The sequence below is a fragment of the Rothia sp. HMSC065D02 genome (assembly GCF_001815285.1).
In the GTDB taxonomy this organism is placed as follows: Bacteria; Actinomycetota; Actinomycetes; order Actinomycetales; family Micrococcaceae; genus Rothia; species Rothia dentocariosa.
Map to the genome: position 1 here is coordinate 121,586 of NZ_KV820074.1, position 57,671 is coordinate 179,256.

General features: G+C 55.0%; 50 protein-coding genes and 1 tRNA gene. 16 read left to right on the top strand and 35 right to left on the bottom strand.

The genetic code is table 11. The features are described from left to right. The first annotated feature begins 16 nt into the window (after window positions 1-16). Window positions 17-1,621 (top strand): dolichyl-phosphate-mannose--protein mannosyltransferase, encoded by a 1,605-nt coding sequence (locus HMPREF3016_RS01785; protein ID WP_070739694.1) that lies wholly within the window; start codon window positions 17-19, stop codon window positions 1,619-1,621. A gap of 138 nt (window positions 1,622-1,759) precedes the next feature. Here the strand turns inward: HMPREF3016_RS01785 and HMPREF3016_RS01790 are convergent, their stop codons facing one another. The 3 genes from HMPREF3016_RS01790 to HMPREF3016_RS01795 form a co-directional block, all read right to left on the bottom strand. Next, the gene (locus HMPREF3016_RS01790; protein WP_070739698.1) at window positions 1,760-3,133 is read right to left on the bottom strand and encodes a TIGR01906 family membrane protein; all 1,374 of its coding nucleotides are present in this window, start codon (window positions 3,131-3,133) and stop codon (window positions 1,760-1,762) included. Between the two features lie 118 nt (window positions 3,134-3,251). After that, the gene (locus tag HMPREF3016_RS10665) at window positions 3,252-3,470 is read right to left on the bottom strand and encodes a DUF3499 family protein (protein ID WP_080513867.1); all 219 of its coding nucleotides are present in this window, start codon (window positions 3,468-3,470) and stop codon (window positions 3,252-3,254) included. Between the two features lie 26 nt (window positions 3,471-3,496). Then, on the bottom strand, window positions 3,497-3,982 hold the full coding sequence (locus HMPREF3016_RS01795; RefSeq protein ID WP_102035051.1) for a WhiB family transcriptional regulator: 486 nt from the start codon (window positions 3,980-3,982) through the stop codon (window positions 3,497-3,499). 656 nt (window positions 3,983-4,638) lie between these two features. On the opposite strand from HMPREF3016_RS01795, the gene HMPREF3016_RS01800 reads away from it, so the two are divergent. Then, window positions 4,639-5,448, top strand: a complete 810-nt coding sequence (locus HMPREF3016_RS01800; protein WP_070739704.1) for a TIGR03089 family protein — start codon at window positions 4,639-4,641, stop codon at window positions 5,446-5,448. Window positions 5,449-5,536: 88 nt separating this feature from the next. Here the strand turns inward: HMPREF3016_RS01800 and HMPREF3016_RS01805 are convergent, their stop codons facing one another. Beyond that, window positions 5,537-6,172, bottom strand: a complete 636-nt coding sequence (locus HMPREF3016_RS01805; protein WP_004006095.1) for a GtrA family protein — start codon at window positions 6,170-6,172, stop codon at window positions 5,537-5,539. A 198-nt stretch (window positions 6,173-6,370) separates the two neighbouring features. On the opposite strand from HMPREF3016_RS01805, the gene HMPREF3016_RS01810 reads away from it, so the two are divergent. The 3 genes from HMPREF3016_RS01810 to HMPREF3016_RS01820 all read left to right on the top strand — a co-directional run bounded on the left by HMPREF3016_RS01810 (window position 6,371) and on the right by HMPREF3016_RS01820 (window position 9,409). Next, window positions 6,371-7,561, top strand: coding sequence for a 5-(carboxyamino)imidazole ribonucleotide synthase (locus HMPREF3016_RS01810; protein WP_070739877.1), 1,191 nt, complete (start codon window positions 6,371-6,373; stop codon window positions 7,559-7,561). A gap of 59 nt (window positions 7,562-7,620) precedes the next feature. Further along, entirely contained in the window at window positions 7,621-8,265 is a 645-nt protein-coding gene (gene purE / locus HMPREF3016_RS01815; RefSeq protein ID WP_037231852.1) for a 5-(carboxyamino)imidazole ribonucleotide mutase, read from the top strand. A 121-nt stretch (window positions 8,266-8,386) separates the two neighbouring features. Beyond that, window positions 8,387-9,409, top strand: coding sequence for a lipid II:glycine glycyltransferase FemX (locus HMPREF3016_RS01820; protein WP_004006092.1), 1,023 nt, complete (start codon window positions 8,387-8,389; stop codon window positions 9,407-9,409). A gap of 105 nt (window positions 9,410-9,514) precedes the next feature. Here the strand turns inward: HMPREF3016_RS01820 and glpX are convergent, their stop codons facing one another. After that, window positions 9,515-10,507 carry a class II fructose-bisphosphatase gene (gene glpX / locus HMPREF3016_RS01825; RefSeq protein ID WP_070739708.1) on the bottom strand — a complete coding sequence of 331 codons (993 nt, stop codon included), beginning with the start codon at window positions 10,505-10,507 and terminating at the stop codon, window positions 9,515-9,517. A 206-nt stretch (window positions 10,508-10,713) separates the two neighbouring features. Between glpX and HMPREF3016_RS01830 the strand changes: the two genes are divergently transcribed. From HMPREF3016_RS01830 to HMPREF3016_RS01840, 3 genes are all read left to right on the top strand, one after another. Next, the gene (locus tag HMPREF3016_RS01830; RefSeq protein ID WP_070536240.1) at window positions 10,714-11,442 is read left to right on the top strand and encodes a DUF4245 domain-containing protein; all 729 of its coding nucleotides are present in this window, start codon (window positions 10,714-10,716) and stop codon (window positions 11,440-11,442) included. A gap of 74 nt (window positions 11,443-11,516) precedes the next feature. Then, entirely contained in the window at window positions 11,517-12,155 is a 639-nt protein-coding gene (locus HMPREF3016_RS01835; RefSeq protein ID WP_070739711.1) for a carbonic anhydrase, read from the top strand. A gap of 231 nt (window positions 12,156-12,386) precedes the next feature. Next, window positions 12,387-13,793: a class II fumarate hydratase gene (locus tag HMPREF3016_RS01840; protein WP_004006088.1), complete on the top strand. Its 1,407-nt coding sequence runs from the start codon at window positions 12,387-12,389 to the stop codon at window positions 13,791-13,793. 146 nt (window positions 13,794-13,939) lie between these two features. Here the strand turns inward: HMPREF3016_RS01840 and HMPREF3016_RS01845 are convergent, their stop codons facing one another. The 6 genes from HMPREF3016_RS01845 to mca form a co-directional block, all read right to left on the bottom strand. After that, on the bottom strand, window positions 13,940-15,919 hold the full coding sequence (locus tag HMPREF3016_RS01845; RefSeq protein ID WP_083315857.1) for an S-layer homology domain-containing protein: 1,980 nt from the start codon (window positions 15,917-15,919) through the stop codon (window positions 13,940-13,942). Window positions 15,920-16,472: 553 nt separating this feature from the next. Continuing rightward, window positions 16,473-16,994, bottom strand: a complete 522-nt coding sequence (locus tag HMPREF3016_RS01850) for an NUDIX hydrolase (RefSeq protein ID WP_004006086.1) — start codon at window positions 16,992-16,994, stop codon at window positions 16,473-16,475. Window positions 16,995-17,035: 41 nt separating this feature from the next. Next, a complete protein-coding gene (locus HMPREF3016_RS01855) occupies window positions 17,036-17,569 on the bottom strand; it encodes a prepilin peptidase (protein WP_070739716.1) in 534 nt (177 codons plus the stop codon). Between the two features lie 6 nt (window positions 17,570-17,575). Further along, complete coding sequence (uppS, locus tag HMPREF3016_RS01860; protein ID WP_070739720.1) at window positions 17,576-18,394, bottom strand: polyprenyl diphosphate synthase; 819 nt, start codon at window positions 18,392-18,394, stop codon at window positions 17,576-17,578. Further along, window positions 18,381-18,692 carry a hypothetical protein gene (locus HMPREF3016_RS01865; RefSeq protein WP_238382352.1) on the bottom strand — a complete coding sequence of 104 codons (312 nt, stop codon included), beginning with the start codon at window positions 18,690-18,692 and terminating at the stop codon, window positions 18,381-18,383. The genes uppS and HMPREF3016_RS01865 overlap by 14 nt, the downstream gene beginning before the upstream one ends. Window positions 18,693-18,908: 216 nt before the next feature. Then, window positions 18,909-19,871 (bottom strand): mycothiol conjugate amidase Mca, encoded by a 963-nt coding sequence (gene mca, locus HMPREF3016_RS01870; protein ID WP_048754426.1) that lies wholly within the window; start codon window positions 19,869-19,871, stop codon window positions 18,909-18,911. A gap of 197 nt (window positions 19,872-20,068) precedes the next feature. Between mca and HMPREF3016_RS01875 the strand changes: the two genes are divergently transcribed. Both HMPREF3016_RS01875 and greA read left to right on the top strand, forming a co-directional pair. Further along, complete coding sequence (locus HMPREF3016_RS01875) at window positions 20,069-20,530, top strand: DUF4307 domain-containing protein (RefSeq protein WP_048754427.1); 462 nt, start codon at window positions 20,069-20,071, stop codon at window positions 20,528-20,530. A gap of 169 nt (window positions 20,531-20,699) precedes the next feature. Next, on the top strand, window positions 20,700-21,197 hold the full coding sequence (greA, locus tag HMPREF3016_RS01880; RefSeq protein ID WP_004006080.1) for a transcription elongation factor GreA: 498 nt from the start codon (window positions 20,700-20,702) through the stop codon (window positions 21,195-21,197). Between the two features lie 93 nt (window positions 21,198-21,290). Here greA and ilvA read toward each other — a convergent pair whose 3' ends face one another. The 4 genes from ilvA to HMPREF3016_RS01900 all read right to left on the bottom strand — a co-directional run bounded on the left by ilvA (window position 21,291) and on the right by HMPREF3016_RS01900 (window position 26,468). Next, window positions 21,291-22,544 carry a threonine ammonia-lyase gene (gene ilvA, locus HMPREF3016_RS01885; RefSeq protein ID WP_013398582.1) on the bottom strand — a complete coding sequence of 418 codons (1,254 nt, stop codon included), beginning with the start codon at window positions 22,542-22,544 and terminating at the stop codon, window positions 21,291-21,293. 128 nt (window positions 22,545-22,672) lie between these two features. Then, window positions 22,673-24,019: an AI-2E family transporter gene (locus HMPREF3016_RS01890; RefSeq protein WP_070739723.1), complete on the bottom strand. Its 1,347-nt coding sequence runs from the start codon at window positions 24,017-24,019 to the stop codon at window positions 22,673-22,675. 148 nt (window positions 24,020-24,167) lie between these two features. Beyond that, window positions 24,168-25,085 (bottom strand): Bax inhibitor-1/YccA family protein, encoded by a 918-nt coding sequence (locus HMPREF3016_RS01895; RefSeq protein ID WP_070450776.1) that lies wholly within the window; start codon window positions 25,083-25,085, stop codon window positions 24,168-24,170. 192 nt (window positions 25,086-25,277) lie between these two features. Beyond that, window positions 25,278-26,468: an MFS transporter gene (locus HMPREF3016_RS01900; protein ID WP_083315858.1), complete on the bottom strand. Its 1,191-nt coding sequence runs from the start codon at window positions 26,466-26,468 to the stop codon at window positions 25,278-25,280. A gap of 128 nt (window positions 26,469-26,596) precedes the next feature. Between HMPREF3016_RS01900 and HMPREF3016_RS01905 the strand changes: the two genes are divergently transcribed. Next, the gene (locus tag HMPREF3016_RS01905) at window positions 26,597-27,205 is read left to right on the top strand and encodes a TetR/AcrR family transcriptional regulator (RefSeq protein ID WP_070739729.1); all 609 of its coding nucleotides are present in this window, start codon (window positions 26,597-26,599) and stop codon (window positions 27,203-27,205) included. Between the two features lie 22 nt (window positions 27,206-27,227). On the opposite strand, the gene HMPREF3016_RS01910 is transcribed toward HMPREF3016_RS01905, so the two are convergent. Next, window positions 27,228-28,130: a Cof-type HAD-IIB family hydrolase gene (locus HMPREF3016_RS01910; RefSeq protein WP_070739732.1), complete on the bottom strand. Its 903-nt coding sequence runs from the start codon at window positions 28,128-28,130 to the stop codon at window positions 27,228-27,230. A gap of 227 nt (window positions 28,131-28,357) precedes the next feature. Between HMPREF3016_RS01910 and HMPREF3016_RS01915 the strand changes: the two genes are divergently transcribed. Next, window positions 28,358-29,593, top strand: coding sequence for a GmrSD restriction endonuclease domain-containing protein (locus HMPREF3016_RS01915; RefSeq protein WP_246828417.1), 1,236 nt, complete (start codon window positions 28,358-28,360; stop codon window positions 29,591-29,593). A 233-nt stretch (window positions 29,594-29,826) separates the two neighbouring features. Next, entirely contained in the window at window positions 29,827-30,249 is a 423-nt protein-coding gene (locus HMPREF3016_RS01920; RefSeq protein WP_048751375.1) for a DoxX family protein, read from the top strand. 216 nt (window positions 30,250-30,465) lie between these two features. Here HMPREF3016_RS01920 and HMPREF3016_RS01925 read toward each other — a convergent pair. The 14 genes from HMPREF3016_RS01925 to sdhC all read right to left on the bottom strand — a co-directional run bounded on the left by HMPREF3016_RS01925 (window position 30,466) and on the right by sdhC (window position 49,530). After that, window positions 30,466-30,539, bottom strand: a tRNA-Leu gene (locus HMPREF3016_RS01925). A gap of 68 nt (window positions 30,540-30,607) precedes the next feature. Next, window positions 30,608-31,990, bottom strand: a complete 1,383-nt coding sequence (locus tag HMPREF3016_RS01930) for an NAD(P)/FAD-dependent oxidoreductase (protein ID WP_048754431.1) — start codon at window positions 31,988-31,990, stop codon at window positions 30,608-30,610. A 452-nt stretch (window positions 31,991-32,442) separates the two neighbouring features. After that, window positions 32,443-35,046, bottom strand: a complete 2,604-nt coding sequence (locus HMPREF3016_RS01935) for a S8 family peptidase (RefSeq protein ID WP_070739735.1) — start codon at window positions 35,044-35,046, stop codon at window positions 32,443-32,445. 40 nt (window positions 35,047-35,086) lie between these two features. Then, the gene (locus tag HMPREF3016_RS01940) at window positions 35,087-36,043 is read right to left on the bottom strand and encodes a Ppx/GppA phosphatase family protein (RefSeq protein ID WP_070695797.1); all 957 of its coding nucleotides are present in this window, start codon (window positions 36,041-36,043) and stop codon (window positions 35,087-35,089) included. Window positions 36,044-36,185: 142 nt separating this feature from the next. After that, the gene (locus tag HMPREF3016_RS01945) at window positions 36,186-36,773 is read right to left on the bottom strand and encodes a DUF501 domain-containing protein (RefSeq protein WP_070739739.1); all 588 of its coding nucleotides are present in this window, start codon (window positions 36,771-36,773) and stop codon (window positions 36,186-36,188) included. A 72-nt stretch (window positions 36,774-36,845) separates the two neighbouring features. Then, the gene (locus HMPREF3016_RS11215; RefSeq protein ID WP_246828418.1) at window positions 36,846-37,772 is read right to left on the bottom strand and encodes an FtsB family cell division protein; all 927 of its coding nucleotides are present in this window, start codon (window positions 37,770-37,772) and stop codon (window positions 36,846-36,848) included. Window positions 37,773-38,098: 326 nt separating this feature from the next. Continuing rightward, window positions 38,099-39,382, bottom strand: a complete 1,284-nt coding sequence (gene eno / locus HMPREF3016_RS01955; RefSeq protein WP_004006066.1) for a phosphopyruvate hydratase — start codon at window positions 39,380-39,382, stop codon at window positions 38,099-38,101. 463 nt (window positions 39,383-39,845) lie between these two features. Continuing rightward, window positions 39,846-40,550, bottom strand: coding sequence for a nucleoside triphosphate pyrophosphohydrolase (locus HMPREF3016_RS01960; RefSeq protein ID WP_070450782.1), 705 nt, complete (start codon window positions 40,548-40,550; stop codon window positions 39,846-39,848). A gap of 13 nt (window positions 40,551-40,563) precedes the next feature. Beyond that, window positions 40,564-44,139, bottom strand: coding sequence for a hypothetical protein (locus tag HMPREF3016_RS01965; protein ID WP_070739742.1), 3,576 nt, complete (start codon window positions 44,137-44,139; stop codon window positions 40,564-40,566). A 313-nt stretch (window positions 44,140-44,452) separates the two neighbouring features. Then, window positions 44,453-45,703: an amidohydrolase gene (locus HMPREF3016_RS01970; protein WP_041321697.1), complete on the bottom strand. Its 1,251-nt coding sequence runs from the start codon at window positions 45,701-45,703 to the stop codon at window positions 44,453-44,455. A gap of 283 nt (window positions 45,704-45,986) precedes the next feature. After that, window positions 45,987-46,775, bottom strand: a complete 789-nt coding sequence (locus tag HMPREF3016_RS01975) for a succinate dehydrogenase iron-sulfur subunit (protein ID WP_013398564.1) — start codon at window positions 46,773-46,775, stop codon at window positions 45,987-45,989. 1 nt (window position 46,776) lies between these two features. Beyond that, window positions 46,777-48,540, bottom strand: a complete 1,764-nt coding sequence (sdhA, locus tag HMPREF3016_RS01980) for a succinate dehydrogenase flavoprotein subunit (protein WP_070739745.1) — start codon at window positions 48,538-48,540, stop codon at window positions 46,777-46,779. Window positions 48,541-48,582: 42 nt separating this feature from the next. Further along, window positions 48,583-49,068: a succinate dehydrogenase hydrophobic membrane anchor subunit gene (locus tag HMPREF3016_RS01985; RefSeq protein WP_013398562.1), complete on the bottom strand. Its 486-nt coding sequence runs from the start codon at window positions 49,066-49,068 to the stop codon at window positions 48,583-48,585. A 3-nt stretch (window positions 49,069-49,071) separates the two neighbouring features. After that, window positions 49,072-49,530: a succinate dehydrogenase, cytochrome b556 subunit gene (sdhC, locus tag HMPREF3016_RS01990; RefSeq protein WP_037231971.1), complete on the bottom strand. Its 459-nt coding sequence runs from the start codon at window positions 49,528-49,530 to the stop codon at window positions 49,072-49,074. 333 nt (window positions 49,531-49,863) lie between these two features. Here sdhC and HMPREF3016_RS01995 point away from each other — a divergent pair, with 333 nt between their 5' ends. Together HMPREF3016_RS01995 and HMPREF3016_RS02000 are read left to right on the top strand one after the other, a co-directional pair. After that, window positions 49,864-50,973, top strand: coding sequence for a mannose-1-phosphate guanylyltransferase (locus tag HMPREF3016_RS01995; protein WP_070450788.1), 1,110 nt, complete (start codon window positions 49,864-49,866; stop codon window positions 50,971-50,973). A 161-nt stretch (window positions 50,974-51,134) separates the two neighbouring features. Then, a complete protein-coding gene (locus tag HMPREF3016_RS02000; RefSeq protein WP_083315859.1) occupies window positions 51,135-52,475 on the top strand; it encodes a hypothetical protein in 1,341 nt (446 codons plus the stop codon). A gap of 85 nt (window positions 52,476-52,560) precedes the next feature. Here HMPREF3016_RS02000 and HMPREF3016_RS02005 read toward each other — a convergent pair whose 3' ends face one another. From HMPREF3016_RS02005 to HMPREF3016_RS02020, 4 genes are all read right to left on the bottom strand, one after another. After that, window positions 52,561-53,145 (bottom strand): 2'-5' RNA ligase family protein, encoded by a 585-nt coding sequence (locus HMPREF3016_RS02005; RefSeq protein WP_070739752.1) that lies wholly within the window; start codon window positions 53,143-53,145, stop codon window positions 52,561-52,563. A 17-nt stretch (window positions 53,146-53,162) separates the two neighbouring features. Next, window positions 53,163-54,227 (bottom strand): tryptophan--tRNA ligase, encoded by a 1,065-nt coding sequence (gene trpS, locus HMPREF3016_RS02010; RefSeq protein WP_070739755.1) that lies wholly within the window; start codon window positions 54,225-54,227, stop codon window positions 53,163-53,165. Window positions 54,228-54,307: 80 nt separating this feature from the next. Next, window positions 54,308-55,156, bottom strand: coding sequence for an exodeoxyribonuclease III (locus HMPREF3016_RS02015; RefSeq protein ID WP_070739758.1), 849 nt, complete (start codon window positions 55,154-55,156; stop codon window positions 54,308-54,310). Next, window positions 55,153-55,611: a hypothetical protein gene (locus HMPREF3016_RS02020; RefSeq protein WP_048753258.1), complete on the bottom strand. Its 459-nt coding sequence runs from the start codon at window positions 55,609-55,611 to the stop codon at window positions 55,153-55,155. The genes HMPREF3016_RS02015 and HMPREF3016_RS02020 overlap by 4 nt, the downstream gene beginning before the upstream one ends. Window positions 55,612-55,693: 82 nt before the next feature. On the opposite strand from HMPREF3016_RS02020, the gene HMPREF3016_RS02025 reads away from it, so the two are divergent. After that, window positions 55,694-56,530 (top strand): GntR family transcriptional regulator, encoded by an 837-nt coding sequence (locus HMPREF3016_RS02025; protein WP_246828419.1) that lies wholly within the window; start codon window positions 55,694-55,696, stop codon window positions 56,528-56,530. 160 nt (window positions 56,531-56,690) lie between these two features. On the opposite strand, the gene HMPREF3016_RS02030 is transcribed toward HMPREF3016_RS02025, so the two are convergent. Next, the gene (locus HMPREF3016_RS02030) at window positions 56,691-57,575 is read right to left on the bottom strand and encodes a bifunctional methylenetetrahydrofolate dehydrogenase/methenyltetrahydrofolate cyclohydrolase (RefSeq protein ID WP_070739760.1); all 885 of its coding nucleotides are present in this window, start codon (window positions 57,573-57,575) and stop codon (window positions 56,691-56,693) included. Between the last annotated feature and the right edge of the window lie 96 nt (window positions 57,576-57,671).

Sequence of the window (57,671 nt, forward strand, 5' to 3'; positions counted from 1 at the left end):
ATAGGATTGATAGGTGATGTTAACCGCTAGTCTTTCTTTTACGAAGTCCAGAGTGCAGTACTCTCTGTCGAATCTTTTCGAGGCTCTGGGCGTCGCCCGTGTTTCGCTACCCCGTTGGGGCTGGCTTGCACCGACCCTGATTGTACTCTTAGCGGGTGTGCTGCGTTTTTATAACCTGGCACACCCGAATGCAATTGTCTTTGACGAAACCTACTATGCCAAGGACGCCTATTCGTACCTGCACTACGGATATGAAGTTTCGTGGTCGAGCGGCGTGGATCACGCATTCGCTTCGGGGGATTTTAGCGGTATCTTGCCGAACAGCCCCGAGTATGTGGTGCATCCGCCCCTAGGTAAGTGGATGATTGCCTGGGGAATGGCGATTTTTGGCGAGAACGCCTTCGGCTGGCGTGTGAGTGCCGCGATTATTGGTACGCTCTCGGTGGCACTTCTGGCGGTTGCCGGGTGGCTCATGTTCCGTTCGGTCACGGTTGCCTCTATCGCTGCGCTGCTGGGTGCCGTTGATGGTTTGATGTTTGTGGAATCCCGTCTGGCGCTTCTCGATATTTTCCAGATGTTCTGGATTTTAGCGACTTTTGTCTGTCTGCTTCTTGACCGACAAGCGGCACGCAGAAGGCTCGCGGCGAATGTCATGAAGATTGTGGATGCGCACGGCGAGTCGGGCTTGCAGAAGGTTGTTTTCGGTCCCGGCTCGGGTTTGCATCTGTGGCGTCTTGCCGCCGGTATTTGTGCCGGTGCCGCCGTAGCGGTGAAGTGGAACTCGCTGTTCTTCATTGCTGCAATGGGTGTGCTGACGGTGTTTTGGGATATGAATGCGCGGCGCATCCTAGGGTTGAAAAATTGGGGTATTGTCGCTCTGATTCGAGAGGGTATTCCTGCGTTCATTCAGATGATTGGCGTGGGTCTTATCGTCTATCTGACCACCTGGATTGGTTGGTTTAAGTCGTCAAACGCTTTCTACCGCCACTGGAGTAATCAGTTCCCCGATTCGGGTGCTGTGAAGTGGCTTCCCGAGGATTTGCGCCTACTCTGGGAGTATCATACATCCGCGTTTAAGTTCCATTCGGGGCTCAGCAGTGAGCATCGCTACGCGTCGCAGGCTTGGCAGTGGCTTATTCTGGGGCACCCGACGTCGTACTACTATGAGGCGCCGAAGTTTGGTGAAAAAGGATGCACGGCACTCAACTGTTCGCAAGCTATCCTCAATATTGGTAACCCGCTGATCTGGTGGGTGTTTATTCCGGCGATAATTCTCGCCCTAGTCATTTTTATCCTGAAGCGCGACTGGCGTTTTGGGGCTCTTCTGCTGGTTTTCGCCGCAGGCTATCTGCCGTGGTTCCTCTACCCGAACCGCACCATGTTCTTCTTCTACGCTCTCTCCTTTGAGCCTTTCCTCCTCATACTCTTGGCGGGTTGTTTGGGCGTACTTTTGGGGAATCGTACCAGTTCCGTCAGACGCGTGCGCGTGGGCGTTTTGTGCGTAGGTATATACCTGACGGCGGTTCTGCTGGTGAGCGCATACTTCTGGCCTCTGTGGACTGGGCAGGTTATCCCGTATGAACAGTGGTACGGGCATATGTGGATTCCAACCTGGATTTAGCGGAGGCATTCCCCTATACCCGGATCCAATCAGGATGCCGTACGAAAAAGGCTCTTGAGGCGAATAAGGTGTTAGAAACACCAATTTTATTCACCTCAAGAGCCTTTTTATGCCGTAGGGACGTGTGCCGGGTACCCGCTAAGCCTCGGTATCGCCGTCACGTTCGGCGCGCATCGCCTTGATTTTCTGGCGAATCTGGTAGCGCTCCTTGTAGTACCGATTTTCCTTCACGAGGCGGTACCGTGTGGGCCAGGTGAACGCCAGCAGCACACCGATTATCAGCAGGGTTATCACCACGATGGCGAGCGCCGCGTCGATCCAGAATTGCGGCGGGTATAGGCGAATGAGCGTATCACTCATGCGGAATTGCCAGTTGCCCTGCGGGAAGAAGGTCGTGTGGAAGGTGGTAAAGAGCCATTCCCAGCTGGTGGCGCCTATGATACCTAGCACCACAAGCATAATAACGGTAACCCAGGCACCGGTATACAGGCTGCGGCGAATAGTGCCGGGGGCGCGCTCCTTCAGCGAAATACTGCCGATTAAGGCCAGCACGCAGAATACCGCCACGGCGATGGTTGCGAAGAGCAAGACTCGTTTGACGTCGTGCATATGCTGAATTTCACTCTGGAGGAATGCCGGGGTGTTTGCCGGTCCGGTGGTGGCTTTCGCCAGGTAGTCTTCGGGGGCTAGGTTGGTCACGTAGTCCAGACCATAGGAGCCTAACCGCATGCGTTCGGCGAGGTCGAATCCGTAGCTGTCTTCGGGAAATCCGGGCCTGCGGTATTCCAGCCAGAGGAATGGTGCGGATGCGACAGCCCGAATAGCGACCATAAACGAGAGGAGCGGTACCGCTGCCGTGATGAGGGCGGCACGGAGCTTGAGCAGGCGTGGGCGTTCGGCGGCGGCTTCTTGTGCTGCATCTTCTTCCCACGTATTTGAGGTTTCAACGGTACGAGTTGTTTGCGTGCGGTATTTAGGGCGTGAACTCAGCGAGCCGGTTGAGATTTTTGTTCCCTTCTCCACGGTCACTAGGGTGGATTTTTGGGGTTTGTTATCGGCATCTTGACTGGGTTCTGAGGCGGGTGTATCCGGCGCAGCTGCCTTTTCAGCCGGAGCCGCGTCTTCGTTCTTTTTCTCGTCAAACTTCTGCACTAAAGTACTGAGCGTGGGGTGCTTCGGAGATCCCTTTGCCTCGCGGATAAGAGGAACAAACCCGGTCGAGACGCTGGTGTAAGTACGTACCCGCTGCCCTACGCTTTCCCCTTCCTGCTGACTCGTGTCATGTGCGCCGGATGCTAGATCGCTGGGAATATCGGGGTTGTCTGCAAAATCCGGAGCTTCGGTGTACATCTGTGCCGATACTCCCAGCAGTGATTCGGGTGTTCTTTGTGTTGCGGGGGCGGAAGCACGCGCCGCCGCTTCTTCAACGGTTTCGGTGCCGATCGCGGAGCGTAGCGCATCCCAGGCTCTCTGCCCTGAGGATGCGGTACCGCTGTGACTTTCCTGTGCCATAGGTGTCTTTTCTGAATAGAGTGGTATAGATAGGGTGTTTGTCCTATTTTCATAGGAGAAGAACCTTCCGCTGAGCGGCGGAAGGTTCCTATGAAGGTTGTGAGAGGCTGGCAGTACCTCAGGATCGTTCAGCTTTAAGCTCCACCGTGTAGACGACTCGCCATCCTTGCGGTGCGGTTAATCGTGCCGCATGGTAATCGCAAAGATCGTAAGCGTGTGGCTCGCGGTACTCGGACAGCGGGCCAATCGTCGCCGTAGAGTCAGCGTATGAGTAGCTGAGGGTCACCGTGGCTTCATGTTGACAGGTCTGCCGGGAGCAGTGTCTAACTTTCTGCATGGGTACTGTTGTGCCTTCCTAGCGCCTTAGCTTGCCTGCTTACGTAGCCGGCGACGCTCGCGTTCTGAGAGACCGCCCCATATTCCGAAGCGCTCATCATTGTCCATTGCATATTTTAGACACTCTTCACGAACGGGGCACGATTCGCAGACGCGTTTAGCGTCACGAGTAGACCCTCCTTTTTCAGGGAAAAAGGCTTCTGGGTCGGTTTGGGCACACAGCGCATCAGTTTGCCAGGCGAGCTCTCCGTCATCACCTTCAGTTCCGTACATGCCTGCAGCGGCGGCCCACATATCGAGGCCTTCGACGCAGGTAAACATGTTGCCTACCTCAACTGTGGAGGCCGCAAAGCTGCCTTCCTCAGTGGTTGCGTCAGCAACGCTCAGGAACATATTTGCTTGTTCTTCTAGGGATTGCGCGGTTTGCATAGTATGTTGGCGGGTTCCGCCTGTGCGTTCACCGGCGATACCGGTGCCCAGGCGTGAATACCCAGCACAGGTGTATGAACCCATAGTTTTTCCTTCCGTGTTCTCATTGGCTAGATGAGTCTGCGGTGATTCGTTGGTGTGCAAACGAATCTTTTTTGGCTCTGTAGATTTATAGTTTTTGGGCATGAAAGATGTTTCTGCAAATAAACCTACATAACTATTAGAAGGGCGACACGCCCATTCGTCAAACTGGACTTACAACTTTTATCCGTGTATGTGCAGATCACCGTCAAATATTTCAATGTTTATACGGTGTTAGACCACAAATTAATTACTTCATCATGAAAGTTTTGGGCGTTATCTTCTGTATATATCTGTTCCTCCATACCCCCTCCAGAACCCCCGAGATTACGCCTCAAACGAAGCTCTTTCAAACTCCTAAGCACCTAGTCAAAACAGGTTTTTTATATCCTATTCAAAACCTAATCGTGTCACTTATTACATTTTAATAACCCACCTGCAAGATATTTTATGAACTTCACACCCGTAATGCGCCCGTAATATAACTTCAACGTCCTTAAGAGTATATTTGCATCGCACGCAAATTTATGTCTACAAATACTTTCTTCTTCAACTGTTATGACGTCAGGAAAAATATCTCATGATGTGGTCGCGTGTACTGCCGAAAGTAATATCATGCATCGAAATTTTTGGGAGTTTACACACGGTAAAGTTATTCTATGGCTGAAAATTTACTCTCGACCGTGGCAAATGCCCGCTCATTCACGCGTATTTTCGATGCTCTCGCGCGTGTGCAGACTCCCGCCCTTATCTGGCATGCTCGCGGGGGTGAACGCATCGAGCTCTCCGGTCGCGTCTTCATGAATTGGGTAGCAAAGAGCGCAAATCTTCTGGTGAATGAGTGCGAAGTTACCGAGGAATCTGGGGTGCAGATTACGGGTCCCCTGCACTGGCGTTTTCTGGTTCTCGCCTGCGCGACTCTCTACGCTGGCGGCTACTTCGACGATGAAGAACCGCTTGTAGGCGCCTCAGATACCACCGATCATGCTCAGAACCTCAATAACCCCGACTATCTTCTTCTCGTTGATCGCGGGCCTCTCTCGATGCGCTACCTTGGAGACCTTCACGAGGCCGAGTCTGCGACCGATGCCGAAGTTATCGACTTCTGCGCGCTCGTGCGCAGCGAGGCTGACCAGTTCATCGGCTTGCCAGCTTCGACCTTAGCGCCCGTGGGCAATAACTTAACATCGGCAGAGCTAACGGCACAGGTGCTCTCTCGGGCACATGAACATGCTGGTCACGATTACCGTCTTCCTTCAGGGGAACGAGCATTAGCGCTTCGTCTTCACCTTCCCTCAGAGTTCGACTGGGCACCCTCAGCCCTCACGATCGTGACAGAGGCGCTTGCCTGCCTCATCGCGGGTTATGCCGTATTCCTACCCGATCCGCTGGCTGATTTTACCGCTACCGAGTTAGACCCACTCCTCCGTTCTGAGCGAGCTCTAGATCTCACCTTGGACCACCCCTAGAAAACGGCAGCGTAGTTCGCTCAGAGGGTAAAAACACTGCGGCGGATTCTCATAAAAAGAATCCGCCGCTGTATGACAGTCTATTTATTTATGAACGTTTACCGGTAGAGGGCTTATCAACATCGGTAATTTCAACATTCTGTTGCGAACGCTGGGCCTGTGCCGCAGGGTCTACCACGGGAACCGATCCGGTCAACACGCCCGTCGCCTGGTTCAGAATGTACCCCAATTCTTCGTGCTCGGTAGCGTCCCCTTCATCCACCTGTTTACGGTGCTTGCCGTAAACCCAGAAACGGTAGAGGAAGTACCGCAGAATTGTTCCCAGCGCGGTGCCGATGATCGTACCGGAGATAAACGATGCTTCCGGCGAACGCAGCCCCAATACGTAGTTAGTGAAGAACACGCATCCGGCCTCAACCAAAATGCCAAGAATATTCACAAGGGCAAATTCGATGCCCTCACGTTTCCAGTTCTCGGATCGGTCTTCGCGGAAGGTCCACAGGCGGTTCATAATCCATGCAAAGATGGTAGCCACAACGCTGGCAATTACTTTTGCCTTGGTATGTGCGTTCTCGAAAGGACCAAGCATCAGCGCCCACACCACGGCAGCGTTTACCAAGAATGCGGCACCGCCAACGGTACCGAATTTAAGTACCTCTAAACCGTAGGTATTCCACAGTGATTTAAGACGATCACCCAGTGTAGAGCGAGAGTCTGAAGCCATATTCTCCATCTTTTCTGCCCGTTAAGATGACCTGGGCGTCTGTGAGTTAAATTTTGATAGCATCCCTAAAATACTAGTACAGCCGATCCCGTTTTACCTTATTTTATTGAGTTTTATCATGCACTTCCCAGGTTATTTTCAAGTCTGCGGCGCGGAATACTACCGGTATTTGGGGGCATAAGAGTACACTTGGGTGATGTGACTTACCCTGTAACTGGACCTGTACTTGGTGTTATCGGAGGCGGCCAGCTGGCACGCATGATGACGCCCGCAGCAACGAACCTTGGATTTGACCTTCATATTCTCGCTGAAAGCCCTACGGTGGGCGCCGTGGCAGCGGTGCGCAGCGCGCCCGTGGGAGATTATAAGGATTTAGAGACTTTGCGGGAGTTCGCTCGTGGCAAAGATGTTATTACCTTCGATCACGAGCATGTTCCCACCGAATTTTTGCACACGCTTATTGCCGAGGGGGTGAATGTGCAGCCGCATCCGGATGCGCTGCAATATGCCCAGGATAAGCTCATGATGCGCCAGGCTGTAGAAGATCTTGGACTACCGAACCCGCGCTGGGCACGCGTTGAAACTTTGGATGAGCTTCTCGCCTTTGGCGATGAGATCGACTGGCCCGTGGTTTTGAAGACCCCGCGCGGCGGCTATGACGGCAAGGGCGTGATGGTGCTGGATTCTCCTCAGCACGCCCGTGAGCAGGCCGCTGCCTGGTTTGATGAGCTTCCTCACCGCACCGATTTTTCGGCGCTTTTGGCGGAGGAAAAGGTTCCGTTCACCCGCGAGCTTTCCGCTCTCGTGGCGCGCCGGGAGAGTGGGCAGGTTCTCCCCTGGCCTGTCGTAGAGACAATTCAGGTGAATTCGGTCTGTGATGAAGTAATTGCACCCGCACCGAACCTCTCCCCCGCAATTGCCCAGGCGGCATCCGATGCAGCCGTTACCCTAGCCACCGAACTTGGGGTTACCGGCGTAATGGCGGCGGAACTCTTCGAGGTTCCGGGATCTTCAGCAGGCTTCTACATTAATGAACTCGCGATGCGCCCGCACAATACCGGACACTGGACCCAGGAAGGTTCGGTAACCAGTCAGTTTGAGCAGCATCTGCGTGCGGTACTCGATATGCCGTTGGGCGCAACTGCCATGCGCGACGAAGTTGCCATTATGAAGAATTACCTAGGCGGCGAGAATGAAGATATTTTCGGTGTGTACCCGCTTGCGCTCAGTGCCGAGCCACGCGCCAAAATTCATTTTTACGGTAAAGAAACCCGCCCAGGACGTAAAATTGGTCATGTGAATATTACCGGTCGGGCAGCTGAGACTCGGGCGCTACGCGATGCCGCCGCGAATGTGGCATCTATTTTGCGCGACGGCCGCCCGCTCTAAGAGTTTGCCGGTATATTTCGCGTCCGTAGTGTCTTATTAGCTCACAGGAAGGATTGTTCATGAGCTCCCCGTACGATTCAGATAAGCCCGTTGTTGGCGTTGTGATGGGGTCAGATTCCGACTGGTCCATCATGGAAGAAGCCGCTACGGTTCTTGAAGAATTCGGCATCCCCTATGAAGCGGATGTCGTCTCAGCACACCGCATGCCTGAAGATATGATCGCCTACGGCCAGCAGGCTCATCAGCGCGGTATTCGCGTAATCATCGCCGGTGCCGGAGGGGCAGCGCACCTTCCCGGCATGCTCGCATCGGTTACCGCATTGCCCGTTATCGGTGTTCCGGTGCGGCTGAAGAATCTCGAAGGCATGGATTCCCTGCTTTCTATCGTGCAGATGCCCGCGGGGGTTCCGGTGGCGACCGTGTCTATCAACGGCGCACGTAATGCGGGACTTCTGGCGCTGCGCATCCTAGGATGCGCCACCGACGATTTCGCGCAGCAGGTGCACTCCGATCTTCTCGATTTCTCGAAGGATCTGCGCCAGAGCGCGGTAGATAAGGGAACGGCTCTGCGTGCTAAGCTCGCCGAGCATCGCGCCCAAGTTGCCGAAGAAGAAAAAGTACAGGCACCGGCGGCTCCCAAACCCGCCCCGACCGCCGACTCTACACGTGATGAAGGGGACGAACCGCAGGCTTACGTGCCCTAATGTATGGTCGTTTCTCGGTGTTATCGAGCCGTTCCGTGAAGATACGGAACGGCTCGTATTTTATCTACTCCCAAGGTCGCCTTCGCTCATCGTAACCTGCGGTTGAGGCTAAAATAGTTGGATGAGCAATATTCTTCAATCCGATATTTGGGCACGTTTTCAGCAATCTCTTGGTCATACCGTTATTCGCCACGAAGGCGAAGGCTGGTCCTATCTCGCTACCGTTGAGGGCGGGCGCACCGGCAAGTATCTTTACAGCCCCTACGGCCCGGTGGCACAGAGTGCGCAGGCTTTCGATGCCGCGCTCGACTCGCTGAAAGAAGAAGCAAAGGCTCATGGGTGCCTGTTTGTGCGCATCGAACCAATTGACTCCGCTATCTGGGGTTCGCAGGATGCAGCAGAGTTCCTGAAGGCACGCGGCGCTGCGTTGGCACCGCGCCAGGTTCAGCCTTCACACACGCAGATTATTGATCTTTCCGGCGACGAAGCTGCAATTTTGAAGGATATGAAGTCCAATAACCGCAATCTGCACCGTAATATCCACAAAAAAGGTGTCAGCATTGAGGTGTCTCAGAACCCCGAGGATATGAAGGTGCTCTTCACGTTCCTCTCTGAAACCGCCGACCGCAACGGGTTCAACCGTCAGCAGGACGACTATCTGATGCAGGTGGCAAAGACCCTCATGCCTGCCGATGCCGCGTCCCTCTATATTGCTCAGCTGACCGGCGAGGATGGTTCCAAGGAGCCTATCGCGGCGGCGTTTGTCTACGATTCAGACGATACGCGCACCTATGCCCACGCGGCGGCCTCTTTTGCGCATCGTAAGCTCTCGGCAGGCATTCCGGTAGTGACCAATTTCATCTTGGATGCTAAAGCAAAGGGTCTGAAATATGTGGATCTTTTCGGCATCGCACCCGAAGATCAGCCTGATCACGAATGGGCGGGGTTCACCAAATTTAAGAAGTCTTTCGGCGGGCGTTCGGTTGAGTACCCCGGAACCTGGGACATTCCGGTAAACGTGCTAGGCTACCGCGCCTACGGCTACGCATACCGCGCGCGTCCCGCACTCAAAAAAGCACTGGGAACCGCTCAGAAAACCGCGAAATCTACAGTAGCTAAGGTTCGCGCACGCCTGAAAAAATAACGATACTTCGGCAGCCTAGGTTCCCAGGCAGACCACGCTCGTACAATAAAGCTTGTGCCGCACTCTCAATGATTGAGAGTGCGGCACAAGCTTTATATCAAGGCGTTACTTTGTATGCGACAGAATCTCGCGCAGGCGAGAGAGACGGTGTTCAGCCTCTACCATACGTACGGTTCCCGAGGAGGAACGCATAACGAGCGACTGGGTGGTCACAATATTCTTGCCGTAGCGCACCCCGCGCAGCAGCTTGCCGTCGGTAATACCGGTTGCAGCGAAGAAGCAGTTATCGCTGGTGACCAGATCGTCAGTTGTGAGGATGCGGTCAAGATCGTGCCCCGCAGCGAGCGCCTTCTCACGCTCGGCATCGTCAGTGGGTGCTAAGCGACCCTGAATTACGCCTCCGGTGGCCTTGATAGCGCACGCGGCGACGATGCCTTCGGGGGTTCCGCCGGTACCGAGCATCACGTCAACACCGGTTCCTTCACGGCAGGCCGCAATAGCTCCCGCAACATCGCCGTCAAGGATAATGCGGGTACGTGCACCGGCATTACGAATCTCTTCAATGAGCTTAGCGTGACGCGGACGATCCAGAACGCACACGGTCAGTTCGCTTACGTTCTTACCCTGTGCCTTAGCGACCAAGTGAAGGTTCTGTTTGACGGGCAGGCGAAGATCTACGAACTCTGCGGCTTCGGGCCCGGTCACCAGTTTTTCCATGTAAAACACGGCGGAGGGGTCGAACATAGAACCGCCGTCTGCCACTGCGATTACGGAGAGGGCGTTGTCCATGCCCAATGCGGTCAGACGAGTTCCGTCGATGGGATCTACCGCAATATCGAGATTGGGGCCGATACCATCGCCAACAACTTCGCCGTTGAATAGCATGGGAGCCTTATCTTTTTCGCCCTCGCCGATCACAACGGTTCCGTTGAAGTGCACGGTCGAGAGACGGTAGCGCATCGCGTCCACGGCGGCACCGTCCGCGCGGTTCTTATCGCCTGCGCCCACCCAGGGACCGGATGCGATGGCTGCGGCCTCGGTGGCGCGCACCAATTCCATAGCTAGGTTGCGGTCGGCGTGGTTATTGTTTTCAGTCATTGCTCACCTTCGAGGTCGTTGTCATGGCCGGTTGGCTGGTTCGTTCCAGCGCTTTGAACCGGCACCTCCTGTTTACTAGCATAACGCGCCCGGCGGAATGTTCGCGTGTATTGAACGGGTTTGCGTGGGCGCATGTACCGTGGTGAACATCCGCCCAGGTGGGTGTGGGAAACGGTATGTCTTAGAGCGTATGAGAGAATGTGTGAGTGGAAAACTCTCAGAATCACGCGCATACACCGGCTGAGAGCGATGGTCAGAACGCTCATGCGCCGAAGGCTCACGCAGATGCTTCTACCGATTCATTTGTTGTGCCACAAATTACACAAAAACAGGCGAAACGCATTAATGCTCCGGCGCGCAATATGATTATTTCGATGCTGGCGATGGTGGCTATTCTCATTCCGGTGCTCTGGCTCATGCCGCAGCCGGATAAGAATCCGTACCGCCCGCAGGTGAATTTATCGCAGGTAGCGGTTGAATCTACCCAGCAGGCGGGTTTTCCGGTGGCGGTACCGCAGCTTGAGGGTTGGCACTATAACTACGCGCGGTGGACGGGTAATACTCCCGATAATATCCCGTACTTTAAGAGCGGACAGGTGACCAGTAAAAATCATTTTATTGAGTTGATCCAAGCGAAGGATACAAACCCTACCTGGGTGGCTCAACAGGTCGATAACGCCGCGAAACAGGGCACCGAATCTATCGGCGGCGTGGAGTGGGAAGTACGTTCAGCCACCTCAAAGAAAAATAATGAAAAAGTGTACTCCTACGTGGCGCAGGTGCCTCACGGTAACGGTGAGACGACAACCGTGATACTCACCGGCACGGCAGACCCGGCGGAGTTTGCCCAGTTGGCGGATGCGACGGTCGCCTATATGAAAGCGCCGACGATGACGGTCTCCCCGGGTGCATCCAATACTTCTAATATTTCGTGATCTTCTCTAGCAAAATGTACGGTCTGTTTTCGGTAAAATAGAGGGAAGATACCTCTCACTTTAAGGAGCCTTCTATGGGTTCTCGTCCGGTTCAACCCACCGCTGAGTATGTGTTGGAACGCCTGCAAGAGGGTAACGCACGCTTTGTACGGGGCGAGCTTTCGCATCCGCACCAGGATGTGGCACGTCGCGACGAACTCACAGGCGGACAGTTTCCTTTCACTACGATTTTTGGGTGTGCGGATTCGCGTACGCCACCGGAACATATCTTTGACCTGGGTCTTGGCGATGCCTTTGTGGTACGCACCGCAGGGCAGGTTCTTGATGATGGTGCCCTTGGTTCGCTGGAATATTCCATTACCCAGTTCAAGACGCCGGTGCTGATCATTATGGGACATCAATCTTGCGGGGCTGTTCAGGCTACCTGCTCGTCGGTGGAATCGGGGCAGCTTCCGGGCGGATTTATTACGCGAGTAGTTGAGACTATTCAGCCTACAGTGCTGGCCCAAGAACTTCCCCACGGCGAGAAGCCAAGCCAGTATGTGAACGAGATGGTACGGGCTCATACGTCTGCGACGGCTTCCCGTCTGCTTCAGGAATCGCGCATTATTGCCGATGCAGTTGCTCGCGGCGAGACCATTGTGCTGGGTTGCTTCTACCATTTGGATTCCGGCGCGGTCGATATTGTCTTTGACTCGCGCGAGATGAAGTAGTTCCTACGCGTTTTATATACGAGGAGGCGGTGGCCAACGCCTCCTTCGTGTTATCCACCCGAGAAAAACAACATAATCCCAGAAGCTCCAACAGGCTTTACTTGAGTTCATACGGTACCGCCACACAACCCCACAGCGTGGTGAGTATCATCATGCACGGTATTCCCCAAATGTTCCGATTTTTACACGAAGGGTATGAAAACCCGCCATTTTGAGCCCTAAACTAGAGTTATGGCTGAAAATATTGAATACCGCATTGAACATGACACCATGGGCGAAGTTCGCGTGCCCGCCAACGCACTCTACCGTGCACAGACTCAGCGCGCGGTCGATAACTTCCCGATTTCGGGGCAAACCCTCGAATCAGCCCATATTCGCGCTCTTGCCCTCGTTAAGAAGGCAGCCGCGACCGCCAATGAGGAACTTCAGGTGCTCGATGCTGAGCGCGCCCAGGCTATCCGCGAGGCGGCGGATCTGGTAGCAACCGGTGAGTACGACGAGCATTTCCCCATTGACGTCTTCCAGACCGGTTCGGGCACCTCGTCGAATATGAACACCAACGAGGTTCTGGCAACGTTGGCAACCCGTTCCCTGGAATCACGAGGCATTGAAGTTCACCCCAATGACCACGTGAATGCTTCCCAGTCTTCCAACGATGTTTTCCCCACTTCCGTGCACGTTGCCGTGACTGAGGCACTGGTCAAAGAGCTGATCCCTTCCCTTGAGGTTCTCGCTGCTTCGCTGGAAAAGAAGTCCGTAGAGTTCAAAGACGTCGTCAAATCCGGACGCACCCACCTGATGGATGCAACCCCCATTACCTTAGGCCAAGAATTCTCTGGCTACGCCGCTACCGTGCGTTACGGCATCGAACGTGTGAACGCTTCCCTGCCCCGCGTGGCTGAGGTTCCACTAGGCGGCACCGCAGTGGGTACCGGTATCAATACCCCAGCGGGCTTTTCGGCACGTGTGATTGAGCTGCTTGCTGAAGAAACCGGTCTACCCCTGACCGAGGCACGTAACCATTTCGAGGCGCAGGCAAACCGCGACGGTCTGGTTGAGGTTTCCGGTCAGCTGCGCACCCTTGCATACGGTCTGATGAAAATCAGCAACGATATCCGTTGGATGGGTTCAGGCCCGAACACTGGTTTAGGCGAGCTGCACATCCCCGATCTGCAGCCCGGCTCGTCCATCATGCCCGGCAAGGTAAACCCGGTGATTTGTGAGGCTACTATTCAGGTTGCGGCACAGGTAATTGGTAATGATGCGACCATCGCGCTTTCCTCCACCAACGGAGCCTTCGAGCTGAACGTGGGTATTCCAGTAATGGCGGCTAACCTGCTCCAGTCCATCCGTCTGCTCGCCAACGTTTCTCGCGTGGCGGCTGAGAAGATGATCGACGGCCTGAGCGCCAACGTAGAGCGTTGCCGCTTCCTGGCGGAAGCATCGCCCTCGACCGTAACCCCGCTGAATAAGCTCATCGGGTACGAGGCCGCCGCAAAGATTGCCAAGTATTCCGTGGCAAACAAGGTCACTGTGCGTGATGCCGTGGTGGCTTTAGGTTACGTTGAACGCGGCGAGGTCACTGAGGCTCAGCTCGATGAAGCCCTAGACGTCACCAAGATGCTGGGTAACTTCTAGTCCGAGCATATCGTTTTCACGCGAACAAACACTCCTAGAACATAGTTGAGGGGCCTCTACACGATGTGTATAAGCCCCTCAACGTTTGAGCTAAGACCCGCGGTGCGGGCGGATAGATAAATCTCTATCTCAGAATTTTGCTCGGTCTATTTGCCTTGTTCGTACTGATAGATGAGTTCCGCGAAGTCGGCGCGAGTAACGGCGCCATCGGGCTGGAACCAGTTTTCGGACCAGAAAACAAGACCCCTCTTCTTCAGCCAAGTACTCTCCCGGTAGAACGGGGAATCAGCCGTCATATCGGCATACAGGGATTGTTCCGGTAGGTTCACGCCAGGTTCCCCAGCGTAACGGTACAAAAACGCAGCCATACTGGCGTGAGATGCAGCCGCCTCGGGGCGGAAATGACCGTCACTCCAACCGAAGCTGATACCGCTTTCACGTGCCCAAATAATCTCCCGGTAATGCGGGTGTTCCGGGGTAACATCCACATAGGGAGACTCCTGCGGAAGAGTAACCTGAGGGCTTCCTGCCAGGCGGTAGAGGGCCACAACGGATTGTTCGCGGGTTATAGCATCGTAGGGGCGGTAATAGCCGTCCGCGCTATCGACAAGCTGCCGCTGCGAAGCCCAAAGAATCGCATCGCGATGTGCGGTACGATCGCGCACATCCTTGAAATCCGATTCGGGTGTAGGTTTCTCACCGGGTGCGGGTTTGGGGTTTGGTGCGGGTTCGGGGCCCGGCTGAGGCTCTGCCGGTTTGGGATTTGGAACCGGTTGATCCGCAGTCGTTAACGGGAGCTTTTGGTGGGCTTCGAAGATAACATCGTCCTTCGGGTCCTTTGGATATACCCCCGTACTAAGCTCGTATACGTGCCCGGTTTTGAGGGTATTCGCGGGAATGGTGAAGGTGGTCTGGAAGGTACCGTCGGTAAAGCCATCGTAGAGGTCTTTCTCTTCCACCCGGTAGGTATAATCCACTGGATGAGTGAGAACCGCGCCCGTTGGTTTGCCAGTCTTCTGGTCTATCTCGTTAATAACGAGGTTCATACTCTGACCCTGTATCTCGGCGTTGCCAGAGCCATAATATCCAGTACCGGTCACAGTAATCTCGGTATCGATGGTCGGGTTCACAGCGGGAACGCTCACGTTCAGCTGCGGTGCTTTACTCTCCGAGGAAAACTCAACATCCAGGTATTCAGTCAAAGCGTTGTTTGCCAACATTCCGTCGGGATTGATGATCTGGGTTCCGATGCGATAGCTGCGGCGTGCATCCAGACCTGCCGGATAGGGAAGCGCAGTTTCAAAGAGGCCGCTCTGCGAGAGCTCCTCGGCAGAAACTTTCACCGATGACACGGTTCTTTCCTGAGTAACAACCTGACCTCTGGGCCAATCACCCTCAATAAGAGAAACCTGCAAGTATCCGCCTTGAGGAATAAACTTTGGGTCATAGCCGGTACCGCGCACCTTCACGGAGTCTTCCACCAACGAGTTAGGCTTACCCTCGACTTCCAGATTGGTGTTCTGACGTGCGACCAGCACCGGTGCCTGGGTGTTGTATGCCGTGGTGGGCAAGATTTCATATCCTTGCGCCTGCTGCGTTGTCGAGGTCAGGGTACTGCTGACGACGTAATCGAGTTCCGGATGGAAATCGTTCAGCGGCAGCGGCTGGGTATTCAAATAGACCTCAAAGGTTCCGTCATGAATCTGCGATGCGGGAACATTCACATACCCCAGGTTATATACGCCGTATTCCGTAGTGAAATATGGGGAATTAGCTGGTGTATCTGAAGGGGTAACTTTGAGGCTGACCTGCTGATCTGCCGCCACACCGTAGAAACCGGTTCCTTTGATTTTGAGCGTCTTCCCGTAGTAGGGGTTGACTTCATCGGGGGTTTCGACCACGAGCTGCGGAGTTGCTTGAGGTTCCTGATCGGCCACAACCTGCGGGGTCACCGTAGCGGTGGATGCAGGGGTTGAAGCACCAGGATCGGTGACAGCTCCCGCTGGGGTCAGCGGAAGCACTAAAGCGCCTGCCACCACGAGGGCACAGGCGCTACGTCCGAGAGCATTTCTGGCTCTTCCGGGCGATTCGTTAGGTGAATTGTTTGTAGGGTAGATAAGAGACATTATTATTCTCCATTTGTATAGATGTGGTTGGGAGTGAGCGAGTTAAATCTCTCAACACTCATATTCACCTTATCAAAGCTTTAACTCAAAATACAGGGTTTTCCTATTTAAAAATTTCTTCTGACACATAATTTAATTCTTATCCTAGCAATGCACACACTATAAATATTACCCACCCATCCAACCTACTTCCCTGAAATATCAACGATATATACCCCATAAAGCAACATATACTTTTCATAAATACACCACATGCTCATTATCACAATGTTATGCACAGGTTTATTTTTAACGGTGTGTTGCATCTGAAAAATACATAGATATTTTCGGTGGTAATCTTCTATAATTTACAGATTTTAGATTTTTACAAGAAGCCGAAATTAATGCATAAAACCCCCATTTTTATTTTTCTCAGATATGAACAACGGTAAATACGAGAAAAATACTTAGATACAACCTTGGGAGTACACACGGTCTCCAACGCATCACACACAGGTATACACAGGCGCGCAGCTCACTTGCCTTGAGGACACGAGAGGGAATAATTTAGCGATTACCGAGAGGATTCAGGTCCATCTTTGGGTGCGTGAGATACATAGTCAAAACGGCAATGTCCGTCATAGTTCAGCGCCGCATCAATGCGGTCAAGCATCCGCTCAGAGAGCATAGAACGCTCCTGAGGATCCGTCACATCTACCCATCGCACCTGGGAAGATTCCTCGTCATTCACTCGTGCCTGCCCGGATACCCACCGGCACAAAAACGTGTGATCTAAAAACTGGCAGCGATCCCCGTTGCTAAAGCGCATCGCGGGGTCAGCCTTGACCTGAGCAAGCTCTAGAACCTCAATACGCACGCCCGCCTCCTCATAGGCTTCACGTATGCAGGTAAGCGCCGGGTTCTCGCCAGGATCGACAATACCCGTCACGGGAGTCCACCTGCCGTTATCGCTGCGTTTAACCAGCAGTACCTTGCCATCCTCATCGCGACGGATCACTGCGGTAGCGCCCGAAAGCCATAAATATTCGTGACCAATTTTCTTGCGTAAATTCACGATGTACTCGGGGGTAGGCATCAAAGATCCTTTCGTCGATCGATGGTTTTGGCCCGAGGCCTTTAGAACGATAGGAATGAGTAGCTTGGCGCCAAAACCGCCGCTATCATTCCTATCAGCATAAACGGTCCGAAGGCTATGCGGGTGCGCCGTGTAACGGACCTGCTCAGTACCAAAACCACGGTGCATAATCCGCCCACAATAAAGGTCACCAATGTTGCCCACAACAGGTTAGCCCACGAGAAGTAGCCGATGAGTCCGCCCAGCGCGAGAGCAAGTTTCACGTCCCCTCGGCCCAGCGCCCCGAAGGAGAGCATTCTCATCAGGACGTAGAAGGCCCAAAGTACGAGACCACTCCCCCATACACGCAGGATAGTTCCCCACTGTCCGCTCAGAGCAGCAATAACCGGCAAAGCGGTGTGGGTGGCAAACACGAAAGGGAATACGATGCGGTTCGGTAGCCTGTGTTTCCGCAGATCCCAGCCCCACAGTTTTACCGTGCACCCGGCTGCGTACAGCAGGTAAAGAATCAGCAGAATACCGGCGATCCAGCCGGATACTCCCTGTGTAAAGAGTTTCGAGAGTTCTTGAAGCATGAGTGGCTAAGATCCAAAGCGGCGGGTGCGACCCGCATAATCCCGCAGGGCACGCAAGAAATCTACCCGCGTAAAATCAGGCCAGAGAGCCTGGCAGAAATAGAATTCCGAGTAGGCGCTTTGCCAGGTCAGAAAGCCCGAAAGGCGCTGCTCACCAGAGGTACGAATCAGCAAGTCAGGATCGGGCATATCGCGGGTGTACAAGCGACGCGAAATATCCTCGACGTTCAGGGTACCTGCCAGATCGCGCATCGAGCGGCCCTGAACCTCGGCGTCAAGAATAAGTTCACGCACCGCATCCACAATTTCTTGGCGTCCGCCATAGCCAACCGCGATATTTACGCGCACCCCCGGCAGGGGCGCGGTCTCTGCTATAACCCGCTCTAGGGTGTTGCGAAGCTCGTGGGGAATAAGGGAAACATTACCAACCGCGTGCACGGGTCCCCGCTGCGCGGTATGCAGCCGCTGCAGAAATTCGTCGATAACGGCAATAAGCCCGGTAAGTTCATCGGCGGGTCGCTTGAGATTTTCGGTCGAAAGCATATATAACGTGACCTGAGGTATGCCCAAATCGGCGCACCAGCCCAGAAAGTCAATGATGCGCTCGGCCCCCGCCGCGTGCCCCTCACGGGTGCTCAGCCCCCGCTGTGCAGCCCAACGCCGGTTGCCATCCACCAGCACACCAATGTGTGTGGGAAGCATCTGCGGGGTTAAAGAAGTTGCCATAGAGCGTTCATAGACGCTCGGTTCCGGGGAGGTTCCCGGTTCAGAGGGAACCCCATGCACGGTAATAACGGGCAGCGCCAGAGTATCAGCGGGTGCCATGCTGATCGTCCTCGGACTCTGTATCCTGCTGGGCTTGGGCTTGCTCGGCCTCTTGAGCGGCTGCATATTGTGCACGGTACCGCAGACGGCGAGTACGCCGGGTCATGTCGATGCCAAGAATAATGACGAGGAGGGATAGCGCCGCAGTCGCAAAGAAACCGCCAATACCGGGCGAACCTGCAACGGACCCATCGGGGTTGGCGGCTGGGGTGTTGTCTGCTGCGAGCGCAACACCGTGAGCGGCAAATGCCACAAGGTCGGGGACTGTGGCGAGCGTATCAAGAATGAGGTGGCTCATGACTATCCTTCTGAACATTCCGGTTTCTAGCGGTAAGCCGGTCATGTGTGATTGTCTAAGTCTTCATTCTACCGCGTGACATCTTGTATATTCCCGCCTGAGGTTCATGTTTCAGCTGGGAATGCGCCAAGAGTTTAGCTATGTTCACAGTACTCAAGGCCCGCAAGCCTCTGCATCGCCAAGGGGCACCGCATGATCGCTTACGGAGGCTGTAGGCTAGAAAAATATACCGTCACTCAGGGAATGCTCCGGCAGAGTTACCGGAACCCGCGAGTCGATAAGTGTATAGTCCTCCCAGGGCCAAATATGCTTCTGCTCATCGGTAGAGATCGCAAAGAAAATACCTTGCGGATCCACCTGTGAGGAGTGCGATAAAAGCGCCTGATCGCGATGGATGAAGTAGTCACTGCAGAGAATTCGCGTGGTGGTTTCGTGCCTGGTGCCGTCTTGGGCATCATTGAAACGGTGCGCCATATGTTCGATGAAACCTTCAAAGACGCTCTCGCCCCGCTGATCGAGCAGGTACTCGTGCAGAGCGACGGTGCGTTCGGGGTTGAAGGCACGATCATAGTAAAGCTTTAGGGGTTTCCAGGGTTCGCCTTCCCCCACGTATGCTTCGGGGTCACCAGCCTTTTCGTAGGCCTCGACGGCAACCTTATGAGTCATGATGTGGTCGGGGTGCGGGTATCCTCCCACCTCGTCATAGCTGAGAATAATATGAGGCCTGTACTCGCGTACGAGTCTTACCAACGGTGCGGCGGCCTGTTCGAGAGGCAGTGTACCGAAGCTGCCGAAAGAAAGTGGGGGAAGAGGGTCGCCTTCGGGCAGACCGGAATCCATGAACCCTATCCATCGATGTTCGATGCCTAAAATCTCAGCAGCACGGGCCATTTCGGTGCGGCGTAATCCGGGCAGGTCACGGTGTGCTCTGGGAGTGTTACGAATTTCTTCGTTGAGGATGTCCCCGCGTTCACCGCCTGTCATGGTGGCAACCATATAGCGGGCGCCGCGGGAGGTATAAGCGGCAGCGGTCGCGGAACCTTTAGAGGATTCGTCGTCCGGGTGAGCGTGGACGGCTAGGATGCGCAACCCTGCGTATTCCTCATCAAGAGGTTTAAGATCCTGCACTGCGGGATGTTCAGGCAGAATTGCTTTGATTTTTTCTAGCGCGTCGCTCACGTTAATCCTTATGATGACAAAGGGCTTATACTGTGGGGTTTAAAATGGTAGAGATTAAGACCATCTCCTAAAAGTGTAATCATACAGAAATAGCGCAAGAAAACCACTCTAAATGAAGCATTATGACGGTGTAAAGTATCGTGATGCAGACCATCTTCTGTACCGCATCGTCCACTAGACACCACGAGAAGAAAGCTATGACAGATCCTTCACACACGCAGGCGAGCGAAACGGCAGCTACCGGTTCTCATGCCGATACCCTAGCGCAGCGCTATGGCGCCAAACCTGTTCGGCAGCGTGCCCTCTCCACGCGAATGTGGGTGCTTCTTGCTGCCTGTGTTACGGTTGTGGCGGGCGCTTTTGTGGTGTGGGTACAGATAGATTCTCAATCCCGCCCAAGTGCACGCGATACCGGGTTTACCCTCATCAGCAATGACGAGGCGCAGGGACGTTTCGAACTCTCTAAAAACCCACAAGACACCGCGGTTTGTTCGCTTAAGGCGCTTAATTCTTCCCGTGTTGCGGTGGGATGGGCCGACGTCGAAATTGGTCCTAACAGCGCAGAGCAGGGCAACACCCGAGTCACACAACACAGCGCGAACCTGCGCATACTCTCGGAGGCAACCACAGTTACCGTGGATTCCTGTCGGCTTAAATAGGCGTATCACACCCACGATTCGGTGAGCGCTCAGCGAAATGATACACGCCCTAACACTCAGATATTTAGGGCATGTGTACTTTCTGCCCTAGAATAGGGTGATACTTTCCAGGGGAGAACCCCCAGACCAACGCGCCGGTTTTATACCGGAGCATAACCAAAGGAGAAGCATGGCTGAAAGCAACGGCGCATGGCTCACTCAGGACGCATACGATCGGCTGACTCAGGAGCTTGAATATCTCTCAGGTCCGTATCGTCAAGAAATCGTTGACCGCATCGCCGCCGCTCGCGACGAGGGAGACTTGCGTGAGAACGGCGGATACCATGCGGCACGCGATGAGCAGGGTAAAAACGAAGCTCGCATCAACCAGCTCAAGCATCTTCTGGAAAACGCCCAGGTCGGAGACGCCCCCAGCGATGACGGTGTGGTTGCCCTCGGCATGGTTATTGAGGCCGAAGTAGCTTCCCGTTCCATGAAGTTCCTGCTGGGCTCTCGCGAAATTGAGGAGACTCTGCCCGCCAACTCTGATTTGAAGGTCTTCTCGGAAAAGTCTCCGATGGGTGCGGCGATTCTGGGGGCCAAAGAAGGCGATGAAGTCACCTATCTTGCTCCCAACGGCAAGGAATTGACCGCGAAGATTGTTTCAGTCAAGCCTTTCCAGGGCTAGAATCACGAAGCTTTAAACGCACGGTGGGGTTCGGTTATATGACCGAACCCCACCTTTATATCCTGCGGTTTTATGCCAGATGACCTCTCAAAATTAGTACACCACGATGGGTTTGAAGCCTTCTTCCTCCAACGCCGAGATAACCTGACGGCAGTGTTCCACGCCTTTGGTTTCCATATCGATCGTAATGGAGACATCGCCCATCGACAGGGAACCGCCTACGCGCGTGTGATCCACGCCAGTAACATTCGCGTCATTCTCCGAAATGATGCGCGAGATCGTCGCCAACTCACCCGGACGGTCTGAGAGCATCATCTTAATCGTCATATACCGGCCCGCCGCCGAAAGACCACGCTGAATTACCTTCAGCATGAGCATCGGGTCGATATTGCCGCCCGAGAGCACACACACGACAGTTCCCAGATCGCCGTATGTTTCCTTGAGTTTGCCGTTCATGAGCGCCGCCACCGGAACCGATCCGGCGGGTTCAACCACCAGCTTATTGCGCTCCATCAAGAAGATAAGGGCCCTGGCGATATCGTCTTCACTCACCGTCGCTACATCGTCGACAAGCTTCTTGATAATGGAAAACGGCAACTGACCGGGGCGTCCCACCGCAATACCATCTGCAATCGTCGAGACCTTCTTCAGCGGGACAAGCGCATCCGCAGCCAAGGAAAGCGGATATGCCGCCGCATGCTCAGCCTGCACACCAATGATGCGGATCTTTTTACCCAACTGTTCTTCCTTCGCACGGACCGCCGCCGAAAGACCAGCGAGCAGGCCGCCTCCGCCAACACCTACAATGATGGTATCGACCTCAGGCACCTGTTCCAGGATTTCCAAACCGATCGTTCCCTGACCCGCAATAATATCTTCGTTATCGAAGGGATGCACAAACACCGCGCCGGTCTCTTCGGCATAGCGTTTTGCTTCAGCCAGTGCCTCGTCCACGGTCGTACCGTGCAGTTCGACCTCGGCACCGTGGTCGCGGGTTGCGGTCACTTTCGGAAGGGCCGCACCTAGGGGCATGTAAATACGCGCCTTGATACCCAGTTTTGCCGCTGCGAGAGCAACACCCTGCGCGTGGTTACCCGCAGATGCGGCCACCACGCCACGTTTCTTTTCTGCATCGCTGAGTTTTGCCATGCGCACATAGGCACCACGCACTTTGAAGGAGCCCGCGCGCTGCAAATTCTCACATTTGAAGAAAACTTCTGACCCCAGTTTGAGACTCAGGGCACGAGAATGCGCCACAGGGGTTCGCTCGATAACCCCGTCGAGGAGCGACGCTGCTGTCTCGATATTCTCCAGGGTTACGGGTAGATCGGTTAGGGGTGCGTTCACATCGGATCCGTTCTGTACGCTCTCATCAGCTTCTGCCCTCTATTTTAGGCGATGAAGAAGCCTAATACAGAACAGAAAAGCCCGCGTTGTTCATCTCACGCGGGCTTTTCTGGAGGGAAACTGCACAATTACATATCGTCTTTGGAAGGCGAGACGGTTTTAGTCGCCTGTGCAGGGCTAGTCTCAGGTACGGTGCCTTCGGAATCGTCTTCACCACGAATCGCTTCCCGGGCCTGCGCAACAACCTTCTGCGCTTTTTCTTCACGCTTCTTTGATTTCTCACGGCGCTCAACCTCATGCGGGAAGAGGAATTCTTCACGGCGCAACTCCGGGTCATCCTCCCACTGCCGTGCAGCCAAGTAGCGCACAACCGAGTTCACAACGGCGAGCACGGGAACCGCAAATAGTGCACCCGCTGCACCGAAAATCATGGACCCGCCTGCCACCGCAAAAATCACGGCGAGTGGATGCAGCGAGACCGCTTTACCCATGATGAGCGGCTGCAGAATATGCGATTCAAGCTGCTGCACCAACAGCACAATGCCGATCATAATGAGCGCCTGAACCGGTCCCAAAGCTACCAGCGCCAGCAGGACGGCGACCGCTCCAGATATAAGAGCACCAATAACCGGGATGAAAGACCCTAAGAAAACCAGAACGCCCAGCGGAATCGCCAGCGGAACCCCCAAAATGGCAGCGCCAACACCAATGCCCACAGCGTCAATAGCGGCCACCAAGATCTGCACCCGCACATAAGCGCCCAAGGACTTCCACCCTGCACGACCCGCACCGTTCACCGCATCGCGTGCCTGTTTCGGGAAGAGCTTGACGATAAACAGCCAGATGCGCTCTCCCTCCATCAGGAAGAAGACGAGAGTAAAAAGAGTAATAAGCACGCCAGTGGCAAACTCCGCAGCGGTAGAACCAACCTCTGATACGCTCCGCAAAACGGTTGAGGGATTATTACTCACCACGTGCTCTACCTGATCAAGGATCTGGTTAAGCTGATCAGCGCCCAGCTCATAACCCATGCCCTTAAGCCAGTCCACGAGCTGCTGATACCCTTGAATGGCGTTGTTGGTAAGCGAGACAAACCCCCGCACAAGCTGCTGCCCGGTAAGGGCCAGTAAAGCGGCAATTCCTAAAATCATGCCGAGTTCGGCAATAGCGGTCGCACCGCCAGCACGAATACCGTGCTTACGCATAGCGTAGACGGCGGGGCTTAGAAGCGCAGCCAAAAGCGCAGCTACCATCGCCGAAATAATCAGCAGAGACACCTTTGAAAGCCCCTGCCATACAAGCCACACGGCACCGACCACCACGATCAGACGCCACGACCATGCCGCTGCGGTATTAAGAGCGTAGGGTACGCCGGTACGGGCTAATTTCTGTGCCCGCACATCCTGTTCACTCTCCCCTGCCGTTAGGTTTTGATGCGTGCTGCCGGTGTTCTGTCCGGCTACGGATTCGCTCACTCAAATCTCCTGAAAAGTCGGTGCTATAGAAATCGTCTCTCGCCCATGCCGTTGCTGCGGCATATAGTTATTCCGCAAGTCTAGCAGGCTCAAAACAAAGAATCGGCGGCACCCACCGGTTGTGAGTACCGCCGTATCCTCAATGCTGTTAGTCCCTGTTGACCATTTCGTTGATGTACATGAGAATACGCAGAATCTCAATGTACAGCCAGACCAGCGATGCGGTCAGGCCGAATGCCAAACGCCACGACTCGCGCTCGGGAAGACCTGCTTCCACCGCCTCGGCAGTGTTGGTGAAGTCCAGCAGAAGCGAGTAGGTTGCCATAGCAACAGTAAACAGCCCCACAATCAGACCCAGCGGAATACCGCCGATGCTCAGGCTGCCCAGGGGCGAACCAAACAGACCCGCACCAAGCCAGGAAACAATGCCGTAGATCAGGTAAGCGAACATGCCGATCATGAAGATCTTGGTCATCTTCGGGGTAGCACGGATCTTACCGTTTGCGAAGAGAGCCAAGGTAAGACCGGCGACAATCACGCTTGCCAGCAAAGCCTGAATAGCGATGCCCGGGTAGCTCTTATTGAGCAGACCGGATATACCACCCAAAAGCAGGCCCTCGGACACGGAGTACAGCATAACCAGAGCCGGGGAAACCTTACGCTTGACGGCGTTAACGATACCCAGGATCAGACCTGCGATAAGGCCCACGAACATGAGGTAGGGCAGATACCAGGAAACTGCGGCACCGAGCACCACAAGAGCCAGGTTCAGACCGGTCTTCATGATCACATCGTTCATGGTGAGGCGGTCGCCCTCGGCAACGGGAGCATAGCCGGGCTGTGCATACGGATCGTACTGCGCCTGCTGGTACTGGTCATAGTTCGCTTGCTGCGGCTGACCATACCCGTAGGTCTGCTGACCGTACTGCTGCGGTTCACTGGAGTAGTTCGGCTGTGCCTGATACTGACCCTGTGACGAGGAACCACCCGCACCAAAACGCCCGAAACGGGGATCGCCTTGCTTATTTTGCTTGGCGATTGAATTAATAAACGGGTTACCCGCCATCATTCTCTCCTTCGGTGAGATTTACAAAGAGTTTCTCAATATTCTATCGAATTCTGAGAGATTCCGGGGATTATTCCTCCATAAAAGCTCATATTCCAGGGTAATTTTGAGGTGCCATCATGTTTTTTTCACCCTAAGCTGTACTCCCCCACAGTTTAAGACTTCTGCAGGGTCTCAAAATCATGATCCTCCTCAAACTAGCCGGTTGTTGATTCGCGAAGCAGCCGCAAGTGAAAGCAAAGCCAGAATTAGGAAGCCCACCAGCAAAAGCATGAGAGTGGTGAATGCTAAGGGTAACGCGCCGATAACAGGCCCCAGGCTTGCTCCCACAAACAGAACAAAGCCGTTAAGCGCCATGCCGCTGGCACGATGCGGTGCCACCGCATCGCCGTAGAGAGTAATCATCGAGGGAATCGCTAAAGCAACACCCGCAACATAGATAAGGCTGCATATGACGATGCCAGCAAGTACCTGTGCGCACAGTATCTCGCCCAGCAGCCCAAGAATAGATAAACTGTACCCAAGCTGCGCCACGCGAAGTACTCCGTATTTTTTCGCACAAGAACCCGCATAAAGACTTATCAGCATTGCCGGAAAGGCAGCAAGACGCACCCAAACAATACCTGATGCAGCAACTCCTAGTGTTTCAAGATGCCGCCCCAGCCCCGTATACAAGGCTACGAAGACGAGAAGAAGGGTAATGTGGGCAAGACCGTACAAGAGGAAAATAGGCTTGATACAGAGGGAACCGAGAGTTACATATTGTTTCCACAACGATGTCGTTTGTCCAGTGCGGGGGCGCTCAAGCATCGTACATAGAACTAGGGAAACGGTTCCGATAAAAATAAGACCGCACAGCCCGAAGAACCATCGCCAGCCAAGGCTCAGGGCAATAATAGAGGCGAGTACTTGCCCGAAAATTCCAGCCGCTAAGAACGCAGTGGACATTGCACCGATAGCTCGTGCTCGCCCGGCAGGCAGTACAGATTCCGTAAGATACGCTAGGGCGACAGGTGCGAATCCGGCGGCGGTCATACCTTGGCAAGCCCGCAGAATAGAGAGCATACCGAGCGTAGGAGCGAAGGCGCATCCAAGAGTGGTTAGGGTAAGCACGCTCAGGGAGATCGCTATAATCCTTTTTCGTCCGTAACGATCCGAAACCGGTCCCCAGATAAGAAATCCCACAGCGTAGGCAAGACTGAAGCACAGCGACAGGGCGAACGTTGCGTCGGCTTGAAAGGTAGACGAGACCGGGGTGAGCAACGGTATAGAGGCGTATAGCTGCGCCAGAATGAACAGCGCCGTAGACACCAGAATTGCTACTGCAGTCCGTGTTGCGGGATATTCTTCAGAGGTTGAAGATACCGATGCAGCGGTATTCATCGTTGTATTCTCTATCTTGTGGCACATGGGTAAACTCCAATCCAACGGAAACGTTGGAATTAACCCTAGTACCATTAAGATGTAAATTGCAACCATAACGTTGGAAGTGTCGAAAGCGAGTATTACAGATGATGGCTTGGGATATCGAAAGTACGAAACAAAAGATCAAAGGGGCTGCTCTGACCGAATTTACCGCGCACGGCCCCGACGGAACGACCGTGGAGCGTATCGCCAAGAGGGCGAAGGTCAATAAGGAGCGTATCTACAACTATTTCGGAAATAAACAAAAGCTCTTCAGGGGCATTCTGCGCGAAGAGCTAGACCAGGTTGCCGAAGTCGTCGGTCTTACGTCGCTTGCCACCGAAGATATTGGTGATTACGCGGGACGCATGTACGACTATCACCGTGAGCATCCCGATCTGTTGCGTCTGCTGCGCTGGGAATCCCTCACGATTGACGGCGAAGTTCCCCACGAAGAATACCGGCGCGACCACTACACCTTCAAAGCGAATGCGGTGCGCGCTGGGCAAGAGGCAGGTTCCGTCACGGACGATATAGACGCCGCCTATCTTGTACTTTTTATTCTCGCTATCGTGGGTTGGTGGTCGGCTATGCCGCAGGTATCTCGCATGCTCTGCGGCGAACCTACCGAGGAAGAGCACCGCAAACGTCGCGCCGCCGTGGTGGAGGCAGCGCGGAGGCTAGGGCACCCACATTGCAAGTCGGATAAGAGCTAAACTCCTTTATTGGTACGGGGGCTTACCCGTCTAATTCGTCGAGCATGCTCTCTAAATAGTCGAGCACCGCACCGTCATTATTCGAGCCGATCACCCGCTGGGACACAGCCTTGAGCTCGTCTGAAGCGTGGGCCATTGCCACACCGGTACCGGCTAACGAGAGCATCTCAAGGTCGTTATCGCTATCGCCAAAGGCTACTATCTGAGTAGGGGTTATCCGCAAACGATCACACAGGTCTTTCAGCCCCGTTGCCTTATTCACACCGGCACGCACCAGGTCGATTGCACCGAAACCACTAACGAGCGGGGTTACCGTCTGCGGCAGGGTGCGCCGTAACTGTGCTGTAGCATCCGGCAGATCCCGATGCGTTACTTGCAGAGAAAATTTGATGGGAACACCACGCACCTGCTCGTAAGAACTAATACGCTCGGTTCCGGGATAAAACATACTGGCAAAAGCGAAGGGATCGATATTCTGCGGCAGCGGCTTACCCTGCACCTCAAAATAGTCCCGGATAATGTTCATAACCGTTTTTTCGCGGTTTTCCAGTATAAAGCTGCTCTCTTCCGTACACACAACGATCCCAAGCTGAGGCATACCGTTCAGTATCTCGTACACACGCGGCAGATCCTCGGCAGCAAAATGATGCACCGCAAGTTCCCCGGAATCATCCGCTACATAGGCACCATTTTCTGCGATATAAATAATGTCTCGATGTTCAAAACCATGCATATACTGGCGTAATTTCGTGTAGGTATTTCCGCTTGCCACCACAAAATAAATTCCATGCCGAGACAAGCAGGTTAGGATTCTCTCAAAACGCTCAACATCGAACGTCTTATCATCATTCAGGAAAGTACCATCCATATCTACGGCAACCATACGCACGGGCTTGTTACTGCGGTTTTCCTGCTGTGTGGGCATTGGGGTTCCTCTAATAATCGGCATGTACAAAGGCTACGTTTATAAACACAAGCTGACTGTACGCGGGAGAGAATATCGTTCTGCTCCGCACATTTCTCCATTAATTTTAGTTTCTTTATATACACAAATCGTGTGACATCACCAAAATTCCCCCTTTACGGGCGTTTTCTTTCTATACTGTGAAAAGCATTCACTCTATGCACACATACAATCTCTAGGAATCATTGATGTTAAAAACACTGCCATCGCGCTCTGACGCGCATGTTTTTTGGTCATCTGCATCAGATCAAGGGCGTTCCTTGAAACTCGGTACAAGATTTTCCGCAGCTTTTCTAGCCCTAGGACTTGCGCTGAGCGGATGCTCCTCTGAAACTATCACAATTTCTGAGTCTACCGTCTCTGCGTCCAGCACCCCCTCAGCGAACGAACACTCTTCTACTTCTTCACAAAGCACGGAGGCCTCACAGCAACCCACGGTTTCCGCGCAGGATTCGGAACAAACACCCACCGTGACCGAGGTAGGTGAATCACCCGAAGAGAATAATGCCGATACTTCGACGGCTCATCCGGGTTCCCAAATTCGCCCCGGAACCGTCACTATCGTCAATCCTGATACCAGCTCCGTTGAGCCTCAAGGAACGGCGCCTATAGGATCTGACGAGGCTAGTGAGGCCCTGCGCATCCTCAATACCCTTCCCGTTAAAGGCCGCGCCCCTAAGACCGGGTACTCCCGTGCCCAGTTCGGAGATGCCTGGAGCGATATCGACCGTAACGGATGCGATACCCGCAATGACATTCTCAACCGGGATCTCACTGCAAAACAGCATAAAAACTCTCGCGGATGCGTGGTGATCTCGGGCATTCTTAACGATCCTTACACCGGGAAGGTCATTAATTTCATGCGTGGGAAAGATACCTCGGAGCAGGTTCAGATCGACCACGTTGTGGCGCTTTCCGACGCCTGGCAGTCGGGTGCTCAGGAGATTTCAGCTCAAGAACGCTTACAACTCGCCAATGATCCCGAAAACCTTCTGGCAGTTGATGGTCCTGCGAATCAGCAGAAAAGCGATTCGGATGCCGCCACCTGGCTGCCAGCAAACGCATCATTCCGCTGCTCTTATGTGGCACGTCAGATTCGGGTGAAAGCTAAGTACCACCTGTGGGTCAAACCAGCCGAAAAAGAGGCTATGATCAACGTTCTTACACCCTGCGCAGGAGCCGCAGAAGCACCACCAGCTCCGAAGCCTGCGCCTGATACCCCCGCTCCTGTAGTCCCGGCGAGTGCCCCTGCTCCTGTGCCCCAGGTGGATGCACCTCCCGCGCAGAACCCCGCCCCGGCTTTGGCATTTCAAACCTGCGCTGATGCCCGTGCCGCAGGGTATCGTAATATGCACCGCGGTGCACCGGGATATTCCGAGCATCTTGACCGTGACGGTGACGGCATAGCATGCGAAGCACGCTAAGTTTCTGAACGTTACCTCCGTCTGCGCTCCCCTACAGATGCATAAACCCCCGCCCCGACAAGCAGTCAGGGCGGGGGTTTACTGTCACAATTCTTCATCTTGAGGCCCATATAGACTCTTTAAGAGTGCAGCATCACGCCGAACCTGTGTTTAAGCTGTGTAGAACCTATGTAAAAAAGATTTATAGATGTTTACCTTTGCTTGATAAAACTTTACCTGACAACCTTGTAGTTATGAAGAATGAAATAACTAAATCTGTTGGCACCCTAATTTTCCGCGTAGCGCTGGGCTTCACCTTTGTCATGCACGGTTTCCAGAAGGCATTCCTGATCGGTCCCGCAGCAGAAGGTGCAGCGTTCGCCAAAATGGGTATTCCTGCACCCGAGCTTTCGGCGTACTTTACCATTGGTGCCGAGCTTATTGGCGGAGCTCTCTTGATCCTTGGTTTAGGAACTCGTTTTGCGGCCGCCGCCATCGCAATCGCTATGGCAGGTGCTTTTATTTTTGTTCACATCAACGACCCCTTCATCACCGATCAGAAGACCGGCGCAGGCTTCGAGTACGTTTTCGTCTTGGGCATGGCAGCCATCATGTTCATTCTGACCGGTGGAGGCAGGTACTCACTAGATTCGTTCTTCAGTCGCAATGAGGCTTAACCGCCTGAGCGTTCTTCCAGAACGTATCTATCACTCATTCGTCTACCCACCCGGAAGGCGCCGTCGTCGCGACGGTGCCTTCTTTATATACCGTGGATTCTCCCCTACCCAGCGATCCCATGATTCTCATAAGGTAGAGATACGCTCGCCTCCCAAGGCATACAAATAGCCCGTCGCATCCGATAAAACATTTGGATGCGACGGGCTATTATAGCGTGCCCCCAGTGGGACTCGAACCCACACTGGACGGATTTTAAGTCCGCTGCCTCTGCCAATTGGGCTATAGGGGCAAAGTCTAAACCCGCAAGACCATTACTAAGAATAGCATTAGTTTGCGGGTTTCGACGCTTTAAGCTCGTTAGAGCTTTGCCTTAGTCTTCGCCGGTGCCGTTCCGGTAGCCTCTTGGAAAGCGAGACGCGGGGAACGCTGGTGGCGAATTGTCGTGGTGTCACGACCAAAGAGCTGGTTGAGCGCCCAGGTCGTCATAACGCGCACGGTACGCTCGGTCGTGGGGATTGCAGAACCGTGGTAGCCGCGGTGCATAATCCATGCGAGCGGACCTGCAAGGGTCTTACCTTTGAAGTTTGCAACGCCCTTCCACAGACCTAGACCGGCAACCACACCGATGGTCTCATGGTAGTAGTCGGTCAGAGGCTCGCCGCGGCGTGATGCCAGAATATTCTTGGCGAGAACCAAAGCCTGGCGAGATGCGTGCTGTGCGTTTGGTACGCAGAAGCCGCCCACGCCGCCTCCGGAAAGGTCGGGAACGGCAGCGTTATCGCCAGCCGCCCAAGCGCCCTCGACCACGCCATTATCGCCAGCCACACGCAGATCTGCGTTCACGCGAACGCGACCGCGCTCGTCGATCGGGAAATCAGTGTTCTTGAGCATCGGCGATGCAGCAACACCAGCAGTCCAAATGAGCGTATCGGTATCCATCTCACCAGCGGGCGACTTATCTGTCATGTTGATGAGCTGCAGGTGACCGTCGGTAGCGTCCGAGAGGGAGGTATTGAGCAGAACCTCAATGCCGCGAGCGCGAAGCTCAGCCACAACCTTCTCGGCACGGTCTTCTGGAACCTCCGGCATGATGCGCGGCGCAGCTTCGATCATCACGAAGCGCAGGTCAGATACGCTCAAACGGTCGTTACGATTAACAGCCTCGCGAGCCATGTCTTCCAGTTCGGAGATGGTCTCAACACCGGCGAAACCGCCGCCTACGACGACGACGGTCAGAGCGCGACGGCGTGCATCGGGGTCATCCAGTACGGAGGCAACCTCAATACGTTCCAGCACCCAGTTACGCACGGAGACGGCTTCTTCGACAGTCTTCATGCCGATAGCAACTTCGGCAAGACCGGGGATTGGGAACGCACGGGTCACGGCACCGGCACCAAGAATGATCTCATCATATTTCAGATCGAAGGGTTCGCCATTGTCGATGGGTTCAACCGTAGCGGTACGCTCTGCATGGTTAACGGAGACAACATGCCCAGGAATTAACTCGGTATCGCGCAGGTGCTGGCGGAGCGGAACGGTAGCGTTACGGCCTTCCATCGAGCCCGCAGCGACTTCGGGCAGGAACGGCTGGTAAGTCATATAGGGGTTGGGCTCTACGATGGTTACCACGCCACCGGTCTGTTTGATAGCCTTCTGGATTTTCTTGGCGACGGTAAAGCCTACGTAGCCACCACCGACAATAAGAATACGGGGACGATCCTGTGCCTTATGAAACGACATATATTGCTACTTCCTAGATTTTGTTTACCCACTGCGCTTTAGCGCGCGAGCACTCAATGATACGCTCACATGTGCTTCCCAGAGTGCAGGATACATGGACATGTGAACGAACAGAAATTCTTAAGCTTTCTCCGTAAGCCCCGATGCTCGGTACCGCAAACGCGAAAACACTATTTTCCTGCATGTTGTATACCGCTATTTTACGCGCTCATCCCGAGGAAAACACATTTATGCAGGTATACGAAGCAAGGAAAAATGCCCTTGGATGATAACGTTTCGCGTTTACGCGCCGAGGTTTTGCCCCGTCAGCGGGGTTACGTTCCGCATCATGTAGCGCGTCCTTAGGGTGTTTTAAACCTTTGCTTTACCCATAGACCGGGTGTTAGGAGTCACGAAGTTTTCTTCCATATTTTTATCGGAGTTGTTTATTAACTGCGTGCTTTTCACCACCACTATGAGGAGCTAGGGTTCTGTGACTCAGGTTCGTGAGCCGATGAAGGCTCTGGAACGCCGGATTCCGGTGCGGCGGGTATTGAGGAACGCCCCGAAGCGGCACCCTGCAAACGAAGGCGCGACGAGTTAGCCGTCTTCTTGCGCGGCGTGCGCATATTATGCTTCTTCTGTGCGGAAGCGACCTTTCGCGGCGCTGATGCTGGGCGACCGTTCTGCCCCGTAGGATTCTGTACGGATGCTGAGCTCGCTGCCTCGTCAGGAACATCTGGAACACCTGTTTCCGGAACTTGGCGCTTAATCCCAGAAATATGTGGCAGACGAGGTTTCCGATGCGGGGGTAACGGGCCCCTGCCGAAGTGATGGGCTCGATGCTGTGCCATACCGTTCTTCTGAGCGGGTCGGTGCGAAGCTTTCCCGATCGTATCTGCCGATACCTGTGACGCTTCAGGATCGGAGGATTCCTGCCCTACGGTCGAGTCCTTAACCGGCTCGGCGGGACTCTGCGGGGTGCGAGATACGCCCTCGCTCTGAGCTACAGTCTGAGCCAGGGCAGGTTTTTCTGATTCCTGAGGTTCAGGTGCGACGGGCTTTTGCTCGGGTGCAGGCGCATTCTCCTGGTCCGCCGGTTGAGTCGCTTTCGCGGGTGCGGCAGGAGTCTGCGCTACCGTATTGTGCTGGTCGGTCTGCTGAGACTCTGCCGGTTTCTGCGTCTGAGGTAATGGCTGTCCTGTAGCCACCGTTGACTGTTCAGCCACGCTTGATGCTGATGCCACAGGTTGTACTGCGCCGACGTTCTGTGCCGAGTCAACATTGTGCTCCGTTGTGCCAACGTTCTGCACGATGGCAGGAGGCTGCGTGGGCACGGCGCTCTGCTCGGTACCCGCTGCAGCTGCGCTCTTTTGACCCGTAGGTGCATCCTGTTGTTTATCTAGGCTCTGATCCGCCGCGGGGTGGGGATCGAGGGTGGAGGGCGCCGACGGCATCGCGACTGCGGCGTCTGGTGCCGGGGAGGGAATAGAGACAGGTGCAACCTGTGTTTGTGCCTGCGCAGCAGGCACAGCAGTCTCAGGTTCGGGGCTCTGGGGCGCGCTGGCAGCGGGCGTATGAATGGCAGGAGCGACCGGAGCAGGAGCATCCGGAACAGCAACCGAAGCCGCAGAAGGCGTGGAATGTGAAGCTTGCTTTGGCTCACCGTGCCCGTGCAGATGAGGATGCGGCACTACATCGCGCACATTAACGTGCAGGCGATGCAGACGACGAACGCTGCGTACCGTGAGCAGCCCCAAAATGACAAAAAGAGCCCCCACGATGATAAACGGCAAAAATCCGCGATCCTCAACCGGGCGGCTGGGCTCTGGAATCTTCGCCTTAACGATAGTCTCGCCTTCTTCATGCACCGGTGTGGCCGAAGCATCGGCGGGAGTTGGCGCAGGTACCTCTTGACGGCGATGCACTGCAATCCATGCCTTCAGCGACCCTAGCGGATTCTCCGTAGCATCCTGCGGGGTTGAAGGGTCCAGAGCCATCAGCGGATTTATGATGCCAAACCCATACACCGGGTCACGCCCGACAGCGCCAGTGTCGTCGGCACTTTCAGTAATACGCTGAATAATCTGAGCCGCGCTCAGATTGGGGTACTTAGACTTAATCAACGCAGCAAGGCCAGAAACCAACGGAGCGGACGCCGAAGACCCCGACCATATCATGTACTTATTCCCCGGTGCGGCAGCAATCATATCGTTGCTCGGCGCCGTCACACCAATAGAAATACCCTGAGTCGAAGAGCCCTTGGAAGCCTCACGCTGACGATCCACGCCGCCAACCGTCAGAACCCCCGGAATAGTCGCCGGGGCACCCACCTGGGTAATACCGCTGCCACGGTTACCGGCGGATGCTACGACGACCACGCCCTTCTCTTCGGCGTAGGCAAAAGCATCGTCCCAGCTCTTGGGCCAGGTCGTCTTATTCGAGCCAATAGAAAGATTGATGACCTGCGCGCCATGATCTACCGCATAACGCACGGCGGCGGGAATCTGCTCATCAATACTTTTCTCAGCATTCGAAACCATATTAAGAGAAATAGGCAGGATCTTGGCATCCGGTGCCACACCGATAACGCCCGCAGGTTTACCGGGCTGACCGGCAATCTTAGGAATACCGGAAACATTATGACCGTGACCGGCAATCAGGGATGCTACTTCGGTGCCGTGCATGGGTTCTACACCCAAGCCCTGCCAGCCGTTAGGAGATCCCTCGCCAGAAGCGTCATAACCCTCCAGCACGTTATCTACAAGATCCGGGTGGGTGCCGTCGACGCCGGTGTCAATGACGGCAACCGTCACGCCCGATCCCGTCGATTGTTTCCACGCATCCACAATCCTGTAGTCGGTAAGCCAATATTCGTGCTGACGAACGTCGTCCTTACCTAGAACGGCAGCTTCAGCGGGAGTGAGCGTTATAGGGGTTGGTGAGGCCGTCGGAGCGGCAGATGCAGGAGCTCCGGACAGGGCTAAGCCAGTCGCAAGCGCCCCGCATCCGAGAAGCGCTACGACCCGACGTATGCTTGTGCGCGTCATCATGGCGATGTGGTTGGAACGCGTCATACCTGTGTACCTACCGTCGTTGGGTGTTAGTTGTACATGCTTAACGTACCTGGGATAGTGCTATGCCGTCCAGAATGTCATGTTCGCTCACCGTCACAGAATCGATGTTTCCTTCGGTGATCTCACGCAGACGAGTCATGATACGGGCGTAAATGGTAGCGCCGGCGCCAATAACATCAACTCGACCGGGGTGCATATACCCCAGTGCGGCGCGCTCCTCGCGGGTCATAGAGCGCAGCATCTCTGCCGTTTTCTGCACCGTATCTACAGAGATGGAAGAACCGTTAATAGCCTCGGAATCATAGGTCTTTAGCCCCAATGCAGCGGCGGCGATCGTGGTTGCAGTACCGGCAACGGCGACGGCTCGGGTAGCCTTTTCAAGGGGAACGCTCTGCAATACGGTGTCGATTGCCGCATCGGTGTCAGCTTCAACACGTTGAATCTGATCCGAGGTTGCGGGAGCAGATGCCATATGCCGTTCGGTCAGGCGCACACATCCAATATTCACGCTTCTTGCCGCCTGCACACCGTCTTCGGTCCCAAGCACGAATTCGGTAGACCCACCGCCCAGGTCAAAAACTACAGTCTTAGACTCATCAGCACCGACCGCCAGAACCGCGCCCGCAAACGACAGTTCCGCCTCTTCGTCGCCGGTAATCACCTCGGGCTCAATGCCCAGAATGTCACGAATACCATCCATAAAAACCTGACGGTTTCCGGCATCGCGGGTGGCACTCGTCGCCACGAAACGAAGCTTCTTGACCTTGTGTTTACGCAAAAGTTTTGCGTATTCCCGCGTTGCCTCAAAAGTGCGGTCCAAGGCCTCTTGAGCAAGCCATCCAGTGGCATCAACCCCCTGCCCCAGGCGGACGATACGCATCTGCCGCACCACGTCGTTGAGGCGGGTTACCGTGCGACCGTTAACGGTGTCGGTGCTGGCGTCAGCGATCAGAAGACGGATAGAGTTGGTACCGCAGTCAATTGCGCCAACACGCATAATGGGCTCCAATCCACGCAAGGCGTGAGGTTCTTAAGGTTATCTAGCCTGCCGCAGATTAATGCGTCGAGCTACTTACATATTAGGTGCCCGTACCGGTTACAGGGAACGGCACGGGCAAAGTTCTTAAAAATGGCTGAAATTAGGCATCCCGCCATGACGGTGCACATGCGCAAACCTGCGGGGTCCACCAATCGGCGATCTCATCCAGACCCCAGTCCCCCATAGGGTTAATGCCGCAGCCCACCGCCAGGGTGTGACCAATCACGGCATGCAGGCATTTGACGCGCGTGGGCATCCCGCCCGCCGAAATATTCTCAATTTCGGGCACCTCATCGGTTCCGCTGATCAGACGTATGCGCTCACGCTCGGCTAGGTAGTTTTCGTGTGCTAGGGTGTATCGGTTCGCAAGCTCGGTATCGGCCGCGAGCGCATCGGTCATCTCGTACATGAGGCCCCCCGCTTCCAGGCGGGATGCGGCCGCAGTAATCGCCGGATGCGCCAGGTAAAACACGGTTGGGAACGGGTTCCCGTTTGATAGCCTCGGTGCTGTAGCGGCAACGAGCGGGTTACCGCATACACAGCGTGCGGGAATCTCAATAACATCCCGCACGGTACGGCCCAACTGTGCTGAGAGCACTCGGATATCTTGGTCGGTGGGCGTCAAGGTTTCTACGGTAACGCCGAAACCCTGCGGGGTGCGGTTTTTGAGGTCTTCTACAGTGCTCATAGATCTTTCTTGAAGAATCGGTACGTCAGGTTTTATCGTACAGCACAGTTCACGTGTACAGCCGTACCGGCGTTACTTATCAGCAGGTTTAGGCGAAGGAGTCTTACCATCGTTCAGGGACCCCCAAAGTTTGTTCGTCCACGAATCTTCGGGAGCATTTTTCCCGGAGGCAGAGGTGCTGTCAGCCCGGCCGTCATCCGAATCTATACCGGTGACTGTATACGGGGTATCGCCCGGCGCCACATAGAATAGGCGGCTGCGCGCCTGCTGGCGCACATAGTCATCGTCTTGCCACCAGGTTTTCTCAGCTTGAAGCTGCACGTTTTCCTGTTTGAGCTCAGCAATGCGAGCCCGGGTAGTGTTAATTTCCCGCTGCTGATCAACATAGTTAGTCAGCGGGTATGCGGTACCCAGCAGGAGCACCGCGATCATAATAAGAATGCCCAAAAATTTTCCGCTAAAGCGATGCGCCGCGACGGGAGTCTCATAATTCTCATCGTCATCGTGTTCGCGGTGGATGCGGCGTTCACGTGCATCGCGTTCCCTATCGGCGCGATGTGCCCGGGTACGGGCACCGAAGAAGCTGTTAGCGGCGCGCATCCAAGCGGGGCGCTGCAAATACGAGCGTTCTTCAACGGTTCGATGGGTTGCGGTGATGTGGGGTTCCTTCGCCGCAGGTGCAGAAGATTTGACGCTCGCGGACTTAACCTGTTGATTGTGCGATTCACGATGCGCTGGCTGCGGGGGCGGCAGGGTGGCCTTCGAGCGCCGCGCAGTTGGCTTCTGTTGAGCCCGCTTATCTGCGGTGTTGGTCGTGCGGGATGAACCGGGTTTATGCGCCTTCTGCTTGCGAGCACGGGATTTACGGGTGGATGCTGACGCATCGGAGAGGCTTTCGCGCGCGGCAGCGGACTGGCTGCCACGTGATGTGCGACCTCGACGCAGTTCCTGCCCCGCCGGGCTTTTGCGTCGTTCACGTCCGTCGCGCTGAGCCATCATGTAGTGCTTTCCTTCCCTGCCCCTAAGTCTCTGGTTACCATTCTAAGCTACCGTGAACGTTCAGACGGAGTTATCCCCCGAAAAAGTGATATACCCGAATTATTGCTGGCACATTCCCCTAACCCCTAGGGAAAACTGAGCTGTTAGATTCGGAGGGATACATGTTCAAGAACCATAAAGCGCGCCATCGTCGTATGCGCCCTTCTAGAGAGAAGTCTACGAAGAAAAAACAGGAGATAAAAAATCTGGTGCTCTCGCAGGTAATGTACCAGTCGAGAGCACCAGATTATGGTGGTATGCGGTTCTAGTGTCCGTATACTATCGCGTTACGCCTTCTTGAAGCGGGGGAATGCTGACTTGCCAGCGTAAACAGCGGCATCGCCCAGTTCTTCCTCAATGCGCAGCAGCTGGTTGTACTTTGCCACGCGCTCGGAACGTGCGGGTGCACCAGTCTTGATCTGACCCGCGTTAGTCGCCACAGCGAGGTCGGCAATGGTGACGTCCTCGGTTTCGCCGGAACGGTGAGAAACCATGCAGCGGTATTCGTTGCGCTGTGCCAGTTCCATAGCGTCCAGGGTCTCGGTGAGCGAACCGATCTGGTTGACCTTCACCAGCAGAGCGTTTGCCGCACCCTCGTTGATGCCCTTCTCAAGGCGCTCGGGGTTGGTCACGAATAGGTCGTCACCGACGATCTGAACCTTGTCACCAATCTGCTCGGTCAGGGTCTTGTAGCCTGCCCAGTCGTTCTCGTCTAGCGGATCCTCGATGGAAACCAGCGGGTACTTCGCCACAAGATCAGCGTAGTATGCGCTCATCTCTTCGGCAGACTTCTTCTGACCCTCGAAGTCGTAGGCACCGTCGTTATAGAACTCGGAGGATGCCACATCCAGTGCGAGAGCAACCTGCTCGCCGGGCTTGTAACCAGCCTTCTCGATTGCCTCAATAATGAGGTCAAGAGCCGCAGCGTTGGATTCAAGGTTCGGTGCGAAGCCGCCCTCATCGCCCAGACCGGTGGAAAGACCACGGTCGTGCAGCACGGACTTGAGCGAGTGGTAGACCTCAACACCAGCGCGCAGAGCATCCGAGTAGTTCTCGAAACCGATGGGAGCAATCATGAACTCCTGAATATCAACGTTGGAGTCTGCGTGAGAACCACCGTTGAGGATGTTCATCATGGGAACGGGAAGCACGTGGGCGTTGGGACCACCCAGATACTTGTAGAGGGGAAGGTCTGCGGACTCTGCGGCAGCCTTAGCAACGGCGAGAGAAACACCCAGAATTGCGTTAGCGCCGAGTTTACCCTTGTTGTTGGTGCCGTCCAGAGCAATCATGGTTGCATCAACAGTACGCTGATCAGCGGCGTCGATACCGATAATTTCTTCCGAAATCTCTTCAATAACAGATTTGACGGCGCCCAGAACGCCTTTGCCTAGGTATACGGACTTGTCGCCATCGCGACGCTCGACTGCCTCCCACTCGCCGGTGGATGCGCCCGAAGGCACAGCGGCACGTGCGAAAGCACCATCTTCGAGCAGAACCTCAACCTCAACGGTCGGGTTGCCGCGGGAATCCAAAATCTGACGGGCGTGAACTGCGGTAATAACAGCCATGAAATTGCTCCTTAGAGAGTACAGGATATGACGGCTCGCTCCTGTGATGTTGGGCGAGTCCCGTTGCCCTAAATTTTACCAAAACTCCCACACAAACACACTAGTTACCACGGGATTTTTTGCGATTCCTGAGGGTATCCAACACCTTTAGTCCCTTGTAAACTCGCCTCTCAAAAATCATTCCCCCTGTGGGCGCGGCATATCCTCGCACCGCAGGCACCAATTCGAACCCCAACCGATAACGACAAAGTTCCTTATCACACTCTACTAAAACGATTGAACATCTTTAGAGCCAGTTTCTACATCGCGCAACACAGATAGATGTGTAGTGCTTTATGCCCCACCCACGAATGTAACCAGTGGAGCTCTACTTCAGGGCATAAAACAGGCACCTTTAGATGCAAAAAGACTGTCGCCTCCAAAGATGCCTGATAAATACTCTTCAGCCTACGCGGCCACGAGGCTATTGGTTGTACTCAATAAACTTACGGGTGTAAGTACGCAGGGCACGTTCCGCATCCAGCCCATTCTGACGCGCGCGGCACACAAGCGAAAAAAGTAGCTCACCGAATTCTTCCTCACTATAGGTAAAAGGAAGATCATCATCCAAGGAGGTAGGCTCCGGCGGAAGCACAATGTCGGCCTTGCGAGCCTTAGCAATCGTCTTCTCCGCTAGGGCCAGTGCAGGAAGATGAGGCGGAATGCCGTCAAGCGGACCTCGATCGGATTTCTCCGTCTTCTTAAGCTCATCCCAGAAAACCTGCTGTTCGGCGGCGGTCATCCGAGACTCGTCCGAAGAATCACTGAAAACATTCGGGTGCCGATCGTGAAGCTTTGCGTCCAGACCCTCGATCACCTGCTCGATCGTAAAGCCGCCCGGTTCTGCCGCCGCAATATCGGCGTGGAAGAGAACCTGAAGCAGAACATCGCCCAACTCTTCGCGTAGAAGCTGCAGGTTTGTACCCTCGGGTGCCTCGACAGCTTCCACGACCTCATAGGATTCCTCAATGAGGTATCGAATGAGGGACTGATGAGTCTGTTCGGCATCCCAGGGGCACCCGCCGGGGGCGCGCAGGGTTGCCATCGTCTGCACCAGACGCTCAAAGGCTTTCCCAGCGCGTGCGGCAACCTCAGCTACCGTTTTCTCAGAAACTCTATCTTCATTCACGGGCGGGCTTCTCCTACATGCTCCAGTGAGTCAGAGCATTCGCCATATGCGCCGGAATCTTAGCCCCCAGACGCGGGAACATGCGCAGTTCCTCTACGTAGCGATCGGCCTCAAGCTGGCGGGGGTACCGTACGAAAGCCTGCTCATTCGAGTAATCGAATGCAGACTGCACGGGCACGCCCGGGGTGAATGTCAGGCTCATGGCGAGTGGCGACCCTTCACCTTCGCTGTAGGAATCGGCCTTGAGCGTGGGAATACCCAAATCTTCTTCCGAAACTAACTCGAAGGTTCGTACTTGCTCCCAGAATCCGTTGCGGCGCACATGGGTGAGCACATCGTAGTAAGAGCCCACCGAGCGCACCCGGATCAACACGGTCGTTGCATCCTTGGCGCTGCCATTCTCGCCGAAGAGAGCTTCGGTCACCGGTGCTAGATGCTCGATCACCTTGGCGTCGGTAAGTACTAGGTTACCCTCGGCAAGCGCATCGCCAGCGAGCACGGAGGAATGTGCCTGATGCGCGGGGGTATCCGGCTCGGCTTCTGCAGGAGGCAGATCTGCGGATTCATGCTGCGCGGTCTTACCGTTTGCAGTTGATTCTCCGGACTGAGCAGCAACAGCGTATGCGGTCTGCGCGGCAGGCGCATCCTGCTTATTCGACGCCGATTCCTGAGGCTTCGTGTCGGTCGAGCCTGTCAGCGAGTCCTTCTCGACTTCGGGGACGAGAGCGAGGTCATCCACATGCTTGGGCAGTGCAGAGGAACTGTCGGTACTGGTGGTGCCAGCCTGGGATTCCTTCACCGCAGCCTGAGTTACATTCGCGCTCTGATTCTCCGAGGTGTAACCCTCAGCAGTCTTGGCATCACTCTCAGCCTTGACGGTGCTTTCGGAGCCAGCCGCCTTCTGTGAGTCCTCGCTCGTCTTATCAGTAGCGGACTTCGAGCCGGTACCCGAGGTCTTCACCGCAGCGGAAGTATCCGCAACGTCTTCCTTCGCGTTCGATGCAGTCTTCTTTGCTTCGGAGGATGCCACGATAGTCGCCAAAGCCGCCTGCATGCTGTTGAGTTCTTCTTCGTCTTCAGAAGATTTCTCAACCTTGGTTTTCTCTACCTCAGCTTCGGGGGTGGAGAGGCCGGAAGAGTCCTTGGCTGCGGATACGCCAGACACCGCCGATTTCTCGGATTTCTCGGAGACAGCACCGGCTTTAGCACTGTCAGTCTCGGTCTTGCTCTGCTCAGCAGCTTGAGCATCGTGACGACCGGTGACATTCTGCGGATCCGCATCGTAATCGTATTCGTAGCGCGAATCCTCGCGGTCACTCTTCGACGATGACGCGATCCCGGCGGCTGTCACGCCTGCGGTGCCAAGGGTACCTGCAGCGAGTGTACTCGAACCGCTCTTGGTCGATTCTGCTGTAGCAGAATCAGACTTTGCAGTATCTGCTTTAGCCTTCGCAGAAACTTCCTGCTCCTTTTCGTGAGCGCCAGAGGACTTCTTCTCGGAATCTACGGTATGTTCGGATTTCTCAGACTTCTGTGAATCTTGAGTATTGGCTTTGTCGGCATCAGCAGACTTGACGTCCTGGGTGTGGTTTTCAAAATCTTTCGCCTTCTGAGGCTCAGCAGCCTTAGCCTGTTCATCGCTCTTATCCTGAGCGAGCTTTGCCTCAGATTCCTTCTGCGAAGAGGTATCATCGGAGGAATCAGCCAGCGCTGAGGTCTTCGCGGTCGACGTTTTCTGATCTGCAGCATCGGTGGATGCGGTGCTCTGGTCGGCGGAGGCCTTCACCGACTCTGCGCTTTTCGCTGATGAGTCTTTCTGTGAAGCCGACTCTTTCTCGCTCGTTTCGAGAACGTAATCCGTGGTGTAGCTCGATGCATCGGCGGTGTTCGTGTACGAAGCCTGTACCGCTACTAGCCCGTTCTCGCTGGGGTTTGCTACCACGAGGGCACGGTTCCACACCCTGCCCGCGTCCTGGGCTCGCACGTAGAGCGAGGCAATCGACGAGAACCACGCATCGGTCGGAACCACAACACCCTGTTCGACTTCGCTGCCGCGATGGAAAATCCGGTAGTGCATATCGTCGCCCAGCTGACGCAGTTCGTATGACACCTTCCCGGAGCCGTATCCGCGCATCGCAGTTACGAGGTCGTGCAGCGGATTCTCGGGGGTGAGAACCTCCGCCTTTTCGTTCCCTTCAACGGATGCTGCTGCATGTGATGATGCGACTGCGGCGCCGTTCTGAGAGGCTTTTTCATCGCGCGCAGTTTTTTCAACGTCCTGTTTCTTGGAGTCTTTATCTGTGGAAGAGTGGGCTGAGACCTCATCTGCCACGGTCTTCTCGTGCTGTACAGCCATCTTCTCGGCAGAGGTCTTCTCAGCCGAAGTTTCGACGCTGCGATTCTTCCCGGGAGCCAAGGTTTCAGGGTCGTTACGGTCATCAAGATGTTTGGCAGAACCCGTGGCTCCCGAGCCGACAAACTCGATCTTGTCGGACTTCTTCGAGGCTGACGGGGTGCCCGAAGACTCCAACCCGCTCGTCGCCTGAGCCTCAGGGCTAGGTGACTTTTTCTCGTGTGCAGAGGCTTTTACATCCGAAGCAGATTCGGATTCTTGGGGTGTGGACTCAAGCGTAGACTTCGAGTCGGCGTTCGCTGTCTTCTTATTGTTTGAGTTCTTAGACTCAACACCGGGCGCGGGCACGAAAGCAGGCTTCTCTTCGGTGTCGGTTGGCACGACTCCTGCGGCAAGTTTCTCTCGCTCACGATCCTCAACGTTCGGGGTCTTGATGTCCGCAGATTCTTTCTCTGCAGAAGAAGACGGGGAGGCAGCCGCATCGGCGTGTGAGGATACTGAGGAGGTATTCCCCTCGTGCTCGGTGCCGTATTTCGTCTCGTTAAATTCTTTAAGTGCGTCCTGCACGTTTTGTTTCTGGGAGCCTGCTTCACTCTGTACCGACGCGGTACCCGAAACCGACGCTGCGTTCGATGAGGGAACCGCAGTGGCGGAAGAGTTAGTCTCAAATGCATCCGCAGGCATACTCGTTGCGCGGTATTCAGAAATCTGGGGTGCACGTTTCGGGGCGGAAGCGTCGGGGGCCTGAGCTGATTCCTGTGTGAAAGAACCCGTCTGAGCGGCATCTGCGTTCGCAGCCTGTGAGGAAGCGCCCACGGTTTTCTTGCCTTCTGCTGACCCGGAAGTCCTCGCTTCGCCTGCTGTGGACGCCGAAGGCTCAGCAGAAGAGCCGCTGTGCTGTGCAGACTGTTTCAAAGCATCGACGTTAAGGTCAGAAGTATCTTTGCTCTTCTGCTCTTCCTGTTGCATGCGAGTGCTCTCAGCCTGCACAAACCGGCGCAGGGAATTCTCCCAACGCTGCTGTTCATTCACACGTTCCGCGAGGGTACGATCCGATGCCTCTGCATCGGAGTTAGGGAGGGCGGATTTTACGTCGTCAGCCTGTGCTTCTGCCTCAGCCTGGGCGGCTTTCGCCTGCTCTTCCCACTTCTTCTTACCGATTCCAAAGAATCCCACAGAGTTCTCCCACTCGTCAGCTGTTCGGCGCCCCGCAATGACGCGGCGCGGTTCGGTCATCCCCTATAGTTTATCCTGCAAATGTTATTCATGAGTGGGTATGACGCAGGTTTTGACGTTCATGCGCGGCTTAACATCGTTTTTTCTAGGGTAGACATCACTATTTTGGTTTTTCAGGCGCAACCCCACTCCCCCGGCAGATGCCCGCTATTTCGGCGATGCACCCACACTTGACGTATTCCTCCTGTGACGAAACCCGTTCTTTCATAAAGTTTTCGTAAAGATTTGGCGGAGACCCCCATAAATATTTCTCTGTGCTGGGCGCTTCGGCGCCAGTGCCCGGCATATCCTCTATTACAGGTTGTCCGTAATATTAACGCGCCTCATCCCGCACCGGGTTCGCGGCCTTCGCAGCCTTCGCGAGCTCAAAACGCACGGCACGCAACGCGGTCGCCGCCATCACGCGCACACCCACACCAATCGCCTGCTCATTAGGAGCGTAGTCCCCCTGATGTAAGTCGTAGACAGGATCTTCCGGGGCGCGAGTTCCTAGGCGGAACATCGAGCCTGGAACCTCCTGCAGAATCCACGCGAAGTCTTCTCCACCCATTGATTGCTCAACCAACACGATGGACTCTTCGCCTAATTCGGCGCGCGCCGCGTTTTCCAACATGGTGGTTTCCGCGTCGGTATTGACGACCGGGGGCACGCCGCGGATATGTTCGACCCTTGCCTGTACACCGAAGGGAACCGCGACCTGCTCGATTACCTCGTCCAGCAGGTTGCCCGCCTGACGCCACACCTCAACATCCAGACATCTCATAGTGCCCGCCAAATAGCCTTCAGCGGGAATAGCGTTCGGGGCAACCCCGGCGCTCACCTGCCCCCACGCGACCAGCACGCCGGAACGCACATCGGTACGGCGTGTGAGCACGGAAGGAACCTGCACGGCAATTTGGCTCATCGCGTAGATAAGGTCCTCGGTCAGATGCGGCCGAGAGGTATGACCACCATGGCCGCTCAGGTGAATCTTAATCGTGTCTGAAGCACTCGTAATCGCCCCGATGCGCGTGCCGATTTTCCCCAGTTCAACCTTCGGATCGCAATGCAGGGCAAAAGCACGCGGGATATTGCGTAAAAGACCTTGCTCAATCATCTGCACAGCCCCGCCCGGCAACTGTTCCTCTGCGGGCTGGAACAGGATGCGCACGCTGCGCCCCAGCGGAGTCTTTTCGTTCAGCTCGTGAAGCGCCAGAGCAACCCCGAGCATGACGGTCTGGTGAATATCGTGCCCGCAGGCGTGCATCACCCCGGGGATGGTCGATGAATAAGGCAGATCCGTCTGTTCGACGATGGGAAGCGCATCAATATCGGCGCGAAGAGCTAAAGCAAACGGCCCGTTTCCGATATCGACGTAGCAGCCGGTGCCTTCGCAGGCGATAGGGTTCAGCCCTGCCTCACGCAGCGTCGTCATAATGCGTTCAGTCGTTTTCACCTCGCGGAATGAGAGCTCCGGGGTACGGTGCACCTCGCGGCGGAATTCCACAAGGGTAGGCATCATGCGAGCCACCCAGTCGTCGAAGACAGGGGTCGAAAGATCGTAACGTGAGTTTGCAAAAACCATAGTTCGAGAATAGCGCGAATCCACACCCAGTACACACCTTCCGGCTGCCCTCTTACGTTCGTTGAAGTTTTTGTACGCGACGTGACGAATCATCGCGTTGTGTGGCGGGTTTATGACATTATGACGGATTGTGACGAGGATGAAACCGCCGTCTGCAGACACAGAAATTACCTAGTGAGCGCCAGTTCGCCCTAATATCGCAAACAAAATGCGGTGTGGGCGTCACCAACCTTGCGCCCACACCGCATATCTTGTGTCTCTACGAGTTCTCCAACCGCTAGGCTTAGAGGGCTCGCGCCAAAATAGCCTGCTTGACCTCGGCAATAGCCTTAGTGATCTGAATGCCACGCGGGCAAGCCTCGGTGCAGTTGAAGGTTGTGCGACAGCGCCACACACCTTCTTTATCGTTGAGGATTTCCAAGCGCAGATCCCCAGCGTCATCACGTGAATCGAAGATAAAACGATGCGCATTCACAATGGCAGAAGGACCGAAGTACTGACCGTCCGTCCAGAAAACAGGGCAAGAGGAGGTACAAGCCGCGCACAGAATACACTTTGTGGTGTCGTCGAATCGGGCGCGTTCTTCCGCAGACTGCAGACGCTCACGTTCCGGTTCATTCGAGTCATTGATGAAGAAGGGCATGATCTCGCGGTACGCCTGGAAGAAAGGCTCCATATCGACAATCAGGTCCTTCTCACAAGGAAGACCCTTAATCGGCTCAACGATAATGGGCTTGGTAATGTCCAGATCCTTGAGCAGGGTCTTGCACGCTAGGCGGTTACGTCCGTTGATGCGCATCGCATCCGACCCGCAGATACCGTGTGCGCAGGAACGACGGAACGAGACCGAGCCGTCGAGTTCCCACTTGATCTTGTGCAATGCATCCAGCACGCGGTCGGTGCGGTACATGGTCAGATTGAAGTCATCCCAGTATGCTTTATCCGATACTTCGGGGTTGTAACGGCGCACGCGAATCGTCACGTCATAGGTGGGGATGTTCCCGGAGTCTGAACCGGACATACCTTCAAAGAGCTTGACCGATTCCGGTTCGGGAGTTTCGTGTTCAGCCATTTTAGTACTTACGCTCCTTGGGTTCGTAGCGAGTGTAGACAACGGGCTTAGTATCAAAACGCAGACCCTGCACACCCTCAAACTCAGACTCGGGATCTAGATAAACCATCGAGTGCTTCATGAAGTTCACGTCGTCGCGCTTCGGGAAGTCCTCGCGGTAGTGACCACCTCGGGATTCCTGGCGGTGCAGTGCGCCCACCGACATCACCTTGGCGAGCTGTAGCAGGAAGCCGAGCTCAACGGCCTCCAACAGGTCAAGGTTGAAGCGCTTGCCTTTATCCTGAATCGAGATATTTGCGTAGCGCTTTTCGAGCTCGTCGATGGCGGCGAGAGCCTTACGAATGGTTTCTTCGGTGCGGAACACCTGCATATCGGCTTCCATTACACGCTGTAGCTCGGTGCGGATAGCGCCAACCTTTTCGGTGCCCTGACCGTCACGAATACCGTCGAGCATTGCGAGAGTGCGATCGGCGGCATCGTCCGGAACGGGCACAAATTCTGCGGAGGCTGCGTATTCTGCGGCGCGACGACCAGCACGCTTACCGAACACGTTAATGTCCAGGAGTGAGTTGGTTCCCAAACGGTTTGCACCGTGCACCGACACGCAAGCAACCTCACCGGCTGCATATAGTCCTGGAATAGTCTCTTCGCTGTTGCGGTACACCTCGGTATCGTTGTTCGTGGGAATACCGCCCATCGCATAGTGCGCGGTGGGGAACACCGGAATAGGCTGGTGGTGCGGCTCAACTGCCAGATAGGTACGCGCGAATTCGGTAATATCCGGCAGTTTCTCGTCGATATGCGCGGGTTCGAGGTGAGTGAGGTCTAAGAGCACATAGTCTTTATGCGGTCCACAGCCGCGACCTTCACGCACCTCGTTCGCCATTGCACGAGCCACGATATCGCGGGGAGCTAGGTCCTTAATGGTCGGTGCGTAACGTTCCATGAAACGCTCGCCCTCGGAGTTACGCAGAATACCGCCTTCACCGCGGGCACCCTCGGTTACGAGAATACCCAGGCCCGCAAGGCCGGTCGGGTGGAACTGCACGAATTCCATATCCTCTAGGGGAAGACCTGCGCGCAGGGCGATTGCCATGCCGTCGCCGGTGAGGGTATGCGCGTTTGAGGTGGTCTTGAAGATCTTGCCGCATCCGCCGGATGCGAAAATCACGGATTTCGATTGGAAAACGTGTACTTCGCCGGTTGCCAGGTCGTAGGAGACAACACCTGCAGGTCGGGGGTTACCGTTTTCGTCTTCTGACATAATGAGGTCGAGCACGTAGAACTCGTTGTAGAACTCGACATTGTGACGCACGCAGTTCTGGTAGAGGGTCTGCAGAATCATATGACCCGTGCGGTCGGCAGCGTAACATGCGCGACGCACGGCGGCTTTACCGTGATCACGGGTATGCCCGCCAAAACGACGCTGATCGATGCGCCCCTCGGGAGTACGGTTGAAGGGAAGACCCATTTTTTCAAGGTCGAGCACGGCGCCAATGGCTTCTTTCGCCATAATCTCTGCCGCATCCTGATCGACAAGGTAGTCGCCGCCCTTGACGGTGTCAAAGGTATGCCATTCCCAGTTGTCTTCCTCAACGTTGGCTAAAGCGGCGCACATACCGCCCTGTGCCGCACCGGTGTGCGAGCGGGTGGGGTATAGCTTCGTCAGCACCGCGGTTCGTACGCGCTGCCCCGCCTCAATAGCGGCACGCATACCTGCGCCGCCAGCGCCAACAATCACTACATCGTACTTATGTACCTGCATGATGCTCTCTCTCGTATGTCAAAAATCTTTAGTGTTTTACCCTTAGTGGGCCGGGCAGAAGCTAGGCAGCAGATTAGCCGCCGCACCCGAGGGGCAGGGATCAAAAGCAAAGATCGTGAGGGTTCCAACCAGCAGCACAAAAGCGGATGCCGCGAAGAGAATGATCTTCAGCCACACACGCACACGATCCTTTTCGGCGTAGTCGTCAATGACCACGCGGATGCCGTTGGTGCCGTGGAGCATAGCCAGCCACAGCAGCAGCAGATCCCAGATTTGCCAGAAGGGGTTTGCCCATTTACCGCCCACGAAGCCGAAGTCGATCGCGTGAATGCCGTCCCCCACCATGAGGTTCACGAAGAGGTGCCCGAAAATCAGGACCACCAACACGACGCCAGACAAACGCATCCCCAGCCAGGCGAACATTTCAAAGTTGTTGCGCTTGCTGGAAGAGCGGTTGTATTTCACACCATCAATCTTGTTATCGCGCAGGCGAGGAACCGAAACGCGTGATTTGAGTGGAGTAGACATAGCTTAGTGACCTCCAAGGTGTGAGAAGACGATCGGCAGGTGGCGAGCCGCGAATCCTGCAACGGTAATTGCCCACAGGAACAGAACAACCCACAGAATCTTAATGTGCGGGTAGGTAGCCTTTTGATTGATCTCGGGGGAACCGTCTTTGCCTTTGCTCATCACATGCTCGACTTTGGCGTTAGTAGCTGTTCCCCAAAAGTCGATAAGAATAATGCGAATACCGTTGAAGGCATGGTACACGATGGCTGCCACAAGCGCAGTCTCTCCCAGACCCATCACGGGGTTTTTGTAGAGACCGAGAACGCTGTTATATGCCTCGGGAGAGATACGGACAACGGCGGTATCAAGTACGTGAACCAGTAGGAAGAAGAATATAGCGATACCTGTCACACGATGAGCGACCCAAGACCACATGCCCCATCGGCCGCGGTACAGGGTCCCCTTTGAACTATTCAGCACTGAATAACCTCCTGTCGCCGCTGAGACGACGTCGGGGTCTGTGTGTTTAACCTCGGCGGGAAGCGCGCTCAGCAACTCCTGTGATTTCATATTGTTAGTTTCAAGATACCAGGTAATTCACAGGCTTATTGACACCTCGTCTCCTTATTTCACAAGAAACTACAAGGTTAATTACGAAATAGTTATTTTGCGATACCCCTCCGTGAGCTGAGTTCATGCGGAACTAACCTTTACCTAATGTGATGCATCTCTTGATATTTTTTATCTGAGACTTTCCTGGAAATCACTCTAAGAATTCGGCATATTACAAAAGCCCCCGGTATTCTGGAACTGATGAATACTGCATTAACCCGTTTCCGCCCGCTTATTCCAGCTGGCGGTGTTGGTTCGCGTTTGTGGCCGCTTTCGCGTGCTCAGGCGCCGAAGTTCCTTCTCGACCTCACAGACTCAGGTAAATCGCTCTTGCGTGATACTTACGATCGTCTCATTGATTTGAGCAACGGCTCCGTCATGGTCGTGACCGGCACTTCTCATGCCAACGCTGTAACCCAGCAGATTCCCGAATTACGAGCCTCCGACCTCGTCTTGGAGCCCTCCCCGAAGGATTCTGCAGCCGCTATTGGTTTAGCGTGCGCTATTATTCACGAGCGTGAACCGGATGCGATTATTGGCTCCTTTGCCGCTGATCACGTCATCAACCCCGTTGATGAATTTCAACGCGTGGTGACCGAGGCGGTTATCACGGCAGCTTCAGGAAAGATTGTCACTATCGGCATTACCCCCACCGAGCCGTCGAGCGCGTTCGGATATATCAGAGCGTGCACTCCACTGGGGCTTGCTCACGCACCGAACGCCCTTGCGGTCGAGTCTTTTGTTGAAAAACCCGATAGCGAAACCGCGCAAAAATACCTAGACTCCGGGGACTACACCTGGAATGCCGGCATGTTTGTGGCACCCGTATCCCTGATGCTGCAGCATCTCGAAAAGAACGAGCCCGAGCTTTACGCCGGGGTTATGAAGATCGCCAAGGCTTGGGATACTCCCGAGCGTGAGAGCATTATGGAACAGACTTGGGGCACTCTCCCCAAGACCGCAATCGACTACGCCGTTGCTGAGCCTGCCGCTGCTGCTGGCGATGTTGCGATGGTCCCCGGCTCCTTCAGCTGGGACGACGTGGGAGACTTTGATGCCGTTGCTCGTCTTAACCAAGAGAAGCATGGTGAAGGTCTCACAATTCTCGGTGACGAAGACAATGTGATCAATCAAGGCTGCAGCGGCATTGTTGTCGCGAACAGCAACCGCAAGATCTCGGTGATTGGCCTTGACGATATTGTGGTGGTTGATACCCCCGATGCGCTCCTCGTCGCACCGCGTGAGCAGGCTCAGGCCGTGAAAGACACAGTTGCCGAGCTCAAAGATCGCGGCTTGGCTGATCTTCTCTAAAAGCGGCCATCGCTTAAATAACCACGCCGTATGGCGTTTATAACATTCTCAACACTCACTCATCGGGTGGATCGGCATGATATTCGCGCTGATCCACCCATTATTTATATCCCGGCTCTTACTTATTCAATAATGATTCTCATGTGTGATAGTCTCTGTGTATGTCCAACACACGAAAATCATTTTTGACGTCACTAAGTTCACTCGGTCTCGTATCCTCCCTGCTCCTTGCAGGATGCGCGGGCGGCACATCCTCTGCAGGCTCCTCAGAGCCTTCTGCAGGAGCATCCTCAGGGGATTCAAACGCAAGCGCCTCGCAGTCTCCCATCGTTGAAGGCAAAGGCGCGTCAACCCGCCTAGCCATCACTTATGACGGCGGCGTGATGGTGTACGACGGTAAAGATATGAAGCTTCTGCAGGATATTCACAAAGATGGTTTCCTGCGCCTGAACGATGCGGGTGATAACCGCCATCTGATCGTAGCCGACGGATCCAGCTACGCCTTCCTCGACACCGGCGCATGGTCGGTAGCACATGGTGACCACTCACACTACTACACCACCGCTCCCAGCCTCTCGACACTGTCGCTTCAGGCCGACCACACCGGGCATGTTATTGCCGATAACGGTAAGGTTGCGGCATTCGCAGACGGTACCGGTACCTTCGACGTATACGACCCCGCAAACCTGGTATCCAATAAACGCACGGCAACTAACCTTGAAACCAAGCAGGTTAAGCTCCCCAATCCTCACCACGGATTCGCTATTCCCCTACCTAATGACCAGTACCTCGTAGCAGTCGGAGATTCCAAAACCCGCACGGGCGCAGCCGTGGTAGACGCTAACGGTAAGACCATAACGGAGAACAAGGAATGCCCCGGTGTACACGGCGAAGCTATCGCGCGGGATAATACCTTCACGATCGGATGCACCGACGGCGTACTCATCTACCGGGACGGCACTTTCACAAAGGTGACAAACCCTCAAGATCCCTATTCACGCTCGGGCAACCAGGCAGGAACGGCGGACTCCCCTTACGTTCTGGCGGATTATAAGACGGATAAGGACGCCAAACTTGAGCGCCCTGAGAAGTTTGCCATCATTGATACGGTCAACCGCACGCGAGAGGTATATTCGCTCCCCAAAGGAGTCAGCTACACCTTCCGTTCCATGGGCCGCGGACCTAACGGCGAGGCTCTGTTGCTTACCACAGATGGTAAGCTGCGTATCTACGACCCAGCGAACGGCACCGAGCTTGGGTCTGTACAGCTAATGAATACGTGGACCGAGTCAGAAACTTGGCAGGATCCTCGCCCGGCATTGTGGGTAGACGGTAAAACCGCCTACGTAACCGACCCTGAGACGAAGAAGCTTCACGCGGTATCACTCTCGGATGCTTCTCATCCAAAGACCCTCATGAGCATTGATCTGCCGCAGGTTCCTAATGAACTCAGTGGTGTCTCTTCAGCGAATGCTGCACCCGTACCTGCGGACTCCCACTAGGAAGAAGTGAGAGAGTCCAAGCCCCGATACCTGAACCGGTATCGGGGCTTGCTCTGTAGGTATATATTAAGATTGTGGGGCGCAGCTAAGACTTAAGAGATAGTGCTCCCAGAGGTTCCCAATCAGCGCCATCATAGGCATACACGTGCAGAGTATCTACCGTGAACGAGCGTTCTTGTTCCGGTAAATCGTCGAAAAGCCGATGCGCCTGCCGCACCTGATCCGGCGTCAAAGAACGCCCCAAGGTAATATGCGGAACGTAAGGAAAAGGCGATGCCCACTGCCCTAACTCCTGCACGCACGCGCCATGAAGTTCGGCAAAAGTATCGGCGCCTAAGATAATGTCCAGATACTCCACCTCAGAGTTTGGGCGGAAGGTGCACACTCCCCCAGCACAAGCCTGCACCGTACCAATTGCGGCGAGTGAATGCGCCAATGCATCCGAACGCCAGTCGTTCTCATTCTGCTCGGTCAGCTCACTAACATACACAGTCACATGATTACTCAAGTCTGCGGGAAGACTCATGCCGGTTCTCTTCTTCCAGTCCACAAGACGCTGCCCCAACGGTCCGTTCACGTGGGCGATCAGACTCAAATAACGCTGCCCGGGGTGAAGAGTGGGCGATTCCTCAGTGTGTGATAGATTCTCGCAGGTGTTCTTAACAGTCACAGCGTACTTCCTTCGGTCTAGCCGCGCTGTGCGGGCAAAAAACCCACTTTATCGTAGACATTCTCGATAGTAACAGTCGCTATTTCACGAGCTTTCTGAGCGCCCAGTGCCAGCAAGCGGTCAAGCTCGGCGGGGTCCGCCATAAGCTCTAGGGTACGCTCACGCAGGGGCGAAAGTTTCTCGACTACAACATCCGCCAAATCAACCTTGAGATGACCGTACATCTTACCCTCATAACGTTTGACGAGAGAGTCGATGCTCTCGCCAGTCATCGCGGAATAAATCGAGAGCAGATTAGAGACGCCAGGTTTCGCCTCACGATCATAAGCAATAACGGAGCCGTCGTCGGTCACGGCAGACTTAATCTTCTTCACAGTCGCCTTCGGCTCATCCAAAAGTTTGATAAGACCCTTATCGGAGGCGGCAGATTTCGACATCTTCGAGGTCGGCTCCTGCAAATCATAGATCTTGGCGGTTTCCTTCATAATAATGGGTTCGGGCACCACGAAGGTTTCGCCAAAGCGCGAGTTAAACCGTTGCGCCAAGTTGCGGGTAAGCTCTAGGTGCTGGCGCTGATCCTCGCCCACCGGTACGCTATCGACCTGGTACAGCAGGATATCCGCAGCCATCAGCACCGGGTAGGTGAATAACCCCACCGAGGCGTTATCGGCACCCTGCTTCTGCGATTTGTCCTTGAACTGGGTCATGCGTGATGCCTCACCAAAACCCGTGAAGCAGTTTAGTACCCAGGCAAGCTGCGCGTGCTCGGGCACCTGCGACTGCACGAAGAACGGGGAACGCGCAGGGTCAATACCGGCGGCAATATACTGGGCGGCGGTCAGACGGGTGCGTTCGCGCAGGGACTGTGGGTCTTGGGGCACGGTGATAGCGTGCATATCGGGAATAAAGAACAGGCACTCGTTGGCGGGGTCCTCCTGCAGGGCAACCCAGTTGTTCACCGCGCCAATATAGTTGCCCAAATGCATCGAATCTGCGGAAGGCTGCGCACCGGAGTAGACACGCACACGATCCAAAGACGCATTGGGAATGAGTGATTTATCCTGTTTCTTTTCGTCAGACATGATAGATACTTTCTTCAAGGGGCGCACGATGCGGACGGCCGGTTAGCCAGCGCATCCGGCATCTTATCGGCGGGTGAATTCTAGAACTGATAATCGACGACGAGCGGCGCATGATCGCTGAACCGTTCATCATAGGAGACGGCACGATCAACCGTCGCTTCCACGGCTTTCGCAGCGAGCGCGGGGGTAGCCATATGGTAGTCGATGCGCCACCCGGCGTCATTATCGAAGGCTTTGCCGCGGTAGGACCACCAGGTATAGGGCCCGGGCACCTCACCTGCGAGTTTGCGCGCCACGTCTTCATAGCCAATTTCGCCAAAGAATTTATCGAAGTATGCGCGTTCTTCGGGCAGGAAACCGGCGCGTTTCTGGTTTGCCTTCCAGTTTTTAATGTCGAGCTCGGTGTGCCCCACGTTGAGGTCTCCCACAATGAGCACGTGATCCGAGTGCTGAGCGAGTTCGGGCAGGCGCACAAGCATACGGTCGAGAAAGCGGTATTTGTCATCCTGGCGGGGCGTTCCAACCTCACCGGAGTGCACGTAGGCGCTTACGACGGTCAGGGTTCCGCCGGTGGGCAGGGTGTAGTCCGCCTCAACCCAACGGCCAGCGTCCGCGAAATAGTCTTCGCCGATCGTGGAGCGGGTGGCGACAGGTTGGTTTTTCAGCAGTTCACCGTTCGCATTGGGGTGCTTGCGGGTTGCCACCAATACCCCGGCGCGTCCTTTGGCGGCGGCTTCGGCGTGCAGAATATTCCAGTCGTCTTCGTTGAGAAGTTCGCGCACGATCTTATCGGGGGCACGAACCTCCTGCAGACAGAGAATATCAACGTCGCGGCCAGCGAGCCACGTGGCCATATCTTTCCTGTAGGCGGCACGAATACCGTTGACGTTCACACTGGCGACGCGCAGAGTTTTAGCGGCGCGGCTCATTCTTCACCCCTCATTTCGTCGTTGACCATTCCCATCCCATTGGACGCTGTGGTGTTAATAGTATCTAAAGCCCGCTCGATCATGGCGCGAGATTCTTCGCTGTCGTCCGTGAGGTAGTTGGCAATTTCGCGGGACTGCACAAGCACGATCTGAAAGCTATGGGCAAGTTTATCGGCGAGCATCGCATCCGATTCTTCGCGGTGGATGCGGCTAAGTTCGGCACGATCCTGTTTGATGGACACCAGCACGATACGCACTAAGTAGACGGCGAGCGCCAGCCACCCGAGAATAAGGCCGGCCAGGATCCAACCGAGCACGCTGTTGGCGTTGAAAATTGCTAGAACGAGAAGAAGTACAAGGAGCCCAACGCCGATGCAGGACCCAATAATGGCTTTACGCACGGAGGCGTTATCGGAGTCGGCGGTGGTCACAGAATTTTGCTCGCGTGTGTGCATAACATCAATTATGCCAGGATAAATGCCTCGACATACACGTAGTGCAACGCTTTTAGGGCCGGATAGGCGTAAACTATCTGTGATGACTCATTCACTCAACTTTTCAGGTTCTGTCTCTAACTCGGGTTCCCACGAGGCACCCGAGGTTTTTGCACGTGGTTCTATGATGGAGAACGCTGAGGAACTTCACGACGATCCCACCATGCTCCCGCCGGTTCCTGGCCCTAAATATGAGCAGGTTATTCGCTACCTGGAACAAAAATATGTAATCCCGGGTTCTCCCGGAGATAAACTCCCGACTGAGCGCGCTATTCAGGAGAAGTTCAAGGTAAGCCGCCAGACGGTGCGCAACGCTATCAAGGCTTTGCTGGAGCGCGGGCTTATCTATAACGTTCAGGGTTCTGGAACGTACGTTGCCGATCGTTCTCAGGGAAGCTATATTCCGCGGGTATGCTCGTTCGCCGAAGATATGGAGCGGCGCGGGCTGCAGGCTTCGACCAGAATGCTTTCGACCCAGTGGGTTGGGGCGACAGAAGAAATTTCACGTCATTTGAGTGTCACCATAGATTCTTCAGTGCTTTTGGTTAAACGTCTGCGCTTGGCTGAGGGCGAGCCTATCGGTTTTGAGCTCGCCTATTTAGCCCCGGAGGTTGCAACATCCCTGCTTGAAGCGATGTCCTCCGGCGGTTCACGCAAAGATCCTCACGATAACTGCGAGTACACAATCGAACACGGCATGATGCGCATGGAAGCAACCCTGATGACCGAGGCGGATGCGGAAGCCTTCAATCATCTGCCAACCGTGGGTGCCGCCGCGTTCAAGGTGACCACCACCAGCTATACCTCGCAGGGTTCACCCGTTGAGCACAGCGTGACGCTCTATAAAGGGGATGCCTATTTTTACGAGATGCTGCTGTAAAAAACTCCACAGCAGACATATGACATGCGATACCGGTGCCCGAGTGCGACAACAGTATGCACCCGGGCATTGTCGTACCTAGCGTGTTTCACAATGGCGCGCGGTTATCCTCAGAGCCCTCTCGCGTGCTGCGGCACAGAACGTTGAGCTGACGGCCAGGCTAGTTCTTCGCTACCTGACGTTCTGCGGTCTCCACAACATTCACCAGCAGCTCCGCGCGGGTCATGGGGCCCACACCGCCGGGGTTCGGGGACACCCAAGATGCCTTCGCGGCCGCCTCGGGGGAAACGTCACCGAAGAGTTTCTTCTTACCGGTTTCGGGGTCTTCGGCACGGGAGACGCCCACGTCCAGCAGAATTGCGCCATCCTTCACCTGATCCGCTTTGAGCACATGCGGCACACCCACGGCGGCGACAATAACATCCGCCTGGCGCAGAACCTCGTCAAGGTTCTGGGTACCGGTATGCGCCAAGGTCGCGGTTGCGTTGATCTCACGGCGGGTCAGCAGCAGCCCCAGAGGACGACCCACGGTAATACCGCGACCGAGCACAACCACATTCTTACCGTTCCAGTCGATGCCGTGGCGTTTCACCAGCTCAATCACGCCGTTCGGGGTGCACGGCAGGGGCGAATCCAACGGCTCCGAAACGTTCAGCACCAGCTTGCCAAGGTTAGTGGGGTGCAAACCGTCAGCATCCTTCTCAGGCGCGATCTTCTCCAAAATACGGTTAGTATCCAGGTGCTTGGGCAAGGGAAGCTGCACAATATAGCTCGTGCAGGCAGGGTCATGATTGAGCTTATCAATCTCGGCTTCAAGCTCTTCCTGGGTGATATCGGCAGGCAGATCCACACGGATCGAGTTAATGCCGATCTCCGCGCAGTCGCGGTGTTTAGCGCCCACATAGGAGTGTGAGGCGGGGTCATCCCCCACGAGTACCGTTCCCAAACCGGGGGTAATACCCCGTGCCTTGAGCGCCTCAACGCGCTCAGTCAGCTCGGATTTAATGGCGGCGGCGGTTGCCTTACCATCAAGAATCTGCGGCATAGCAGTTTTCCTTTCTCTTCACGTCACGGATTCATCCGTGAGAGGTTTACACACTGGGCAAAAGACCCCGCAGACGCTTTATAAAGCGTACAACGG

Excerpts from the sequence above, each read along its gene's own strand:
- HMPREF3016_RS01785 (WP_070739694.1), top strand. The coding sequence starts at position 17 with ATGTTAACCGCTAGTCTTTCTTTTACGAAGTCCAGAGTGCAGTACTCT.
- HMPREF3016_RS01790 (WP_070739698.1), bottom strand. The coding sequence starts at position 3,133 with ATGGCACAGGAAAGTCACAGCGGTACCGCATCCTCAGGGCAGAGAGCC.
- HMPREF3016_RS10665 (WP_080513867.1), bottom strand. The coding sequence starts at position 3,470 with ATGCAGAAAGTTAGACACTGCTCCCGGCAGACCTGTCAACATGAAGCC.
- HMPREF3016_RS01795 (WP_102035051.1), bottom strand. The coding sequence starts at position 3,982 with ATGGGTTCATACACCTGTGCTGGGTATTCACGCCTGGGCACCGGTATC.
- HMPREF3016_RS01800 (WP_070739704.1), top strand. The coding sequence starts at position 4,639 with ATGGCTGAAAATTTACTCTCGACCGTGGCAAATGCCCGCTCATTCACG.
- HMPREF3016_RS01805 (WP_004006095.1), bottom strand. The coding sequence starts at position 6,172 with ATGGCTTCAGACTCTCGCTCTACACTGGGTGATCGTCTTAAATCACTG.
- purE (WP_037231852.1), top strand. The coding sequence starts at position 7,621 with ATGAGCTCCCCGTACGATTCAGATAAGCCCGTTGTTGGCGTTGTGATG.
- HMPREF3016_RS01820 (WP_004006092.1), top strand. The coding sequence starts at position 8,387 with ATGAGCAATATTCTTCAATCCGATATTTGGGCACGTTTTCAGCAATCT.
- glpX (WP_070739708.1), bottom strand. The coding sequence starts at position 10,507 with ATGACTGAAAACAATAACCACGCCGACCGCAACCTAGCTATGGAATTG.
- HMPREF3016_RS01835 (WP_070739711.1), top strand. The coding sequence starts at position 11,517 with ATGGGTTCTCGTCCGGTTCAACCCACCGCTGAGTATGTGTTGGAACGC.
- HMPREF3016_RS01840 (WP_004006088.1), top strand. The coding sequence starts at position 12,387 with ATGGCTGAAAATATTGAATACCGCATTGAACATGACACCATGGGCGAA.
- HMPREF3016_RS01845 (WP_083315857.1), bottom strand. The coding sequence starts at position 15,919 with ATGTCTCTTATCTACCCTACAAACAATTCACCTAACGAATCGCCCGGA.
- HMPREF3016_RS01850 (WP_004006086.1), bottom strand. The coding sequence starts at position 16,994 with ATGCCTACCCCCGAGTACATCGTGAATTTACGCAAGAAAATTGGTCAC.
- HMPREF3016_RS01855 (WP_070739716.1), bottom strand. The coding sequence starts at position 17,569 with ATGCTTCAAGAACTCTCGAAACTCTTTACACAGGGAGTATCCGGCTGG.
- uppS (WP_070739720.1), bottom strand. The coding sequence starts at position 18,394 with ATGGCACCCGCTGATACTCTGGCGCTGCCCGTTATTACCGTGCATGGG.
- HMPREF3016_RS01865 (WP_238382352.1), bottom strand. The coding sequence starts at position 18,692 with ATGAGCCACCTCATTCTTGATACGCTCGCCACAGTCCCCGACCTTGTG.
- HMPREF3016_RS01875 (WP_048754427.1), top strand. The coding sequence starts at position 20,069 with ATGACAGATCCTTCACACACGCAGGCGAGCGAAACGGCAGCTACCGGT.
- greA (WP_004006080.1), top strand. The coding sequence starts at position 20,700 with ATGGCTGAAAGCAACGGCGCATGGCTCACTCAGGACGCATACGATCGG.
- HMPREF3016_RS01895 (WP_070450776.1), bottom strand. The coding sequence starts at position 25,085 with ATGGCGGGTAACCCGTTTATTAATTCAATCGCCAAGCAAAATAAGCAA.
- HMPREF3016_RS01900 (WP_083315858.1), bottom strand. The coding sequence starts at position 26,468 with ATGAATACCGCTGCATCGGTATCTTCAACCTCTGAAGAATATCCCGCA.
- HMPREF3016_RS01905 (WP_070739729.1), top strand. The coding sequence starts at position 26,597 with ATGATGGCTTGGGATATCGAAAGTACGAAACAAAAGATCAAAGGGGCT.
- HMPREF3016_RS01910 (WP_070739732.1), bottom strand. The coding sequence starts at position 28,130 with ATGCCCACACAGCAGGAAAACCGCAGTAACAAGCCCGTGCGTATGGTT.
- HMPREF3016_RS01915 (WP_246828417.1), top strand. The coding sequence starts at position 28,358 with ATGTTAAAAACACTGCCATCGCGCTCTGACGCGCATGTTTTTTGGTCA.
- HMPREF3016_RS01920 (WP_048751375.1), top strand. The coding sequence starts at position 29,827 with ATGAAGAATGAAATAACTAAATCTGTTGGCACCCTAATTTTCCGCGTA.
- HMPREF3016_RS01930 (WP_048754431.1), bottom strand. The coding sequence starts at position 31,990 with ATGTCGTTTCATAAGGCACAGGATCGTCCCCGTATTCTTATTGTCGGT.
- HMPREF3016_RS01935 (WP_070739735.1), bottom strand. The coding sequence starts at position 35,046 with ATGACGCGTTCCAACCACATCGCCATGATGACGCGCACAAGCATACGT.
- HMPREF3016_RS01940 (WP_070695797.1), bottom strand. The coding sequence starts at position 36,043 with ATGCGTGTTGGCGCAATTGACTGCGGTACCAACTCTATCCGTCTTCTG.
- HMPREF3016_RS01945 (WP_070739739.1), bottom strand. The coding sequence starts at position 36,773 with ATGAGCACTGTAGAAGACCTCAAAAACCGCACCCCGCAGGGTTTCGGC.
- HMPREF3016_RS11215 (WP_246828418.1), bottom strand. The coding sequence starts at position 37,772 with ATGATGGCTCAGCGCGACGGACGTGAACGACGCAAAAGCCCGGCGGGG.
- eno (WP_004006066.1), bottom strand. The coding sequence starts at position 39,382 with ATGGCTGTTATTACCGCAGTTCACGCCCGTCAGATTTTGGATTCCCGC.
- HMPREF3016_RS01965 (WP_070739742.1), bottom strand. The coding sequence starts at position 44,139 with ATGACCGAACCGCGCCGCGTCATTGCGGGGCGCCGAACAGCTGACGAG.
- HMPREF3016_RS01970 (WP_041321697.1), bottom strand. The coding sequence starts at position 45,703 with ATGGTTTTTGCAAACTCACGTTACGATCTTTCGACCCCTGTCTTCGAC.
- HMPREF3016_RS01975 (WP_013398564.1), bottom strand. The coding sequence starts at position 46,775 with ATGGCTGAACACGAAACTCCCGAACCGGAATCGGTCAAGCTCTTTGAA.
- sdhA (WP_070739745.1), bottom strand. The coding sequence starts at position 48,540 with ATGCAGGTACATAAGTACGATGTAGTGATTGTTGGCGCTGGCGGCGCA.
- HMPREF3016_RS01985 (WP_013398562.1), bottom strand. The coding sequence starts at position 49,068 with ATGTCTACTCCACTCAAATCACGCGTTTCGGTTCCTCGCCTGCGCGAT.
- HMPREF3016_RS01995 (WP_070450788.1), top strand. The coding sequence starts at position 49,864 with ATGAATACTGCATTAACCCGTTTCCGCCCGCTTATTCCAGCTGGCGGT.
- HMPREF3016_RS02000 (WP_083315859.1), top strand. The coding sequence starts at position 51,135 with ATGTCCAACACACGAAAATCATTTTTGACGTCACTAAGTTCACTCGGT.
- trpS (WP_070739755.1), bottom strand. The coding sequence starts at position 54,227 with ATGTCTGACGAAAAGAAACAGGATAAATCACTCATTCCCAATGCGTCT.
- HMPREF3016_RS02015 (WP_070739758.1), bottom strand. The coding sequence starts at position 55,156 with ATGAGCCGCGCCGCTAAAACTCTGCGCGTCGCCAGTGTGAACGTCAAC.
- HMPREF3016_RS02020 (WP_048753258.1), bottom strand. The coding sequence starts at position 55,611 with ATGCACACACGCGAGCAAAATTCTGTGACCACCGCCGACTCCGATAAC.
- HMPREF3016_RS02025 (WP_246828419.1), top strand. The coding sequence starts at position 55,694 with ATGACTCATTCACTCAACTTTTCAGGTTCTGTCTCTAACTCGGGTTCC.
- HMPREF3016_RS02030 (WP_070739760.1), bottom strand. The coding sequence starts at position 57,575 with ATGCCGCAGATTCTTGATGGTAAGGCAACCGCCGCCGCCATTAAATCC.